The following is a 56,294-nucleotide window of genomic DNA, read 5'->3' as shown; positions in this document are numbered from 1 at the left end:
GAAGCGTGCTGGGGTCGATCGGCTATCGGCGCAACAGCGTGGTACTGCATACCGACACTCGCATGCTGCCGAGAAGACGGCGCGCCTGGGCCAGCTGGAACTATCGTCTCGACGGCCGCGACGCCGACGCCTGCGTACCGGTTACCTACAACATGAACATTCTCCAGCAGCTTGAAAGCGACACCACCTTCTGCGTGACGCTCAACGATGATGACAGCATCGACCCCGGCCGCGTGCTGGGACGATTCGAATACGCGCATCCCCAGTTCACCTTTGCCGCGCAGCAGGCGCAGGCTCGCCACGCCGAAATATCCGACAGCGCCCGGCGCACCCACTTCTGCGGCGCCTACTGGCGCAATGGCTTTCATGAAGACGGCGTGTGGAGCGCGCTGCGCGTGGCCGGCGCCATCGACGGCAGCCAGCCGCAGGCGGCGGCTAACCCATCGGAGACGGCCGAGCTCCAGGACGAAACGGCATGAGCGATTCCTGCCTCCATAGCCGGCTCGCCGTGGGCCACCTGCGTCATCGCCGCTATCTGCCGCGCTGGCACGCCTTCGACTATCGCGTGTGGATGCTGTGGCTGGATCTCGATGAGCTGCCGGCGCTACTGGAGCGGACGCCGGGCTTCGGCACCCGCCGCGGCGCCCTGGCCCGCTACCGCCGCGAGGACTATCTGACGCCCCACGAGCTGCCGCTGGCCGACGCCGTGCGTGCGCGCCTGACGGAGGAGCTGGGCAGCGCGCCGGACGGGCCGGTTCGGATGCTGAGCCAGATCCGGCTGTTCGGGATACTGTTCAACCCGTTGACGCTCTATTACGCCTACGATCGAAAGGACAGGCTGCAGGCCGTACTGGCCGAAGTCACCAACACGCCATGGCGCGAGCGTCAGGTCTATGCCTGCCGGGTCGATCCCGAACGGCACTCCCAACGGGCAGCCTTCGACAAGCGTCTGCATGTGTCGCCGTTCAATCCGATGGAGATGCGCTATCACTGGCGATTCAATACGCCGCGTTTTCACACCCCGGACGGTCAGTTGATGATGCACATGGAGACGTGGCACGAGGACGCCCGTCACTTCGATGCCACGCTGACCCTGACGCTCAAGCCGGCGACTCGCGCCGCGCTGATGGCAGAGCTGATCAAGCATCCCGCCATGACGCTCAAGACCATCGTCACCATTCACTGGCAAGCGCTCAGACTCTGGCTCAAGCGCACCCCGATTCACGACCACCCAGAACGGGAGACGCCCTCATCATGACAGCCGCCCGCTCTTCGGCCACTCGAGGGCCCCTGGAATCGCCACGCCTGTCGCGCTGGCTTCGCCCCCGCCTGATCAAGGCACTCGACGCCCTGGAAGGCGGCCGCCTGACACTGCGCGAGGGAAACCAGGTCCTCGAGCTGGGACAGCCGATGCCCGATGCGCCGCCGATTCATGTCGAACTCACCGTCCATGATACCGACATGTGGCGCCGCCTGGCCTTCGGCGGCACCGTGGGCGTTGCCGAGGCCTACATGGATGGTGCCTGGGAAGTCGACGATCTGGTCGGGCTGATTCGTCTCTTCGCGCGCAACGTCGAACGGGTCAACGACCGCATGGAAAACGGCACCGCCCGGCTCAGCCGCTGGGGGCTGGCCGCCCTCTACACGCTACAGCGCAACACCGCGCAGCGTTCGAAACGCCACATCGCCGCGCACTATGATCTGGGCAACGAGCTGTTCGCCACGTTTCTGGATCGCCGACACTGGATGTATTCGAGCGCGGTGTTTCCCCACGCCGAGGCCACGCTGGAAGAAGCCTCGACGCACAAGCTCGACATCATTCTCGACAAGCTCGCGCTGGAACCGCATCACCATTTGCTGGAGATCGGTACCGGCTGGGGAGGACTGGCGATTCATGCCGCGAGGACTCGAGGTTGCCGCGTGACCACCACGACCATCTCGGAAGAGCAGTACGCCTACACCGCGGCCCGTGTGCGCGAAGCCGGGCTCGAGGATCGCATCACGCTACTCAGGGACGATTACCGCAATCTCGAAGGCCGTTTCGATCGGCTGGTGTCGATCGAGATGGTCGAGGCGGTTGGCCATCAGTATCTGGGCACCTATCTGGGCTGCGTCGATCGATTACTAACGCCCGATGGCCTGGCACTGCTTCAGTGCATCACCATTCGCGATCAGCGCTTCGAAGCGGCCAAACGCGAGATGGATTTCATCAAACGCTACATCTTCCCCGGCGGCTTTCTGCCTTCCCATACCGCGCTGCTCACCGGGCTGAGTCGACATACCCAGCTCAATCTGCTCGATCTCGACGAAATCGGTCTGCACTATGCGCGCACGCTGCGCGAATGGCGTCTGCGTTTCGAAGCCAGTCTCGATCAGGTGCGAGAGCTTGGCTACGATGAACGTTTCATTCGTATGTGGCGCTACTACCTCTGCTACTGCGAGGGCGCCTTTCTGGAACGCGCGATCGGCACCTGCCATCTGTTGCTGGCCAAGCCCGGTGCTCGCCCCGCGCCCCTGATCGGCAGCGTGTGATCGCGGCTCACGCGCGAGATCGCTTCTGGTTGCGATTGCGCGGTCAGGAGTGCGAGTAGACGCTCTCCACCGCCTGTCGCAGCCGTGTCTCCACTTCACCGGCCGGCTCCGGCCGGGCATAAAGGTAGCCCTGTACGTGGCGACACCCTCTCGCCAGCAGGAAGTCGCGTTGCTCGATGGTCTCTACGCCTTCGGCGATGACATCCAGATGCAGACCCTGTGCCATCGCCAGCACCGCGGAAGTGATCGCCGCATCGGCGGGGTCGTGCGGCAGGGCACGAATGAATTCCCGATCGAGCTTGAGCTTGTCGATCGGCAGACGCTTGAGATAGGCCATCGACGAGTAACCGGTACCGAAATCGTCGATCGCTATCTGCATCCCCCTGCTCCGCAGGGATTCCAGTCGCGGAGAGATATCGCCGGCGCGCTCGTCGAGCAGCACCGATTCGGTCAACTCCAGACCCAGCAGCCGCGTCGGCACCCGGTACTGATTCAGTGTCGAGATCAGGTGAGATTCCAGATCGCCCTGAATCAGCTGCAGCGCCGAGAGATTGACCCAGATGGGTAGCACGTCGAGCCCCTGGCCTCGCCAGGCTGCCAACTGCGCCACGGCCTGGTCGATGACCCAGCTCCCCAGCGCCGACATCAATCCATGGCGTTCCGCCAACGGGATGAATTCGCTGGGCGGAATCATGCCATGCTCGGGATGATGCCAGCGCAGCAGGGCTTCCATCCCCACCATGCCGCCGTCGTCGAGACGATGCTGGGTCTGATAATAGACTTCCAACTGCGAGCCCTGAGCCAGAGCCTGGCGTAGATCGTTGAGAATAATCAGTTGGCGGTCGGTGTCGATATCCAGCGAGGGCCGGAAGCGCCGATCGTGATTCCGACCGTGACGTTTGGCGCTGTAGAGCGCCGATTCCAGTCGCTGAAACAGCACGTTGGGATCACTGCCATCCTCGGGTGCCCGGCAGCTGCCGATGGTCAGACCCAGTCGTAGCGAGCTTTCATCGATCTCGAAGGGTTCGCTCAGGTGTTCGCGCAGGCTGGCTACCCACTTTTCATGATCGTCGAATGTGGTGGTGCGAATGACCAGAAATTCATCGCCGCCCAGGCGCCCGACGATGCCACCGGCCACCTGCGCGGCCAGACGCTGGCCGAATCGGGACAGCAGGCGATCTCCGCTGTCGACACCCAAACTGTCATTGATCGACTTGAAAGCATCGATGTCGATCAGCGCCAGATCCAGGCCTTCCCCGGCGCGCAGATGGCGCAGCCGCGAGGCCAGCAGATCGTGCAGCCTTCGCCGGTTGGGCAGGCCGGTCAACGGATCCTCGAAACCGATACGGCGCAGATCCTGCTCGCGCGCCTTGTGCCGGCTGATATCGGTGAATATGCCGACATAATGGGAGACCCGGCCCTTGCCGTCGTGACACGCCTGGATTCGCACCCATTCCGGATACTGGTCGCCGTGCTTGCGCTGGTTCCAGATTTCGCCTTCCCAGTGTCCGGTGGTCTTCAGCGACTGCCAGTAGCGATCATAGAAAGTCTTGTCATGGCGACCGGCGGAGAGCGAGGACGGGTCGAGCCCTCGAATCTCGTCGAGGGTATAGCCGGTGATCTGTGTGAAGGCGGGATTGATGGTGACGATGCGATTGTCGGCGTTGGTAATCATCACGCCGTCCTGAGAGAGCTCGAGAGCCTGCTCGCTCAGGCGACGACGTTGATGTTCGCGTCGGATCTGGCGCCAGCCATCGGCCACGCCAATGGTCACGAGCGCCAGCGCCGCCATTCGAAGAGGCAGCAACGGCAGTACGCTAGCGGCAGCCAGTGCCGCTACTGCCAACCAGATCAGCGGTCGATTCAGCGTAAAGTAAGGCCACATAGCTCGTCGTTTATCGTCGTTATGGTTAGCCCGGCGGCTATCGCGGAGATCCCTGTCCCGTTCGGGCATCATGCCCCGGCGGCATTCGCCAGAGCAAGCGTGATACCGATCATTGCGCCCTGCGCTTCACGCGACTAGGCTGCAGCCGACGTGCAATCAGTGCCCGCAGCCATTAGACTGGCCGCGCCTCGGAATCCTCGAGGTAAACTCTTTTTCGATTCTCGGAATGCGCCAGTGACCAGACAGCACTCTTTCAGCCAAGACGATCTGCTGAAATGCAGCCGGGGGGAACTGTTCGGCCCCGGCAACGCCCAGTTGCCCGCTCCCAACATGCTGATGCTCGATCGCATCACGCGGATCAATGAGGATGGTGGCAAATACCACAAGGGCGAGATCATCGCCGAACTGGATATCCACCCCGACCTGTGGTTCTTCCAGTGCCATTTCCCGGGCGATCCAGTCATGCCCGGATGCCTGGGCCTGGATGCCATGTGGCAGTTGGTGGGCTTCCATCTCGGCTGGCTCGGCAATCCCGGCCGCGGACGCGCGCTGGGCTGCGGCGAGGTCAAGTTTTCCGGGCAGATTCTGCCAACCGCCGGCCAGGTTTCGTATCACATCCAGATCAAGCGCGTGATCACTCGTAGCCTCGTGCTGGGCATCGCCGACGGCACGCTATCGGTCGACGGCCAGGATATCTACCAGGCCAATGATCTGCGTGTGGGTCTGTTCACCAATACTGAGAAATTCTGAGCGGGAGGCTTCCATGAAACGAGTGGTAGTCACCGGCCTGGGTATCGTTTCCTGCCTGGGCAACGACGCCCAACAGGTCCTCGATTCCCTGCGCCAGGGGCGCTCCGGTATCCGTTTCAAACCGGAATATGCCGAACTCGGCTTTCGTAGTCAGGTCGCAGGCGTGGTCGACATCGATATCGAAGCGCTGGTCGATCGCAAGCAGCTGCGCTTCATGGGCGATGCGGCAGCCTACGCCTACATCGCCATGCAGCAGGCTATCGACGACGCCGGGCTGGAGGCCAACGACGTCTCCAATCCGCGCACCGGTCTGATCGCCGGCTCCGGCGGCGCTTCCAGCGCCAATCAGGTCGAAGCCGCGGACGTGATGCGCGAGAAAGGCCTGCGTCGCGTCGGCCCTTACCGGGTCACCCGGACCATGGGCAGCACGGTATCGGCCTGCCTGGCAACGCCGTTCAAGATCAAGGGTATCAACTACTCCATCTCTTCCGCCTGCGCCACTTCGGCCCATTGCATCGGCAGCGCCGTCGAGCAGATCCAGCTCGGCAAGCAGGATGTGGTGTTCGCCGGCGGCGGCGAGGAAGAGCATTGGACGCTGTCGTGCCTGTTCGACGCAATGGGAGCGCTGACCACCCACTACAACGACACCCCGGAAAAGGCCTCGCGGCCCTATGACGTGGATCGCGACGGTTTCATCATCGCCGGCGGTGGCGGGATGCTGGTGGTCGAAGAGCTCGAACACGCCAAGGCCCGCGGCGCCAAGATCTATGCCGAGATCACCGGCTACGGTGCCACGTCCGACGGCCATGACATGGTCGCGCCCTCCGGCGAAGGGGCGGCACGCTGCATGCGTCAGGCGCTGGCCGGACTGGAAGGCAAGGTCGACTACGTCAACACCCACGGCACCTCGACGCCGGTGGGCGATGTCGCCGAGCTCAAGGCGATTCGCGAAGTGTTCGGCGACAGCACGCCGGCGATGAGTTCGACCAAGTCGCTGACCGGTCACTCGCTGGGCGCTACCGGCGTGCAGGAGGCGGTCTACTCGCTGTTGATGATGCAGAACCGGTTCATCTGCGCCTCGGCCAATATCGACACGCTCGACGAGCAGGCCAACGGTTTCGATATCGTTCGCCAACGTCGCGATGATGTCGATGTTCGGCGTGTGCTGTCCAACAGCTTCGGTTTTGGCGGTACCAACGCTTGTCTGGTGCTGGATCGTTTCGAGAGCTGAGCCCGAGCGATCATCGTCACCAACGCAAAGGCGCCCCGCGGGGCGCCTTTTTCATGACTATCTCATACCGATCGCGCCCTTCATCGCTCAGGAGGGAAGCTCTGCCGGCGGGGCTTTTTCCGGCAGCGGCGGACGCGGGACTTCGGAGATCTCGTCCAGCGTACGCTCGATCCAGGCCTCCATCTCGGCCATCACCTCCTCAGGCCGGCGCCCCACGGTAGCGATCGGCTCTCCCACGACCACATTGAGCACGCCGGGCTGCTTGACCCAGTGGCGCCCCCAGCGCTCGCCGGCATTGTGGGCGACAGGCAGCACCGGCACACCCGTCCGACACGCGATCACCGCGCCGCTCTTGTTGAAGCGACGGCGCTCTCCCGGCGGCACGCGCGTACCCTCTGGGAAGATCAGTACCGACAGCCCCTCCTCCAGACGCTGTCTGCCGTGGGAAAGGACCTGACGCATCGCGGCCGAAGGCCTCGAACGGTCCAGCGGAATCGGTTTCAGCAGGCGCACGCCCCAGCCGAACAGCGGGATGCTGAGCAGCTCCTTCTTGAGCACGGTACAGATCGGCGTCTTCAGCAACTGCAGGTAGACGGTCTCCCACTCGCTCTGATGGTTGGCCAGTACCACGCACGGCCCCTCGGGCACTCTTTCGCGGCCCTGCACGTGGTAGCGGACGCCGCAGGTCAGCGACAGCCAGCTGACGATAAACCGGTTATGCCAATTGAACAGCTGGAATCGTGAACGCACCGGCAGCGCGAAACCGATCGGCAGCATCAACAGGCCGGAAACCAGAATCGCCAGAAAATAACCGATGTAAAAGATCAAACTGCGAAAGACTTTCATGCGCGGGCCGTTTCTCCCCTGCTAGTGCCTGGACTGCCATTATCGGCCTCTTCCCGATCGGGATAGTGCTGCTGACACCAGGCATCCAGCATCAGGCCCAGCTCTACCCGCCAGGACTTCTGGTGTATCCCGAAGACATCGAGCAGCCGGCGACAATCGAGCACTCGCCGCAACGGCGTATCGTGGTGCTGATTGAGCGCCTGCAATTCGCCAAGTGTCATGGACACGCCCACCCCCTCGAGGCGCGTCTCGAGCTGGGTCCGGACCACGGAGCAGTAGGTGAAGACGCTGACCGGTTCGGTGCCGCAGAGATGGTAGGTCCCCCAGGCTCCGGCGCCACTGGCGAGCTGCAGCAGCATCCCCGTCAGCGCCCGCGCCACGGCCGTGACCGAGGTCGGGCACAGCACCAGATCCTGAGGCGCGCGCACCGTTTCACCGTGCATCAATGCCGTCACCAGGTCACTCAACCAGGCATCGTCGCCTTCACTGCCGAACAGCGGACCCAGACGCAGTATCAGGTGCTGCGGGTATCGGCGCACGCCCTCACCGACGGCAACGAGACGCCGCATCGCGGTGTCGCGCGGCCGCGGCACGACTGCCTCGTCGATCGGCCCTTCCGCGCCATCCTCGTAGACCGCGTCCGAGACGCACCAGACCAGCGGAATTCGTAACGTCTGACACGCCTCGAGCAGCGCCTCGACCCGATTGGCGTGCGTATACACCACCGCCGGCTCGCAGCGGCCGGGGTCCGCCAGCGGCGGCACGATCACCACCTCCGGCTTGATTGACGCCAGCACCTCGACATCGACCGCCTCGGGCGCCGACACATAGGCGATATCACTGCGCTGCGCCGCGGTGTCGCGCAGCGCCAGATTCAGGCAGTGCTCCGCTTGCAACACCAGACACTTCACGATGGCACCTCGACACGCCTCATCGCTCTTGGATCCTTGCTCGTTTCAACAATCCTGTTTCCTTCATCGACACCGCCACTATGCTAACGAAGGCGGTGACAACGGCCTCAATGAACATCACAGTATCAATCCTGAGAGAGACGGATACCAACACCAACCGACACTTCACTAGTCCCGGGAGAGAACCCTCATGCACAAGGACGAAACGGTGGTCTGGAAGATCGGCGCCGAACTCGGCGAGGGCCCCATCTGGTCCGACAGCCTTCGCGCGCTGCTGTTCGTCGACATCCGCCAGGCCAGACTGCACGCCTACTATCCCGACGGCGACCAACGCCAGAGCTGGGATCTCGACGAGGCCTGCTGCTGGCTGCTACCGCGGGAGGGCGGTGGCTTCGTCGCCGGCCTGCTTTCCGGCGTGGTCGAACTCGAACTCGACGACAACGGCCTGCGTATCGGCAAACGCCTGACGCCGATCGAATGGCTGCCGGCCGGCGACCGCCTCAACGACGCCGGAAGCGATAGTCACGGCCGGCTGTGGTTCGGCTCCATGGACGACGCCGAGGCCGAGGTGCGTGGTCACCTGTTCCGCCTCGATAGCCGCGGCCTGATCGAGATGGACAGCGAATACCATGTCACCAACGGCCCCGCCATCAGTCCCGACGGTGGCACACTTTATCATAACGACAGCGCACGCCAGATCGTGTTCGCTTTCGATCTCGATGACGACGGCGAACTGACGAATCGGCGCGAGCACATTCGACTGGCGCCAGGCGCCGGCTATCCGGACGGCATGACCTGCGATCGCGAAGGGGGACTGTGGATCGCGCTATGGGACGGCGGCCGCATCGCGCGCTATCACGCCGATGGCTCGCTCGACCGGGAGGTCGAGTTGCCCGTGTCCCGCCCCACGTCCTGCACCTTTGGCGGCGGGACACTCGAACGCCTGTTCGTCACTTCGGCCGCCACCGGCTGCTCCGACGAACCGCTGGCGGGCGCGCTGTTCGAGATCGACGTCGAGATCGGCGGCATCGCCACCACGCCGGTGATCCTGCCCAATGATTCGACGCTCTGAGCCCGCGGTATTATCCGGTTCTGGGCGATGCCAGCACGCGTCGATAGAAACCGACGCAGACGGCGATGAACACCACCAGCCCCAACCACTGAGCGGTGCCGGCGAAATCGTCGCCGACCAGCGCCAACGGCGCCGGCGCTCCGCTCAGACCAATGACGCCGGCCAGCATCACGCCGACCAGGCTCTCGCCGACGATCAGCCCCGAGGCGAGCAGGACTCCGCGGCGGCGCGGCAGCTCCGAGGCGCGCTCGACATCGTCGCCTCGCGCCAGCGCGCGGGCTCGCAGGCGGCGGTCGATCAGCCAGCCGAGTACGGCGCCGATCACCAGCGGCATGTTGATGCTCGGCGGCAGATAGATGCCGATCCCCACCGCCAGCACTGGCAACCGGGCGCTACCGCCCCGCTTGCGTAACCACTCGTCGACGCCGATCAATGCGGCACCGATCGCCACACCGATGATGATCATCGTCCATTCGAGATCGTGGGAAAACACGCCGCGCACGATGGCCGTCATCAGCGACGCCTGCGGTGCCGCCAATGCCTGGCCGGGATCCATTCCCTCGCGCGGCATCGCGCCGACGAAGCCGTAAGCGTTGTAGAGCAGCGACAGTACCGGCGGAATCACCATGGCACCGATCAGACAGCCGATGATCAATGCCACCTGCTGACGCCAGGGCGTGGCGCCGACCAGATAACCCGTCTTGAGATCCTGCAGATTGTCATTGGAGATCGCCGCCACGGCGAGAATGACCGAGGTCACGAACAGCGCCAGCGCCGTGGGAAGCATGCGGGCGACTTCGGGATCCAAGGCGTCGAAGGCATCGCTGACAGCGGTGAAGCCGAGCAGCAACAGCGACACCAGGATGACCGCGACGATGCCGATGCCCGAAATCGGGCTGCTCGACGATCCGACCAACCCGGCCATGTAACCGCAGGCCGCGGCGATCAGAAAGCCGAACACGCCGGCGAAGATCACGCTGCCCAGCGTCAATGCCCAGAATGCGCCACCGCCCAGCTGCGGCGCGGCCTGATGCAGAAAGATCGCGAAGACGCCGGTCAATAGCACCAGCAGCACGCCGGTCAATGCCAGAATGATGCCTGCCGGCAGATCGCGGTCGGTACGCGGCTGCTCACGGAAGGCGCCGTGATCTCCACGCATCGCGCCGAGCGAGGTGCGAATGCCGACCAGCATCGGCTTGAACAGCGTCGCCAGGGTCCAGACCGCGGCGATACCGATGGTGCCGGCACCGATGAAACGAACCTTATCCGACCACAGTGCCATGCCGGCGTCGGCCAGTGACTGCCCCGCTTCCAACGGCGTGATGCTGGTCAGCCACGGTACCGCGATGCCCCAGGCGATCAGCGTGCCGATCAACATCGCCATGCCGCCGACGATGCCTACGAGATAGCCGGCGCCGATCAGCGCCAGCGAAAAGCCGGTGGAAAGCTGAAAGGCCGCTCGGCCGGCCGAGAACCATACGCTGACGCTCTCTCCCAGCACGCGCAGGCCACCGCTGGCGATCGAAAACGCCGCCGCGACGACGCCCCCCAATAGAATCTCTCTGGCACCGGGTTCGCCAGCGGTCTGGCTCTCGTCCTGGCGCGTCCGGCTTGGGTCCGCGCTCGCCTGCTGCGGGCTTGTAACGACCGGGCCTGCGACGACAGCGCTTTCGTCATCCGAGCGTTGATCGACGGATTCTTGTTCAGCCGACGCACGGGAACTGCGGCTGCCCACCTCGAGGATTTCCGCGGCTGCGATGCCTTCGGGATAGGGAAGATCGCTCTGCACCACCATCACCCGGCGGAGCGGAATGGTGTAGAGCACCCCGAGAATGCCGCCGATGGCGCAGATCGCTGTCGTCTGCCAGAACGGGAAGCCCTGCCAGTAGCCGATCATCAGCAGTCCCGGCAGCACGAAGATGATCGCCGAGAGCGTCCCCGCCGCCGACGCCTGAGTCTGGACCATGTTGTTCTCGAGCTTGTTGGCCCCTTTCATGCGACGTAGAACGGCCATCGAAATGACTGCGGCCGGAATCGCCGAGGCAAAGGTCAAGCCGACCTTGAGCCCTAGATAGACGTTGGAGGCGGTGAACAACAGCGTGATGACGGCACCGAGAATGACGCCCCGCAGCGTCAGCTCGGGCAGGCGTGCTTCATCGGGAATGCGTTGTGACATGGAAACACTCTGGCGTAAAAGGGCTGATGTAAAAGGGCTGACGTAAAGGGAGTAGACGTAAAGGGAGCTGACATACAGGAACTGACATAAAGGGATTGGCGCATGGGCGGCGAAAAAAGCAGCGCGCCTTCACCGGGGAGAGCGAAGGCGCGAAGCATCGCATTTTCTGCACGCGCAAATCATTAGATGCCTATCGAGAGCGCTATTCTAGAATCCGCGAGCGCTCTCGTCGAGGCACGGCGCAGCGGGCGTGCCTTACGTCATGCCGGGCGAGCGCCTTCGCCCTCGGAAGTCCCGACGATGTTGCCCTGCGCATCGTGCCGGAGCGTCATGTGACGGGAGCGCTGCAGCTCGGCGACCTGGTCCGAGCTCACGCCGAAGGAGAGCGCCAGTCGTTCGGAAGTCACCGGTAAAGCCGGCCGGCGACGATCGGCATGGCGAAATCGACGGTAGTTGTAGAACGCCCAGATCAACAGCGCAGCCCCCGCCAGGGCGATGGTGACCGCGTAGATCGTCAGCGAGGACCAGCTATGACCATGGTTGTTGATAACGTAGGCGTCGAACCGATGCCCGCCGAAGATCCAGCTGGCGATCGTGGCCAGAGGCAGGAACAGATAGAGCCACAGCAGCCAGCCGATAGCCGCCACCAACGCGAATACGCTTCGCTGGCCCCGTGTCTGCAGGTCGGGACGATGAATGATTCGAGGCAGCCTGATGGCGCCCCGCTGCCGATGGATATCGTGATGAGACTCTTGCATGGCGCAAGCTCCTGTCAGGGTTGAATCCCGCGGTCCGGGCTTTTCCAGCGCGCCCGCTGTCGGCGCGAGGCCAGCAGTGTCTTGGGCACGGCGACGACCGCGGTCAACGTCGATAATGTCCAGTAGAGCAACGGATACCAGATCACCCAGAAGTAATGACGCAGGAACCCGGCCCGTTCATAGCGCTGGTCGATGCTGAGGCTGACCAGAAACTGGATCAGACAGGTGGCCCCCAGCAGCAGACCATTCCACTGCGGCAACAGCGTCGCGACATGCCAGCGCGCCGGCAGCGGCACGAACAAGCCGACGCAGAACAGCACGGCGATGGTCAGCATGACGTAGGCCCACACCAGGCTTGTGAGATACTCGAGCGCGACGCCCCAGAAACGCCGCTGGCGCCAGGACAGCAGCCGCCTGCCGTAGCGCAGCATGACTTCGACGCCACCCTGGGCCCAGCGCAGCCGCTGCTGCCACAGCCCTTTCAGGGTTTCCGGCATATAGATGTAGCAGAGCGCTTCAGGCTCGAAACGGATATCCCAGTGGTTGATCTGCAACCGCCACGAGACGTCGATATCCTCGGTCACCATGTCCGAACGCCAGTAACCGATGCTGTCCAGCGCCGCACGATTGAAGCCCGTGATCACGCCGGAGACGGTGAAGATGCGGCCATAGGTGCGCTGAGCCCGTTTGATCAGGCCGATGATCGAGGAGAATTCGCCTACCTGAATCTTGCCCAGCAGCGTCGAGCGGTTGAGAATGCGCGGATTGCCGGTGACCGCGCCGACACGCGGCCCGCCGGTAAGATGCTGCATCATCCAGTAGACCGCGAACGGATGCAGCAGCGCATCGCCGTCGATACACACCAGGTAGTCCGAGGGCGCCGCCAGCGCGCCGGCTCGCAGCGCCACCGCCTTGCCCTGGTTGGTGGCGAAATGAATCACGCGCAGGCGTTCGTACTTGTCCGCCAGACGGTCGAGGATCGGGCCGGTCTCGTCGCTGCTGCCATCGTTGACGGCGATGACATCGAAATCCGGATAGCGTGTGGCCAGCGCATAGCGGATCGTCTGCTCGACCTGCTCCTCTTCGTCGAAGCACGGCACGATGATGCTGACATGAGGCGCCTCCGGCCCCAGCTTCTCGAGCCGCGGGGTCATGTCTCTGCCGCGCTCGCGACGCAGGTAGAACCAGAGCCCGCCGATGATCCACATCCAGGCCATGAATATCGGATAATAGAACGCGAACGCGAACATCGCGTCCCGCCAGTCGATGGACCCGATCCAGGCTTCGATATCGGCAATCATGGCTGGCTCCGGAGGGGGAAGGTCGAGTAGGGAAATTCGTTCAGGCTCATGCCCTCGAACGTCGGCTGAAAGGCCGGTTGGCCGGCGATGAAATCATCCGGATAGTAGGCCAGATTCAGCGCGCCCCGACGTACCAGCTGGTGCATCCACCCCTTGAAGCGCTGTGGCTCGATCCAGCGCTTGCGCGCCCAGTCGTAGGCCTGCAGCTCGAATACCGTCCTCTCGAGCCCGTCAGGGTGGCGCATCACCCGATCGACCAGCGTATCCAGCCAGCGGCTGGCGGTAGCGCCGTCCCGCGCCATGCCCGCCTCATCAAGATAGGGCATCGCCATCAGCGCCACTTCGTCGTAGTTGTCGAGGAACGGCCCCAGCGCCTGGGCGAAACGCGACTCGGCATCGGGGTCGAGCACCACTCGTGGATAGATGTTGCGGGCCACCCGGAAGCGATTGCTGAGATTGACGTATTCCCGTGCGCCGGCGATCGCCTGATGACTGAAATCGATCAGCGCCCGGGTCTTGTCGCGAGCGCTCAGGTCACAGTCAGTGATCGCCCGCTGACTGCCGGGCCAGCGCGCCTCGGGGGCACACGCCTGGGCGTCTTCGTCGGCCGCCAGATAGGCGTCGTCATGGATCAGGATGCCGTTGATACCCGAGGTGTTACGCGCCAGATCGGCATAGATGCCGCGCACGATCGCCAGTGCACCGGGGCGGAACGGGCTCAGCCGTCGATAGTCGCGATCCGCGACCTGACGATCTCCATCGACGCCACGCGTCTGCACGGCCAGCTGCTGCTGGCGCGCGCTGTCCGGCAGGTCGAAGGCGAGCAGCGGCAGCCAGGCGTAGACGTCGACTCCGGCACGGGTCTTGAGCTGCCAGGCGACGCGATTGAACAGATCGGCGCGCATGGGCAGATAATCGTTGGGGAAATAGAGCGCCGACGCGGTGCCGTCGCCATCGGGATCGGCGAAGGCCTGCAGATAGACCGTGCGCACCTGCATCGCCTGGATGCGGTCCAGCAGCGCGCTGAGGTTGGCATTGACCTGCTCGGGGTCGGCATCATAGAGATAGTCGAGATCCACCTGCACGGCGCGCTGAACACGCTTGGGCGGCGCGACGGTCTGGGCGATCTGGGACTCAACGGCAACGGGGTCAGGGTCGTCCATGACCAGGAAGCGACCGAAATCCGGGCCGCTGGAGGGCGTCGACAGGCGCTGATCGCCGAGACTGAACGTGAATCGGTAGCCCGCCTTTCTGGCGATCGTCTCGGTCTTAGCATTGGTCGCGCCGTAAGGCCAGACCAGCGTGCGTGGACGAATACCGGTGTTGTGTTCGATGATGTCGGCGCTACGCACCAGATCGTCATGAACCCGCTGGCGATAGTCGTCGTCACTCTCGTACCCACCGCGGGCATCATCATAGCGCCGCGTCAACGCCGCGGGTTCGACGTTGCCCTGCGGATTGGCCACGATCCCCTTGTGCAGATCGTCGGTGTGCGAGGCGACTTCCACCAGACCCGAGGTCTGCATTTCGCGTACCTGATCCCAGTCGACGAACCCGGCACTGCCGCGCTCGCGGCCGTTGTAGCGCACCTCGTTCGCGGTGTCGCTTTCACCACCAATGACCGCGCCTTCCTGGAGCGGCGAGGCGACCGGATCGGTGTCGTCCGCCGTCACGGTCTCGCCGCGTTCGACGCGTTCGATCCAGCCGGTCTCCACCGCGAACAGGGCCGGGTAGTCGAACGCCTGCAGCAGCGGAAACACTCGGGTGTAGAAGCTTTCCAGGCCGTCGTCGAAGCTCAGCAGCACCGCGTTGTGCGGCAGCGCGCGCTCGCCGTCACGGGCAGCCTTGATGTCGTCCAGCGAGATGGGATGCCAGTCGTTGGCCGTTAGCCAGTCGAATAGCGCCGCCAGCCGTTGGGTATTGATGGCGTAGGGGTCGTGATCCACCGCAGCCTGGGTATCATCGCGTACATCGTGAAAACCCAGCGTCACGAAATGACCGGCAGGGATCTGCAGCGTGGCCGTATTCGGCGCATCCTCACCAGGCTCGTCACGCTGAATACCCGCCGTCCCATCGGACGGGGCTAACTCCGGCGCGCTCGTGGCCGGCGCGCTCGAGGCCGAGTCTTGCGCCATCGCCGCTGGCACCCCGCATCCCGCCAGTGCCGCCGCCAGCAGCGAACGGGCAATGATCGATCGCATCACATGACTCATTACAACACCCCTTCGAAACCGAACTGACCCAACCAACGCTCCTCGCGCTCGCCCTCGTAATCGTGCTGTCCCCAGCCAACGCCGTAGTTGATCGACCAGGTCCGGGTCAGCTGCCAGGTGTGACCGTAGGTGACATCGTAGCCGGGCGCACTGCCGTAACCGGTCTCCCATTCGGACGCTGCTGCCAACGACAGGTTCTGGGTGAGCGAGTGATGGTAGCGCCGCCAGGTGAGCCAATCGTGCTCCAGCGCCAGTCCTACCGCATGCGTGTCCTCGGGGTTGTAGTAGTCGCTGTCGACCTGACTGTTGTGCTCGGCGGAGAGCGAGCCGATCAGCCGTGTCTGGTGGTGCGCGCTGGCCTGAATACGCTGGGTCAGATCGGCGGCGGCATCGCTGCGCAGGTTGCCGTCGCTGATATCGAGCGCCCCTAGCGTAAGCGTGGCTTGGCGGGATTCGTTCTGTCGCCAGGTGACCTGGGCCTGATAAAGACGCCCGTCCAGATCGTCACGCTCGGCGCGCAGCGGCGTTTCAGGAGACTGCGTCTGAGTGCGCAGCTGATACTGCCAGTGATCATCGAGCCACTGCGACCAGCCCAGCTCGAGGCCGAGATCGTCGCTGAAGTGCTCGCCGCTCAGCCCCGCCCACCAGTGTCGACGCAGCCATTGGCGCTCGACGCCGACACCTTCGCGGTCGTGACGCTCGGCGCCCTCTTCGTAATCGCCCCAGCGATAGGAGTGCTCGACATAGGCACGATAACCGCCCTCGCTCCAGGGCGAGTTGAGACGAAGCTGGTACTCGCCATCCTGGCTTCCGTTGACGGCGTTGCCGCCATGAGAGCGGCCCAAACGGCCCTGCCCCTCGACGGAAAAGTGCTGGCGATCCTGCCACTCGAGACGATTGCGCCGGATCGCGCTGTCGGTCGGAAATTGCGCGGCCAGCGGCTCGATGGTGTGTTGCCAGCGTGGGAAGTTCTCGAGGTCCTGGGCGTTTTCGGCAATGTTCAGCCGGGTCGCCTGATCGCTGGGCGCATAGGCAGCCGCCAGCTCGGCGGTCGCCTGGGCCTGTTGGTACCACCCTCTCGATCGCTGGGCGGTGGACAGATCGTTGATCACGTCGGTATTGCGCGGCGCCTGCCGATAGAGACCCCTGGCCTGATTCAAGGCGTCCGCTTCATGATGGCGGTAAGTGGCATCGAGTACCTGCAGACGATCGACCTCGCTACGCTCCCAATTGGGCACCGGCGAGGCTTTCGAATTCGGACGAGAACGCCAGGTCGGCGTGTCGGCATCCATCTGCTGAAGCACGTCGGTTGCGGCGGCGTAGTCTTCACTCTCCACCAGCGCGTAGTAGTACCCGGTGCGCACCGACAGCGGCGCCTGAGGACTGGCGTCGATCACTTCACGATAGAGACGTGCCGCGGTTTCGGGCTGGCGACGCGCCAGGTAGGCATCGGCGACGGGGCTCTTGGCGTAGGTCGGCACGCTGGCCGCGTCACGCTGTAGAGCTTCATAGTCATCGATCACCGCCTCGAAGCGATTCAGCTGGCGCAGCACCACCAGCCGATCGAAGCGCGTCCGCAGGCTGGCCTCGCTAGCCGAAGGAAAACGGACGAGATTGGCATTCAGCGACTCGAGCGATCGCGTCAATTCGACATCGCTCATCGCATAGTAGTGTCGCCGCTCGAGCCGGGTCTGTTCCTGCGTGCCATTGCGGATCGCCACCGTCACCACATCGGCCTCGAAGCGATCCTGCGTGGCCTGCGGCCAATCCGGCTTATACCGCTCGCGCAGTTGCTCGGCGCGGCGATGCGCGCCCAGATTGGCCAGGCTGGAAATCTGGGTCTGGATGGCCTGAGGGTTGTGCGGGGCGTATTCCAAGACACGCTGGGTAAGACGCAGCGCGGTCGCGGGGTGGCCCTGCTGACGCTGGCGCTCGGCGATGCCGGCCAGGTCATCGGCATTGGGCTGCCCGGAAGGCCCGGCACGCACATCATCGCCATAGGCCGACGCTGGCGCGTCAGGCGCCGGCAAACGACCCTCGGGAAACCGTTCGGCCGCCTGAACTGCAGGCGTCAACGACAATAGACAGAGCGCAAGCGGGACATGAAGAAGACAGGCACGAGCTCGACCTGAGCCAGTCCGCGAGTCCATCGAAAAGACACGACCTTCGACAGCCCTCGCGGTCCGACCGCGGAAGCAGGATATTCGCATTACAGGATTGAACCACCGTTATTTCCGTTAACACTCTGTTGCGAGAGCACTCAATTCCTTTGAGTGAGGCTCCGGGAAGCTAGGTCAACTTAGAAGTCAGAACGAGATCTTACAAATTAGTAAACATTGATATATTTACTCGCCAGCATTCATTGAGTGCTCCTGAAAGCGGCTGATCTCTTTGACAGATGACGATCGCTGATCCCGGTTTTCATAGGCCACTATTTTGTATGGCGTTTTTTAATCACCCGCAGAGGAACGAGGGAATCTTCAACCGCGAACGATGCCAGAACGATGCGCAAAATAAAGTGTAGAAACTTTTTGTTACAGAAGCTTGCGCTCCGATGGCCCTCGATCAATTGATCCATTCCCTGCTCTATCGTCAAGCCTTCACGAGGCCAGTGACAAGAACGCCCCGCATTGCGGGGCGCCAAAAGTCGACGGCAAACAGCTCATCGTTCTAAAGACTTCAGAACGGGATCTCGTCATCGAAGTCATCGAAACTGCCCGGATTCGGGGCCCCGTAGTTCGGATTCTGATTGGGCTGCGGTGCAGCTTGGCCTGGCTGCGGCGGACGCTGCTGGGGCTGCCCTGACTGCGGCGGGCGCTGCTGGGGCTGTGGCTGACCGCCCTGGCTGCCCTGCGGCGGCTGATCATAGCCACCCTGCTGGGGCTGCTGGTCGTAGCCGCCCTGGCCGCCGTACTGTCCCTGGGGCTGGGCATAGTCGCCGCCACCCTGGCCGCCGCCGGCGCGGGAATCCAGCATCTGCATGTCGTTGCCGACGATTTCGGTCGAGTAGCGATCCTGGCCGTCCTGCCCCTGCCACTTGCGGGTCTGCAGCCGGCCTTCGATATAGATCCGCGAACCTTTCTTGACGTACTGCTGAGCGATCTCCGCCAGCTTGTTGAACAGCACCACACTGTGCCATTCCGTGCGCTCCTGACGCTGACCGCTCTGACGGTCGGTCCAGCTATCGGTCGTGGCGATGCGCAGGTTGCACACCGGATTTCCCGAGGGCAGGAAGCGGACTTCCGGATCCTGTCCCAGGTTGCCGATCAGGATGACTTTGTTTACACCTCGGGCCATCGTTGTCTCCTCGCATTCCTGCGTTGCGACGCCTTCAGGCGTCGGTTCGTTGCCATTGATTGCCTGCAATACCGGCCAGCGCGTCGACATCCAGGCGCTGGCGGTCGACCTTGAGATAGGCGACACGCTCTTCGCGTACGACCATGACGTCCTCGACACCGGCCACCGAGGCAAAACGCTCGAGTAGTGTATCGAGCCTGTCCATCGATTGCTCGTCGAGTGCGACGATCTCGCTCGAGAGATGACGCGGAGCCGGCATTTTCCACACCACCGCCAGCCAGATCGCGCCGACGATCGCCGCGCCCAGGAACACGCTCTGGACGCCGAACCCCTGGGACAGTGCCCCGCCCAGCGTACCGCCGAGGAAAGCCCCGAAGAACTGGCTGGTCGAATAGACACCCATGGCGGTGCCCTTGGCACCAGCCGGCGCCAATTTGCTGATCATCGACGGCAATGTCGCCTCCAACAGATTGAAGACGACGAAAAAGCCCCAAAGTAGGGTGATCAGAGTGACCCGGTCGTTCGCCAGTTCCCCGAAGCCGAGCAGGATCAGCGTCATCGCCGCGACGGCACCGACGAAGATGGGTTTCATCTTGCGATACTTCTCGGCCACGATGACCAGCGGAATCATGCCGAGAAACGCCAGCGCCATCACCGGCAGATAGACCCAGCCATGATCGGCCGGCGCAAATCCCAGGGCTTCCAGGCGAAACGGCAACGCCGTGAAGCACGCAGTCAGGATCAGGTGCAGGGCGAAGATCGAGAAGTCCAGCCGTAGCAGATCGCTCTGGGCGAGCGTCGCGCGCAGTTGACGCCGATCGATGCCGACATCGCGATGCGGCATCCGCTGTGGCGCTTTCGGCACCAGTTTCCACAGAATCAGCAATCCACAGGCGGCCAGCACAGCGGTAAACCAGAATACGCCGGCGAGCCCGCCGATATTGGCCACCAACGGGCCCACGACCATGGCGATGGCAAAGGCCACGCCGATGGAAAGCCCGATAGTGGCCATCGCCGCGGTACGGATCTCCTCACGGGTCTGGTCGGCCAGCAGCGCCATGATGGCACCAGCGACCGCGCCACTGCCCTGCAGGCAGCGACCGACGATGATACCGGTGATGGATGTGGCGCTGGCGGCAACGATGCTGCCGATGATGAAAAGCACGATGCCGCCGGCGATGACCGCCTTACGGCCAATGCGGTCGGAGAGCAGACCGAAAGGAATTTGCAGGATGGCCTGGGTCAGGCCGTAGCCGCCCAGAGCCATGCCGATGAGCAACGGCGTGGCACCATCGAGATGGTCGGCATAGAGCGCCAGCACCGGCAGGACCATGAACAGGCCCAGCATGCGCGAAGCATAGAGGCTGGCCAGCCCGACGATGGCACGTCGTTCGGTAACGAGAAAGCGAGAAGTCATGGAGGTCACAATATTGGGTGAACTCGGCCAGGCCGAGGGTGGTTCGGAATGAGCGACGCATTTTACCGCTCGCGTTCCGCCAGTGAAAGCAGCCGGCTTTGCCGGGCATTTGATCCGCGACCTATAATGGTCGTTTCCCGCGTCGCAGCACGAGGTAGTCATGGACAGCATTCTGGTCAGGGGCGCACGGACCCATAACCTGAAGAACATTGATGTCGAACTGCCGCGCGACAAGTTGATCGTGGTAACCGGTCTCTCCGGTTCGGGTAAGTCTTCACTCGCATTCGACACGCTTTACGCCGAAGGACAACGACGTTACGTCGAGTCCCTGTCGACCTACGCCCGCCAGTTCCTGTCGATGATGGAAAAGCCCGACGTCGACCATATCGAAGGACTGTCGCCGGCCATCTCCATCGAGCAGAAATCGACTTCGCACAATCCGCGCTCCACCGTGGGCACGATCACCGAGATCTACGACTATCTACGCTTGCTGTTCGCCCGTGCCGGTACGCCGCGGTGTCCCGATCACGACGAGGAGCTCGAGGCCCAGACGGTCTCTCAGATGGTCGATCAGGTGCTGACGCTGCCGGAAGGCAGCCGGCTGATGCTGCTGGCGCCAGTGATCAAGGGCCGCAAGGGCGAGCATCTCCAGCTGCTGAGCGAGCTGCGCGCCCAGGGGTTCGTGCGCGCGGTGATCGACGGCCATACCGTCGAGCTCGACGATGTGCCGGATCTCGACAAGAAGCGCAAGCACGACATCAGCGTGGTGGTCGATCGCATCAAGGTTCGCCCCGATCTGCAGCAGCGTCTGGCGGAATCGTTCGAGACCGCGCTCAATCTGGCCGACGGCACCGCGATCATCCATTTCATGGACGGCGAGCAGGAAAATCTGGCCTTTTCGTCGCGTTTCGCCTGCCCTATCTGCGGCTATTCGCTCTCCGAGCTCGAGCCGCGGCTGTTCTCGTTCAACAACCCCGCCGGCGCCTGCCCGACCTGCGACGGCCTCGGCGTGCGTCAGTTCTTCGATCCCGACAAGCTGATCAGCCATCCGGAGCTATCGCTGGCCGAAGGGGCGATCAAGGGCTGGGACCGTCGCAGCATCTACTATTTCAGCCAGCTGCAGGCGGTCGCCGAACATTATCGCTTCACGCTGGACACGCCGTGGAGCGAACTCGCCCGACACGAGCGCGACCTGGTGCTCAACGGCAGCGGTAAGGACGAAGTCGCGTTCAGCTATGTCAACGACCGGGGCCGCAAGGTCACCCGCGAACACCCCTTCGAAGGCGTGTTGCCCAATCTCGAGCGGCGCTATCGGGAAACCGAGTCGTCGATGGTGCGCGACGACCTCTCCAAATATCTGGCGGTGCGTCCCTGCCCGACCTGCGACGGTACTCGCCTCAAGCGCGAAGCGCGTCACGTCTTCATCGACGGCAACAATCTGCCGACTCTGACCCGTATGCCGGTGGGCGAGGCCTGGGAGTATTTCCGCCAGGTCACGTTGCCGGGCCGCAAGGGCGAAATTGCGGTCAAGATCGTTCACGAAATCCACGCGCGTCTGGAATTCCTGGTCAACGTGGGTCTCGACTATCTGACCCTGGAGCGCAGCGCCGACACGCTTTCCGGCGGCGAGGCGCAGCGCATCCGCCTGGCCAGCCAGATCGGGGCTGGCCTGGTCGGGGTGATGTACATCCTCGATGAGCCGTCGATCGGCCTTCACCAGCGTGACAACGAGCGCCTGCTGCAGACGCTGATTCGATTGCGCGATCTGGGCAACACGGTGATCGTGGTCGAGCACGATGAAGACGCCATTCGCGCCGCTGATCATGTGCTGGATATCGGCCCGGGCGCCGGGGTTCATGGCGGCCAGATCGTCGCTCAGGGCACGCCCGCCGATATTGAGGCCACCCCGGACTCGCTGACCGGGCAGTATCTGTCCGGCAAGCGCCGTATCGAAGTGCCGCCGTATCGAATCCCGGGCAATCCGGAGAAGCAGCTTCATCTGCGCGGCGCCAGCGGCAACAACCTGCAGGACGTCGATCTGGCGCTGCCATTGGGACTGTTCGTGTGCGTGACCGGCGTTTCCGGCTCCGGCAAGTCGACGCTGATCAACTCGACGCTGATGCCGATCGCGGCGCGTGAGCTCAATCGCGCGACCACGCTGACGGCGGCCCCCTACCGCAGCATCGAGGGGCTCGATCAGCTCGACAAGATCATCGATATCGACCAGAGCCCGATCGGCCGGACGCCGCGCTCCAACCCGGCCACCTACACCGGCATCTTTACCCCGATCCGCGAACTATTCTCGGGGACGCAGGAAGCCCGCGCCCGCGGCTACAAGCCGGGGCGGTTCAGTTTCAACGTCAAGGGCGGCCGCTGCGAGGCGTGTCAGGGCGAAGGCATGATCAAGGTGGAGATGCATTTTCTGCCGGACATCTACGTGCCCTGCGACGTCTGCAAGGGCAAACGCTACAACCGCGAGACCCTGGAGATTCACTACAAGGGCAAGAGCATCCACGAAGTGCTCGAGATGACCATCGAGGAAGCGCTGGAGTTCTTCAGCCCGGTGCCGGCGATCGCACGGCGCCTGCAGACGCTGATGGACGTGGGGCTCTCCTACGTCCGCCTGGGCCAGAGCGCCACGACGCTCTCCGGTGGCGAAGCGCAACGCGTCAAGCTGGCTCGCGAGCTGGCCAAGCGCGATACCGGGCAGACGCTGTATATCCTCGATGAGCCGACGACGGGCCTGCACTTCGAGGATATTCGTCAGCTGCTGGGCGTTCTTCACCGGCTGCGCGATCATGGCAACACGGTGGTGGTGATCGAACACAACCTGGACGTGATCAAGACTGCCGACTGGGTGATCGATCTCGGCCCGGAAGGTGGCTCAGGTGGCGGCCGCATCATCGCCGAAGGAACGCCCGAGCAGGTGGCCGCGCTCGAGCAATCCCACACCGGGCGCTTCCTGGCACCACTGCTGCCCGAGCCCAAAGTCCGTAAGGCGAAACGCGCCTGACGGCTCATGGGCGGCGCCGAACGGCGCCGCCGTCGATACTGCACTCTCGACCTGATATCGCCGGGCTGCATTAACGGGCCCGGGGTTCAATCAGCATTCAGGCAATACCCTGCCGACTCCAGCCAGCACCTGGCCAAAAAAAACCGGCTGCCCAATTACTTGGGCAGCCGGTTTGTTGTCGTGCGACAAGCTGAGGGCTTATTCTTCCCCGACAGCTTCTTCCACGACCGGACGATCGACCAGCTCGACGTAGGCCATTGGTGCGTTGTCGCCGGTGCGGAAACCGCACTTCAGCACACGGACGTAGCCGCCCGGGCGATTGACATAACGCGGACCAAGCTCGTTGAAGAGCTTGCCAACGGCTTCCTTGGAGCGGGTGCGGCTGAACGCCAGACGGCGATTCGCCACGCTATCCTGCTTTGACAAGGTAATCAGCGGCTCGATATGACGACGCAGCTCCTTGGCTTTGGGCAGGGTAGTCTTGATCACTTCATGCTCGACCAGCGAGATGCACATGTTCTTGAACATGGCGTGCCGGTGCGAGCTGGTCCGATTCAGATGACGACCACTCTTACGATGACGCATGATTGCTATTCCTTACCAAACTGGTGATTCGAGTCGGCACGCTGGAAGACGGCGCCGGAGCCGGAACTCCGGCGCTATCGCCTCTAGGCTGAAGCCTTGTCGTCTTTCAGACTCGCGGGCGGCCAGCTTTCCAGCCGCATGCCCAGCGAAAGACCGCGCGAAGCCAACACGTCCTTGATCTCGTTCAAGGACTTCTTGCCAAGGTTCGGCGTCTTGAGCAGCTCGACTTCCGTGCGCTGAATCAAATCGCCAATGTAGTAAATATTCTCGGCCTTCAAGCAGTTGGCGCTGCGAACCGTGAGTTCGAGATCATCCACGGGACGCAGAAGAATCGGATCGATCTGATCTTCTTCTTCTTCGATTTCCTGCTCTCTGTCGGCTTCGAGGTCGACGAAGGCGCCCAGCTGCTCCTGAAGAATGGTCGCGCTACGGCGAATCGCTTCTTCAGGGTCCAGGGTGCCATCAGTTTCGAGATCGATGACCAGCTTATCGAGGTCGGTGCGCTGTTCGACACGAGCCGCTTCCACCGAGTAGGACACACGGCGAACGGGGCTGAATGTCGCATCCAGCTGCAGACGACCGATGGCGCGAGATTCGTCCTCGTCGGAGAGCCGCGCATCCGCGGGCTCGTAACCGCGACCCTGAACGATCTTCAGCTGCATTTTCAGCTCGCTGCCATCGTTGAGGTGAGCGATTACATGCTCCGGATTGACGATCTCGACGTCATGACCGACGGCAATGTCACCTGCGGTCATTACACCGGGGCCCTGCTTGTTCAAGGTAAGAACGGCTTCGTCGCGGCCGTGCATCCTGATGGCCACGTCCTTGAGATTCAGCAGAATCTCGATGACGTCTTCCTGAACACCCTCGATGGCGCTGTATTCATGCAACACGCCTTCGATTTCCGCTTCGACCACGGCGCAGCCGGGCATCGAAGAGAGCAGGATGCGACGCAGCGCATTCCCCAGGGTATGGCCGAAACCACGTTCGAAGGGTTCCAGCACGATCTTTGCGTGATGTGCACTGACCTCTTCGACCTTGATGTCGCGGGGACGGAGAAACTCTGTCACTGAACGCTGCATATGAACACCTTCCCAGGCTGCCAAACGAAATTCGGTACTCCAGGCTGGAGTCGGGCCGCGCTAGCGACCCGATCCCAGACTTACTTGGAATACAGCTCGACGATCAGGTTTTCGTTGATGTCGGCAGACAGGTCACCGCGTTCCGGGACAGCCTTGAAAGTGCCTTCCATCTTCTTCGAATCGATGTCGATCCACGTCACGTCGCCACGGTTGGCAGCGATGGACAGGGCCTGCTGGATACGGGCCTGGTTCTTGGCCTTCTCGCGAACAGACACGACGTCGCCGGGACGCACCTGATAGGACGCCACGTTGACGGTACGGCCATTGACCATAATCGCCTTGTGGCTGACCAACTGGCGTGATTCGTTACGCGTGGAGCCGAAGCCCATGCGATAGACCACGTTGTCCAGTCGGCATTCCAGCAGCTGCAGCAAGGATTCACCGGTCGCCCCTTTCAGGCGAGCGGCTTGCTTGTAGTAGTTGCGGAACTGTTTCTCGAGTACGCCATAGATGCGACGTACTTTCTGCTTCTCACGAAGCTGCAAGCCGTAGTCGGAAAGACGCTGACGGCGCTGGCCGTGCACACCCGGGATCTGCTCGGATTTGCACTTCTTCTCGAAGGGAGTGACACCGCTCTTGAGAAAGAGGTCGGTACCTTCACGACGAGACAGTTTACACTTGGGACCTAGATAACGAGCCATGAGTCAGTCTCCTTAGACGCGGCGTTTCTTCGGCGGACGGCAACCGTTGTGCGGGATCGGCGTCGCGTCAGTAATGCTCTGTACACGGAAGCCGGCGGCATTGAGTGCTCGCACGGCAGACTCACGGCCAGGACCTGGGCCCTTGACCAGCACGTCGACGTTTTTCACACCATACTCGGCTGCAGCAGTCGCTGCACGTTCGCTCGCTACTTGAGCTGCGAACGGGGTGCTCTTGCGAGAACCACGAAAACCCGAACCACCGGCTGTTGCCCAAGAAAGCGCATTGCCCTGGCGGTCTGTGATCGTCACGATCGTATTGTTAAAAGAGGCGTGGATGTGCGCGACGGCGTCCACAACCTGCTTTTTAACCTTTTTACGGTTACTACGCGGGTTAGCCATGTTGATGTATCCTGATCTTAAACGCCGGAACGTTAATTACTTACGAATCGGTTTACGCGGTCCCTTACGGGTACGCGCATTGGTCTTGGTACGCTGACCACGCAGCGGTAGACCACGACGATGGCGCAGACCTCGGTAACAACCCAAGTCCATGAGGCGCTTGATATTCAGCGTCACATCACGGCGAAGGTCGCCTTCTACGGTGTACTTACCCACTTCGGTACGCAGCACGTCGAGCTCTTCGCCAGACAGTTCCTGGACCTTAGTGGTCGGTGCGATACCGGCAGCAACGCAAACTGCTTCTGCGCGCGTGCGGCCAATCCCGTAGATGTAGGTCAGCGAGATCGCCGCATGCTTGTTGTCCGGGATATTGACGCCTGCAATACGGGCCATCAGCTTACTCCGAATGTTGAGCGGCTTGCTCGTTAGTCTTCCACGAAGGGCGCAATAGCATACCCCCTGACCTCTCTCAAGGCAAGGGGTATGCCAATGGCCCGCTTTTTACTCACAGCGTAGGGATCGAATTAACCCTGACGCTGCTTGTGACGAGGTTCGGTGCAAATTACACGAACCGCGCCATTGCGCCGAATGATCTTGCAGTTACGGCACATTTTCTTTACAGAAGCTCGAACTTTCATCGTTCTCTCCAAATGCTCTCTGGCGGAGGCTCAGCGCGTCAGGCCGCCGCTACCGTAGCCCTTCAGGTTCGATTTCTTCATCACCGACTCATACTGATGAGACATCAGATGAGACTGAACCTGGGCCATGAAGTCCATGATTACCACCACCACGATCAGCAGCGACGTACCGCCAAAGTAGAACGGCACCTGCCAGGCCACCATCAGGAACTGCGGCATCAACGAGACCAGCGTGATGTAGAGCGCCCCGAACAGGGTCAGGCGCGTCATCACCTTGTCGACGTAGCGTGCGGTCTGCTCTCCCGGACGAATCCCCGGCAGAAAGGCACCGGACTTCTTCAGGTTGTCGGCGACATCCTTCGGATTAAACACCAACGCCGTATAGAAGAAGCAGAAGAACAGCACTGCCGCCGCGAACAGGATGATGTACAGCGGCGCACCCGGGGCGAGCTGTTGAGAAGCAACCTGCAGCCACTCGAAGCCATCGCTCTGGCCCAGCCACTGGCCGATCGAACCGGGAAACAGCAGAATGCTGGACGCGAAGATCGGCGGAATGACACCCGCCATGTTGACCTTCAGCGGCAGATAGCTGCTCTGACCGGCATACATCTTGTTGCCGACCTGACGACGCGGATAGTTCACCGTGATACGGCGTTGTCCACGCTCGATGAACACCACGAAGGCAATCGTCGCGATACCCAGAACCGCCAACGCCAACAGCGGCAGTACGTTCCAGGCGCCGTCGTTCCGCGCCAACTCGAACGACTGACCGATCGCGTTGGGCAGGCCTGCCACGATGCCGGAAAAGATGATCAGCGAAATGCCGTTGCCGATCCCTTTCTCGGTGATCTGCTCGCCCAGCCACATCAGGAATACCGCACCGGCCACGAAGGTCACGACGGCGGTGAAATAGAAACTGATGTCACCAGAGTAAGCAACGCCCTGACTGACCAGACCAACTGACATGCCGGTCGCCTGGATCAGCGCCAGCAACACCGTGCCGTAGCGGGTGTACTGGTTGATCTTGCGACGCCCGGCCTCGCCTTCCTTCTTCAGCGCTTCGAGCTGAGGCGATACCGCGGTCAGAAGCTGCATGATGATCGACGCGGAGATGTACGGCATGATCCCCAGCGCGAAGATACTCATGCGCTGCAGCGCACCCCCCGAGAACATGTTGAACATGCCCAGGATGGTGCCCTGGTTCTCCCGAAACAGGGCAGCCAGCTGGTCAGGATCGATGCCGGGGACGGGGATGTGGGCACCAATGCGGTACACCACGATCGCGATGAAGACGAAACGCAGGCGTGCCCACAGCTCGCTGAGACCACTACCCTTGTTCGCCGGCATGTTTCCTGACTTAGCCATTTAGTCCTCTACTTTGCCACCGGCCGCTTCGATCGCAGCACGCGCACCTTTGGTGACCTTGAGGCCACGCACGGTAACCGCCTTGCTCAACTCGCCGGAAAGAACGACCTTGGCGTACTCGGTAGCATTCTTGAGCACGTTGGCCTTCTTCAGGCTGGCGAGATCAGCGACGTCGCCTTCGACCTTACCCAGTTCGGCAAGGCGGACTTCTTCGGACACCAGCGACTTGCGCGAGGTGAAACCGAATTTCGGCAGACGACGCTGCAAGGGCATTTGACCGCCCTCGAAGCCCGGCTTGACCGAGCCACCAGAGCGAGACTTCAAGCCCTTGTGACCGCGGCCACCAGTCTTGCCCAGGCCAGAACCGATACCGCGACCAAGACGCTTTTCAGCGTGCTTGGAACCCGGAGCCGGGCTTAAGCTATTGAGTTTCATGGATTACTCTCCCTCGATTCGAACAAGGTAGTTGACCTTGTTGATCATGCCGCGAACGGCGGGGGTGTCTTCCAGCTCGACCGAGTGCCCAATTCGACGCAGACCGAGACCGGTCATTGTCGCCCTGTGCTTCTGCAAAACACCGATAGTGCTGCGGGTCTGAGTGATTTTGATCGTCTGTGCCATGGTCCGTTACCCCGCCAGCTCTTCGACAGACAGGCCACGCTTGGCGGCGATGTCATCCCGAGATTGCATGGATTCGAGCCCCTTGATCGTGGCACGAACCACGTTCACCGGGTTGGTGGAACCGTAGCACTTGGCCAGAACGTCATGCACGCCGGCCAGTTCGAGCACGGAGCGCATCGCGCCACCGGCGATGATGCCGGTACCTTCGGAAGCCGGCTGCATGTAGACCTTGGACGCACCGTGACGGGAGCGCACAGGGTACTGCAGCGTGCTGCCGCTGAGGCTGACCTTGACCATGTTGCGGCGAGCCTGGTCCATGGCCTTCTGGATCGCGACCGGCACTTCGCGTGCCTTGCCGCGACCGAAGCCAACCCGGCCATTGCCATCGCCAACGACGGTCAGCGCGGTGAAACCGAAGATACGGCCACCCTTGACCACCTTGGCGACGCGGTTGACCTGCACCAACTTCTCTTGCAGATCTCCGCCCTTCTGTTCGTTATTCGCCATCGTAAAACCCTTTAGAATTGCAGACCGCCTTCGCGTGCGGCATCAGCCAACGCTTTGACACGCCCGTGGTACTGGAACCCGGCGCGGTCAAAAGCAACCTGAGAGATGCCGGCATCCTTGGCGCGCTCGGCAATCAGAGCACCCACCTTGGCAGCCGCGTCAGCGTTGCCCGTGGCACCTTCGCGCAGGCTCTTGTCCAGCGTGGAAGCGCTGGCCAGTACCTGGCCGCCGTCCGGTGAGATGATCTGCGCATACATGTGTCGCGGGGTGCGGTTGACGCACAGGCGAAACACACCCAAGTCGCGGATCTTGGCACGGGCGCGGCGGGCACGACGGAGACGAGATTCTTTCTTCGCGTTCATAACCCTGCCTTACTTCTTCTTGGCTTCTTTGCGGCGGACACGTTCGTCGCTGTACCGCACCCCTTTGCCCTTGTAGGGCTCCGGCGGACGGAACGCACGAATTTCCGCTGCCACCTGACCGAGCTTCTGCTTGTCCGCGCTTTTCAGCACAATCACGGTGTTCTTGGGCGTTTCCGCCGTGACACCTTCGGGAAGCGTGTAGTCGATCGGATGTGAGAAACCGAGTGTTAGGTTCAGCGTCTTGCCACTAGCCTGGGCACGATAGCCGACGCCATTGATTTCCAGCGACCGAGTGAAACCCTCGGAGGCGCCGGTGACCATATTCTGGACCAGGGCACGCGTGGTGCCGACCATGGCCCAAGTTTTCGCCGTTTCGCTCGGGACGAAAACCAGCTGACCGTCTTCCTGAGTGATCTTCACGTCGGGATGCACGGTCAGTTCAAGCGTGCCCTGGCCGCCCTTGACGGACAGCTGGTCGCCGTCGAACTTCGCTTCGACGCCGCTGGGCAGTTTAACCGGATACTTGGCTACGCGAGACATTTCTCACTCCTAGAATACGGTGCAGATGACTTCACCACCGACACCCGCCTGGCGTGCGGCACGATCGGTCATGACACCCTGAGAGGTGGTGACGATCGCCACACCCAGACCGTCCGCGATCTTGGGCAGTTCACTCTTGCCCTTGTAGATCCGCAGTGACGGCTTGGACATACGCTGGAGGTGCTCGATGACCGGCTTGCCCTCGAAGTACTTGAGGGTCACGGTCAATTCGGGCTTGGCGCCTTCAGTGACCGTAGCGTCGGTGATGTAGCCTTCCTGCTTGAGTACGCGGGCCACTTCAACCTTGAGCTTGGAAGACGGCATGGTAACCGTCTCCTTGGTGGCCATCTGCGCATTACGGATACGAGTACACATATCCGCCAGAGTATCTTGCATGCTCATTACATTGCGCTCCTGAATTCCTCGACGTGGCTTACCAGCTGGACTTCTTCAGTCCAGGGACGTCGCCACGCATCGCAGCTTCGCGCAGCTTGTTACGGGCCAGTCCGAACTTGTTGTAGTAACCGTGCGGACGACCAGTAATGCGGCAGCGGTTGCGCTGACGGACCTGACTGGAGTCCCGCGGCAACTGTTGCAGCTTCAGCTGAGCGTCGAAGCGCTCTTCGTCAGAAGCGTTGACGTCATAAATGACGGTTTTCAGCGCGGTACGCTTGGCGGCGTATTTGTCGACCAGCTTCGCGCGCTTGAGCTCACGCTCAATCATGCTTTTCTTTGCCATGAATCCACCCTTATTGCTTGAACGGGAAGTTCAGCGCGCTGAGCAGCGCACGACCTTCTTCGTCGGTGATGGCGCTGGTCGTAATGGTGACATCCAGACCACGAATCCGGTCGATCTTATCATATTCGATCTCCGGAAAGATGATCTGCTCCCGTACGCCCATGGAGTAGTTGCCACGTCCGTCGAAGGATTTCGGGTTCAGACCGCGGAAGTCACGTACGCGAGGAATCGCGATGTTGACCAGCCGGTCCAGAAATTCCCACATCCGTTCGCGGCGCAGCGTCACCTTGACGCCAATCGGCCAGCCTTCGCGGACTTTGAAGCCTGCGATGGACTTGCGCGCCTTGGTCACTACCGGCTTCTGACCGGAGAGCTTCTCCAGGTCGCCGACAGCATTGTCGATCAGCTTTTTGTCGCTGGTCGCTTCGCCGATGCCCATGTTCAGGGTCACTTTGGTGATCCGGGGCACCTGCATAACGTTGGCATAGCTGAACTGCTCTTTGAGCTGAGCCATGACTTCGTTTTGATAACGTTCTTTCAAGTTCGCCATTTTGCTACCCGACTCGCGTTAGGCGTCGATCTGCTTCTGCGTCGACTTGTAGATACGTACCTTGGTACCGTCTTCCTGCAGCTGGAAGCCGACGCGATCCGCTTTGCCGGTCTCCGCATTGAAGATCGCCACGTTAGACGCATGGATCGGAGCCTCACGCTCGACGATACCCCCCGGGTTGCCAACCATAGGATTGGGCTTGGTGTGGCGCTTGATCATGTTCACGCCCGAAACGACATAACGATCGTTTTCGAGGACGCGCTTGATCGTGCCACGCTTGCCCTTGTCCTTGCCGGCGATGACGATAACTTCGTCGTCACGTTTGATCTTGTGCATATCCGCCTCGCTCCTTACAGCACTTCGGGCGCCAAGGAAATGATCTTCATGAACTTTTCGTTACGCAGTTCACGAGTTACCGGTCCGAAGATACGGGTGCCGATCGGCTGTTCGTTGGTGTTGTTCAACAGAACCGCCGCATTTCCGTCGAAGCGGATCAGCGAACCGTCGTTACGACGGACACCGCTGCGCGTACGCACCACCACCGCCTTGAGGACCTGGCCTTTCTTGACCTTGCCCCGCGGGATGGCTTCTTTGACCGTCACTTTAATGACGTCGCCAACGCGAGCGTAACGGCGGTGTGAACCGCCCAGCACCTTGATGCACTGCACCCGGCGCGCGCCGCTGTTGTCCGCGACATCCAGCATTGTCTGCGTCTGAATCATTGGTTTTCTCCAAACCTAATCTGACTGCACTGGTTCAGAAGGCGCCTGTCGGGCTCAGCCCTTGGCCTGCTCGACCACCTCGACCAACGCCCAGGCCTTCTTCTTGGACAGCGGACGGCATTCCTGAATGGATACCAGATCGCCGGCCTTGGCCTGATTCGTCTCGTCGTGGGCGTGCAGCTTGGTGGAGCGCTTCATGTACTTGCCGTAGATCGGATGGCGCTCACGGCGCTCGATCAATACGACAATCGATTTTTCCATCTTGTCGCTCACCACCCTGCCGGTGAGCGTACGTGCTTTGCTTGCTTCAGCCATCATTGGTCACCTGACTTCTGGTTGAGCACAGTCTTGACGCGAGCGATGTCGCGACGAACCTGCTTCAGCAGATGCGTCTGGCTCAGCTGGCCGGTGGCCTTCTGCATGCGCAGGTTGAACTGCTCGCGGAGCAGTTCGAAAAGCTGCTCCTGCAGCGCATCGACTGACTTTTCACGCATTTCGTTGGCTTTCATCACATCACCGTCCGTTTCACAAAGGTGGTGGAGATGGGCATTTTCTGGGCCGCCAGAGAGAAGGCTTCACGCGCCAGCTCTTCGGAAACACCTTCAATTTCGTAAAGCACTCTGCCCGGCTGAATCTGGGCGACCCAGTACTCGACGGAACCCTTACCTTTACCCATACGAACCTCGAGAGGCTTGTTGGTAATCGGCTTGTCCGGGAATACACGGATCCAGATCTTGCCACCACGTTTGACGTGACGGGTAATGGCACGACGACCCGCCTCGATCTGACGTGCGGTGATGCGGCCGCGATCGGTGGCCTTGAGACCGAAGTCCCCGAAACTCACCTTGCTGCCGCGATGCGCCAGGCCGCGGTTACGACCTTTCTGCACCTTGCGAAACTTTGTACGCTTGGGTTGCAACATCGATCAGTCTCCCCTTACCTGGAACCTTTCTTCTTCGATGCGGGTGCCTGAGCCTGTTGCTTCTGCTTGGCACGCACCTCTTCGATGCCCCCGAGGATTTCGCCCTTGAAGACCCAGACCTTGACGCCGATGACGCCGTAGGTTGTGTGGGCTTCGTAAGTGGCGTAATCGATATCGGCACGCAGCGTATGAAGCGGTACGCGACCTTCGCGATACCATTCGGTACGTGCGATTTCGGCACCACCCAGACGACCGGAGAGCTGCACCTTGAAACCGCCGGCGCCCAGACGCATGGCGTTCTGAACGGCACGTTTCATGGCGCGACGGAACATCACGCGACGTTCGAGCTGACCGGCGATGTTCTGCGCGACCAGAGCGGCGTCGAGTTCCGGCTTGCGGACTTCTTCGATGTTGACGTGTACCGGCACACCCATCATGCGGGTGACTTCCTGACGCAGACGATCGACGTCCTCACCCTTCTTGCCAATCACGATGCCCGGACGGGCGGTGTGAATGGTAATACGGGCGTTGTTGGCCGGACGCTCGATGGTGATGCGGCTCACGGAAGCGTTCTTCAAACGCTCCTCGAGGTAGCGACGCACTTCCAGATCGCTGTTCAGCTTGTCGGCATAGGCACCACGCTCGGCATACCATACCGAGGTGTGATCCTTGACGATGCCCAGTCGGATTCCGACTGGATTGACTTTCTGACCCATCTGGTCGACTCCTACTTCTCGGCTACCTTGACGGTGATGTGGCAGGTGCGCTTCAGAATGCGATCCGCACGGCCTTTGGCGCGCGGTTGAATGCGCTTGAGCGTCATGCCCTCATCGACACAGATGGTCGAGACACGCAGCTCGTCGATGTCCATGCCGTTGTTTTCTTCCGCATTGGCGATCGCGGACTGCAACACCTTCTTGACCAACTTGGCGGCCTTCTTCGGTGAGAAGGTCAGCACGTCGAGCGCTTCGGCGACCGGCTTACCGCGCACCTGGTCAGCCACCAAACGGGCCTTCTGGGCGGATAAGCTCGCGCCACGCAACTTAGCAGCGACTTCCATCTCTTATTCCTCTTGGCTTACCGTTTGGCTTTCTTGTCCGCCGCATGACCGCGATAAGTGCGGGTAGCAGCGAACTCGCCCAACTTGTGGCCGACCATTTCCTCGGAGACATGCACCGGGACATGCTGGCGACCGTTATGTACCGCAATGGTGAGCCCGACCATATTCGGCAGGATCATCGAACGACGCGACCAGGTCTTGATCGGTTTGCGATCGTTCTTTTCCGTTGCGACGTCGACCTTCTTCAACAGATGAAGGTCAATGAAAGGACCTTTCTTCAGTGAACGTGGCACAGCCGTTACCTCTTAATGTCTGTTACTTGGACTTGCGGCGACGAACGATGAGCTTGTCGGTACGCTTGTTCTTGCGGGTCTTGTGGCCCTTGGTGGGGATACCCCACGGGCTGACCGGATGACGACCACCGCTGGTGCGGCCTTCACCGCCGCCGTGCGGGTGATCCACCGGGTTCATTGCGACACCGCGAACAGTCGGGCGCACCCCTCTCCAACGTTTCGCACCGGCCTTGCCCAATTGACGCAGGCTGTGCTCAGAGTTACCGACTTCGCCCAATGTCGCACGGCACTCGGACAGTACGCGACGCATCTCGCCGGAGCGAAGACGCAGCGTGGCGTAGTTGCCTTCACGGGCGACCAGCTGAGCGCTGGCACCGGCGCTACGAGCAATCTGCGCACCCTTGCCCGGCTTCAATTCGATGCAGTGCACCGTCGAGCCGACCGGGATGTTACGCAGCGGCAGCGCGTTGCCGCGCTTGATGGCGGCGTTGACACCGGACTCCACCACGTCGCCGACCTTGACGGTCTTGGGCGCGATGATGTAACGACGCTCGCCGTCCATGTACTTCAGCAGCGCGATGTTGGCGCTACGGTTCGGATCGTATTCGATGCGCTCGACGGTGGCCTTGATGCCATCCTTGATGCGCTTGAAATCGATCAAACGATAATGCTGACGATGACCACCGCCCACGTGACGCGTGGTGATGCGGCCATTGTTGTTACGCCCACCCGACTTCGACTGCTTCTCGACCAGCGCACCGTAGGCGCGGCCCTTGAAGAGCTCGTCGTTGACGACTTTGACGACGTGACGACGACCGGCGGAGGTGGGTTTTGTCTTGACTACTGCCATGATCCGTACTCCTGCCTTACTCGGCGCCAGAGAAGTCTTCGAGCGTTTCGCCCGCAGCCAAGGTTACGTACGCCTTGCGGTAACCCTTGCGCAGACCAGTGCCGAAGCGAGTGCGTTTGGTCTTGCCCTTGACGTTGAGCACCTGGACGCCGGCAACTTTCTTGCCGAACAGCGCCTCGACGGCTTTCTTGATCTCAGGCTTGGTCGCGTCCTGGGCCACCCGGAACACGTACTGATTGTTCTCGGCGGCAAGCGCGGCCTTCTCGGTCATGTGAGGTCCGAGCAGAACCTTGTATACGCGTTCCTGGTTCATCCCAGCTTCTCCTCGAATTTACGCAGAGCGGAGACGGTCATCAGCACCTTGTCGAAGGCAATCAGACTGACCGGATCGGCGGCCGCAGCATCGACCACATCGACGTTGGGGATGTTGCGGGCGGCCAGGTAGAGCTTCTCGTCGATATCTTCGGTGACGATCAGCACTTTCTCGAGCTCAAGATCCTTGAGCTTACCGACCAGCTCTTTGGTTCTGGGTGCTTCGACGGCGAACTCTTCGACCAGCACCAGACGGTCCTGACGGATCAGTTCGGACAGGATCGAACGCATGGCCGCACGATACATCTTGCGGTTGACCTTCTGCGTGTAATCCTGCGGACGAGCGGCGAACGTCACACCACCGCTGCGCCAGATCGGCGAACGGATGGTGCCGGCACGCGCGCGGCCGGTGCCTTTTTGGCGCCACGGCTTCTTGCCGCCGCCACGTACGTCGGAGCGGTTCTTCTGAGCACGGGTGCCCTGGCGGCCAGCCGCCAGATAGGCGGTAACGACCTGGTGCACCAACGCTTCGTTGAAGTCTTTGCCGAAGGTCGCTTCGGACACTTCGACGGTGCCAGCGGCACCTACGAGATTCAGATTCATCGGTCTCAGTCCCCTCAGCGAGCTTTCACGGCACTGCGCACAACGACATCACTGCCGGGTGCACCTGGCACGGCGCCCTTGATCAAAAGCAGATTGCGCTCGGTATCGATGCGCACCACTTCCAGCGTCTGGACGGTGACACGCTCGTTACCCATCTGACCGGCCATCTTCTTGCCTTTGAAAACACGACCTGGGGTCTGGCACTGACCGATGGAACCTGGCGCACGGTGAGAAAGCGAGTTGCCGTGGGTATTGTCCTGGGTACGGAAATTCCAGCGCTTGACGGCGCCCTGGAAGCCCTTGCCCTTGGACGTACCGGTCACATCGACTTTCTGACCAGCTTCAAAGAGGGATACGGTGAAGGAACCACCCACTTCCGGAGTCTCATCGTCTTCTGTCAGACGGAACTCCATCAGCGAACGGCCGGCCTCGATACCTGCCTTGGCGTATTGACCAGCAATCGCCTTGGTGAGGTGTTTGGCCTTGCGGGAGCCGGTCGTGACCTGCACCGCACGATAGCCGTCAGACTCGACGGTCTTGACGCTGGCGATGCGGTTGGGCTCAACCTCGATAACGGTTACGGGCACGGAAGCACCGTCTTCGGTGAAAACACGGGTCATGCCCGCCTTTTTACCGACTAAACCGATAGTCATGTTCAGTCTCCTATAGTGTACGGGGCTGTCACCCGCTATGGCTGCCCTTTCCAGAACATTCCACTAGCACATTGTATGGCGTCTCACGACGCGGCGGTGCTGTTGAACTCAGCGCCCGCTAGTGACTAGTGTTGGTTTCAGTCGAGTTTAATCTGCACGTCTACACCAGCGGCGAGATCGAGCTTCATCAGCGCATCGACGGTCTTTTCCGTCGGCTCGACGATGTCGAGAACGCGCTTGTGCGTGCGAATCTCATACTGATCGCGCGCGTCCTTGTTGACGTGCGGAGAGATCAGGATGGTGTAACGCTCGCGATTCGTCGGCAACGGAATCGGGCCACGCACCTGAGCGCCAGTGCGCTTGGCCGTATCCACGATTTCCTGAGCCGACTGATCGATCAGCCGATGGTCAAACGCTTTCAGCCGAATGCGAATCTTCTGGTTCTGCATTTACCTTATGCTCCACTGGATGCTGACGGCGCGAGCCGTCGACCCACGCGTTCAAAGGACGCGCATTATAGGAGAGCCCCGATCGAGAGTCAAACACCCTCTCTATCGAAGACCGTCAAACCCATACAGAAAAAGGGGCGCGTGAGCGCCCCTTCTTTAACCATCATCGAAACGCTTACTCGATGATCTTGGCTACCACGCCGGCGCCGACGGTACGACCGCCTTCGCGAATCGCGAAGCGCAGGCCGTCTTCCATGGCGATCGGAGCGATCAGCGTCACGACCATCTGGACGTTGTCGCCCGGCATGACCATCTCGACGCCTTCCGGCAGTTCACAGGTACCGGTAACGTCGGTGGTACGGAAGTAGAACTGCGGACGATAGCCCTTGAAGAACGGCGTGTGACGACCGCCTTCTTCCTTGGACAGGACGTAGACTTCGGCTTCGAACTTGGTATGCGGCTTGATGGTGCCCGGCTTGGCCAGAACCTGACCACGCTCGACGTCATCACGCTTGGTACCACGCAGCAGCGCACCCACGTTCTCGCCAGCACGACCTTCGTCGAGAAGCTTACGGAACATTTCGACGCCGGTGACGATCGTCTTGGTGGTGTCATGGATACCGACGATTTCGACTTCGTCGCCAGTCTTGACGATGCCGCGCTCGACACGACCGGTCACAACGGTACCGCGACCCGAGATGGAGAACACGTCTTCGATCGGCATCAGGAACGGCTGATCGATGGCACGCTCCGGCTCCGGAATGTACTCGTCCAGAGACTTGATCAGGTTGGCAACGGCGGTGGTACCCATGCCGTTATCATCCTTGCCTTCCAGCGCCATCAGTGCAGAACCGATGATGATCGGCGTGTCGTCGCCCGGGAAGTCGTACTCGGCCAGCAGCTCACGAACTTCCATCTCGACCAGCTCGAGCAGCTCTTCGTCATCGACCATGTCGGCCTTGTTCAGGAACACGACGATGTACGGAACACCAACCTGACGCGAAAGCAGGATGTGCTCGCGAGTCTGCGGCATCGGGCCGTCGGCAGCGGAACAGACCAGGATCGCGCCGTCCATCTGGGCAGCACCGGTGATCATGTTCTTGACGTAGTCAGCGTGTCCCGGGCAGTCGACGTGCGCGTAATGGCGAACTTCGGACTGATATTCGACGTGAGCGGTGGCGATGGTGATACCACGCTCGCGCTCTTCCGGAGCGTTGTCGATAGAGTCGAACTGACGCCACTCGCCACCGAAGACTTCGGCGGAAACACGAGTCAGTGCCGCTGTCAGGGTCGTCTTACCATGGTCGACGTGACCGATGGTGCCGACGTTGACGTGCGGTTTGGAGCGTTCAAATTTTTCCTTAGCCACTGCTATAACCTCTTTACGTTAGCTAACGGTTAACCGTTCTGATTGATGACGGCATCAACTACGCTGGATGGCGCCTCTTCGTAATTCGCAAACTCCATGGTGTAGCTTGCGCGTCCCTGGGTCTGAGAACGCAGATCGGTCGCGTAACCGAACATCTCAGCCAACGGAACCGTGGCGCGAATGACCTTGCCAGAAGAGGAGTCATCCATGCCCTGCACAAGGCCACGACGGCGGTTGAGGTCACCCATCACATCACCCATGAAATCCTCAGGGGTAACGACTTCGACCTTCATCACCGGCTCGAGCAACACGGCCTTAGCCTTACGAGCACCTTCTTTGATCGCCATGGAAGAGGCGACCTTGAACGCAGTCTCGTTGGAGTCCACGTCATGATAGGAACCGTCGAACAGCGTCACTTTGACGTCGATCATCGGGTAGCCCGCGATCACGCCGTTCTTGAGCTGTTCGTAAGCCCCTTTTTCGACGGCCGGCACGTACTCTTTCGGTACCGCACCACCGACAATGGCGGACGCGAACTTGAAGGTCATCTCCTCGTCCTCGCCCTTGTCTTCGGCCGTCAGCGGCTCGATGCGCAACCAGACGTGACCGTACTGGCCGCGACCACCTGACTGACGAACGAACTTGCCTTCCTGCTCCACCGACTGGCGGATGGTTTCACGGTAGGCAACCTGCGGCTTGCCGATGTTGGCCTCGACCTTGAACTCGCGACGCATACGGTCGACGAGGATATCGAGGTGCAACTCGCCCATGCCCGAGATGATGGTCTGACCGGTCTCTTCGTCGGTCTGGACACGGAAAGACGGATCTTCCTGTGCCAGCTTACCCAGAGCCACGCCCATCTTCTCCTGGTCCGGCTTGGACTTCGGCTCGACGGCGACGGAGATAACCGGCTCCGGAAACTCCATGCGCTCGAGAACGATCTTGTCGTTCAGGTCGCACAGCGTGTCGCCAGTCGTGACGTCTTTCAGGCCGATACACGCGGCGATGTCGCCGGCGTAGACTTCCTTGATCTCTTCACGCGAGTTGGCGTGCATCTGAACGATACGGCCGACACGCTCTTTCTTCGACTTCACGGAGTTGAAGATGCTGTCGCCGGACTTCAGGACGCCCGAGTAGACGCGCATGAAGGTCAGGGTACCCACGAACGGGTCGGTCGCGATCTTGAACGCCAGCGCCGAGAACGGTGCACTGTCATCGGCTTCACGCGTCGCGACGGTACCGTCCTTGTCATCCAGCTCACCTTCGATCGCCTTGACCTCGGTCGGCGACGGCAGGTACTCGATGACGCAGTCCAGAACGGCCTGAACGCCCTTGTTCTTGAACGCCGAACCACAGGTCACGAGAACGATCTCGTTGGCCAGGGTACGCGCCCGCAGACCCGCCTTGATTTCCGCTTCGGAGAGCTCGACCCCTTCGAGGTACTTGTCCATCAGCTCTTCGTTGGCTTCAGCCGCGGCTTCGACCATCTGCTCGCGATACTTCTCGGCGGTTTCCTGCAGGTCGGCCGGAATGTCGACCAACTCGTAGTTCATGCCGAAGTTGTCTTCGTCCCAGAGGATGGCCTTCATCTTGATGAGGTCGACCACGCCCTTGAACTCGTCTTCCGCGCCCCAGTTGATCTGGATCGGAACGACGTTGGCACCCAGACGGTCCTTGAGCTGGTCGATGACCATGAAGTAGTCGGCGCCGGCACGGTCCATCTTGTTGACGAACACCATGCGCGGAACTTCGTACTTGTTGGCCTGACGCCAGACGGTTTCCGTCTGCGGCTGCACACCGGAAGAGCCGCACAGCACGACGACCGCACCATCCAGTACGCGCAGCGAACGCTCGACTTCGATGGTGAAGTCGACGTGTCCCGGCGTATCAATGATGTTGATTCGATGCTCGTCGAACTGCTTGCTCATGCCCTGCCAGAAACAGGTCGTCGCCGCGGAGGTGATCGTGATGCCACGCTCCTGCTCCTGCTCCATCCAGTCCATGACGGCAGCGCCCTCATGAACCTCACCCACCTTGTGGGACAGGCCGGTATAGAACAGAACACGCTCGGTGGTCGTAGTCTTGCCGGCGTCGACGTGGGCAACGATACCGATATTGCGATAACGCTTGAGTGGTGTCTTTCGTGCCACGATGGAAGTCCCCGTTGTTTAGAAGCGGTAGTGGGAGAAGGCCTTGTTGGCATCTGCCATGCGGTGCACGTCTTCACGCTTCTTCACAGCAGCACCCTTGCCTTCTGCGGCGTCCAGCATTTCGCCAGCAAGACGTTGGGCCATGGTCTTTTCGCCGCGGCTACGGGCCGCATCGGCCAGCCAGCGCATGGCCAGCGCGTGACGGCGTGACGGGCGAACTTCCACAGGCACCTGGTAGGTCGCGCCGCCAACGCGGCGAGATTTGACCTCGACCATCGGCTGGATGGCTTCCAGCGCCTTTTCAAAGATGTCCAGCGGCGCCTCGCTACTACGCTCGGCAACCCTGTCCAGCGCACCATAGACGATGCGCTCAGCTACGGACTTCTTGCCGCTGATCATCAGATGGTTCATGAACTTGGCCAGGCGCTCACTTCCGAACTTGGGATCCGGAAGGATCTCGCGCTTAGCGACAACTCTTCTTCTTGGCATGATAAGCCCTCTCGTTAAGGGTCGTTCAGGTAAACCCGGCATGCGCAACGCTGGTTAGCGAAAGCGGCCGACCTTACTCTTATCTGACCGATGATGGATGGTGGTAGCGTCCGAAATCAGGACTTGGGACGCTTGGTGCCGTATTTGGAACGGCCCTGCCGACGATTCTGCACACCGGAGGTGTCGAGGGCGCCGCGGACGGTGTGATAACGCACACCCGGCAAATCCTTGACGCGGCCGCCACGAATCAGGACCACGGAGTGTTCCTGCAGGTTGTGGCCTTCACCGCCGATATAAGAACTGACTTCAAAACCGTTGGTCAGACGCACACGACACACCTTACGCAGGGCCGAGTTCGGCTTCTTGGGCGTAGTGGTGTAGACGCGGGTACAGACCCCACGGCGTTGCGGGCAGGCCTGCAGCGCCGGCACGTCGCTGGTGGCGACGGGGCGCTTGCGCGGCTTGCGCACGAGCTGGTTGATCGTTGCCATAGTGTTTAGCTGACTCCAATGGGTTGCCTTGCCTTATGCCCGGGTCTTGGCGCACGGCCTTCGCATCGGCCGGTTGCACTACCCCTGCATAAAGGCTGCGCATTCTAATCAGTTGTCATGAGACCCGTCAAGACCGCTCGCCCCGTGGGACGAGCGGTCCGAGGTCATGACCTAGAGATCGTCGTCATCGGCATCGAGCGCGGTGAGCTGTGCACCCAGCTCCTGCTCGACATCGAATGCCGACGGCTGCAGCGTGCGCCCGGACTCTTCGCGCTTGCGACGCCGCTCGTCGTGATGAGCCAGACCCGTACCCGCCGGAATCAGACGTCCCACCACCACGTTTTCCTTCAGGCCGCGCAGATAATCGCGCTTGCCGGTCACCGCCGCCTCGGTCAGCACCCGCGTCGTCTCCTGGAACGATGCCGCGGAGATGAACGACTCGGTCGCCAACGACGCCTTGGTGATACCCAGCAGCAGACGCTCGTACTTGGCCGGGAATTTCTCGGTCGTCTCGAGACGCGCGTTCTCTTCGAGGACGCGTACCAGTTCGACCTGATCGCCGGGGATAAAGGTGGAATCGCCGGAATCGGTGATCTCGACCTTGCGCAGCATCTGACGCACGATGACTTCGATGTGCTTGTCGTTGATGCTCACGCCCTGCAGACGATAGACATCCTGGATCTCGACGGTGATGTACTTGGCCAGCTCCGCCACACCCAGCAGCCGCAGAATATCGTGCGGATTGCTCGGACCATCGGAGATGACCTCGCCCTTCTCGACCGTTTCGCCTTCGAACACCCCGATCTGACGCCATTTCGGGATCAGCATCTCCAGCGGATCACCTTCCTTCGGCGTGATCGTCAGACGACGCTTGCCCTTGGTTTCCTTGCCGAAGCTGATCGTACCGTTGATCTCGGCGAGGATGGACGGCTCCTTCGGCTTGCGCGCCTCGAACAGGTCGGCGACACGCGGCAGACCACCGGTGATGTCCTTGTTACCGGACGCTTCCAGCGGAATACGCGCGATGACCTCGCCCACACCGATCTCGGTACCGTTCTCCGCCGCGACGATGGCACGGCCCGGCAGCAGATACTGCACCGGCGTGTTGGAACCCGGCAGCGTCACGTGTTCGCCGTCTTCCCCGACCAGCATGATCATCGGACGCTTGTCGCGGCCGGAAGCCGGACGGGCAGCCGCCTCGATCACTTCGATGTTCGACAGGCCGGTCATCTCGTCGACCGTGCGCGTCATGGTCAGACCTTCGGTCATGTCCGTGAACTGCGCCTTGCCCTGTACTTCGGCAACGACCGGGTGGGTGTGAGGATCCCACTTCGCAACCACCTGACCGCCTTCGACGTGATCGCCGTCCTTGACCGACAGCTCGGCACCGTAGGGCAGCTTATAGTACTCGCGCTCGCGGCCGTGGTCGTCGGCGACGGCCAGGGCGCTCGAGCGAGACACCACGATCAGCTTGCCATCGGCACGTTCAACCGACTTGATGTTGTGCAGTCGGACACTGCCGCCATGCTTGACCTGGACGCTGTCGACCGCCGAAGCACGCGAGGCCGCACCACCGATGTGGAACGTACGCATGGTCAGCTGGGTACCCGGCTCACCGATGGACTGGGCCGCAATGACGCCGACCGCTTCCCCGATGTTGACCTGATGCCCGCGGGCCAGATCGCGGCCGTAGCAGGACGAGCAGACGCCGTGAGAGGTTTCACAGCTGATCGGGCTACGCACGATGATCTCGTCGACACCCATGGTGTCGAGTTCCTGACACCAGGCTTCGTCGAGCAGCGTCCCTTTGGCGATCAGCACTTCGTCGGTCTGCGGGTCGATGACGTCCTGTGCCACGACTCGGCCCAGTACACGCTGTGCCAGTGACACGATGACGTCGCCGCCTTCGATCACCGGGTGCAGTGTCAGCCCCTTCTCGGTGCCGCAATCTTCTTCGGTGATCACCAGATCCTGGGCCACGTCGACCAGACGACGCGTCAGGTAACCGGAGTTGGCGGTCTTGAGTGCCGTGTCCGCCAGACCCTTACGCGCGCCGTGCGTGGAGATGAAGTACTGGAGTACGTTCAGGCCTTCACGGAAGTTGGCGGTGATCGGCGTCTCGATGATCGAGCCGTCCGGCTTCGCCATCAGGCCTCGCATACCGGCCAGCTGACGAATCTGGGCCGCACTACCACGGGCACCGGAGTCGGCCATGATGAAGACGCTGTTGAACGAGTCCTGTTCGACTTCGTTGCCGTCGCGATCGGTCACGGTCTCTTTCGAGATCACGGCCATCATCGCCTTGGCGACCTTGTCGTTGGCCTTGGACCAGATATCGATGACCTTGTTGTACTTCTCGCCCGCGGTCACCAGACCGGAGGAGAACTGGTCTTCGATCTCCTTGACCTCGTCCTCGGCCGCATCGACGATCTCGGCCTTGGCATCCGGAATGACGAAGTCATTGACGCCGATGGAGGCGCCGGACCACGTCGCCAGACGGAAACCGGTGTACATCAGCTGGTCGGCAAAGATGACCGCGTCTTTCAACCCGGTACGCCGGTAGACCTCGTTGATCAGCCCGGAGATTGCCTTCTTCTTCATCGGACGGTCGACAAGCTCGAACGGCATCCCCTTCGGCAGAATGCGGAACAGCAGCGCACGGCCGACGGTGGTGTCCTTGATCGAGGTGGTTTCGGTCAGTTCGGTGACCTCGCCATCCTTCTCGTCGGACAGCCACTCGGTCAGACGCACCCTGACCCGAGCGTGCATCGAGACGTTGTGGGTCGCGAAAGCACGATCCAGCTCGTTGAGATTGGCAAATACCTTGCCTTCGCCCTTGGCGTTGATGCGCTCGCGAGTCATGTAATAGAGGCCGAGCACGACGTCCTGGGACGGCACGATAATCGGCTCACCGTTGGCCGGCGACAGCACGTTGTTGGTCGACATCATCAGCGCACGCGCTTCGAGCTGGGATTCCAGCGTCAGCGGCACGTGAACGGCCATCTGGTCACCGTCGAAGTCGGCGTTGTAGGCCGCACAGACCAGCGGGTGCAGCTGAATCGCCTTGCCTTCGATCAGCAGCGGCTCGAACGCCTGGATGCCGAGACGGTGCAGCGTCGGCGCACGGTTGAGCAGGACCGGGTGCTCGCGGATGACGTCGGCGAGGATGTCCCACACTTCCGGCAGCTCACGCTCGACCATCTTCTTGGCGGCCTTGATAGTGGACGCCTGCCCGCTGCCCTGCAGCTTGGAATAGATGAACGGCTTGAACAGCTCGAGTGCCATCTTCTTAGGCAGACCGCACTGATGCAGACGCAGGGTCGGACCAACGGTGATGACGGAACGGCCTGAGTAGTCGACACGCTTGCCCAGCAGGTTCTGGCGGAAACGCCCCTGCTTGCCCTTGATCATGTCGGCCAGCGACTTCAGCGGACGCTTGTTGGAGCCGGTGATGGCACGACCGCGACGGCCGTTGTCGAGCAGCGCATCGACCGATTCCTGCAGCATGCGCTTCTCGTTACGCACGATGATATCCGGCGCATTGAGATCGAGCAGGCGCTTGAGGCGGTTGTTGCGGTTGATCACGCGACGATACAGATCGTTGAGATCCGAGGTCGCGAAACGGCCGCCGTCCAGCGGGACCAGCGGACGCAGATCCGGCGGCAGCACCGGCAGCACTTCCATGACCATCCACGCCGGCGCGTTGCCGGACTTGTAGAAGGCTTCCAGCAGCTTGAGGCGCTTGGAAAGCTTCTTGATCTTGGTCTCGGAGTTGGTCTGCGGAATCTCCTCGCGCAGACGATCGATCTCTTCTTCCAGATCGATGTCCTTGAGCAGTGCCTGAACGGCTTCGGCGCCCATGCGGGCATCGAAATCGTCGCCGAACTCTTCGAGCGCCTCGAAATACTGCTCGTCGTTGAGCAGCTGACCGCGCTCGAGCGTGGTCATGCCCGGATCGATCACGACGAACGATTCGAAATAGAGCACACGCTCGATGTCACGCAGGGTCATGTCCAGGAACATGCCGATGCGTGACGGCAGCGACTTCAGAAACCAGATGTGGGCGACCGGCGAGGCCAGCTCGATATGACCCATGCGCTCGCGGCGAACCGCGGCCTTGGTCACTTCGACGCCGCACTTCTCGCAGATGATGCCGCGATGCTTCATGCGCTTGTACTTGCCGCACAAGCACTCGTAATCCTTGACCGGCCCGAAGATCTTGGCGCAGAAAAGCCCGTCGCGTTCAGGCTTGAACGTACGGTAGTTGATGGTCTCCGGCTTCTTGACTTCGCCGTATGACCAGGAGCGAATCATTTCCGGCGAGGCAAGCGTGATCTTGATCGCCTCGAACTCGTCAGATTGCGCCTGTGACTTGAGGACTTTCACCAAATCTTTCATGGGATCGCTCCGTTGCGGAGTTGTCATGAGCGGGGCCGCGAATCACTCGCTCGCCCCGCAAACCGTCGCTATCGATCGACTGTGCCGGTCTTAGCTTTCCAATTCGATATCGATACCCAGCGAGCGGATTTCCTTCACCAGCACATTGAAGGATTCCGGCATACCGGCCTGCATGGTGTGGTCGCCATCCACGATGCTCTTGTACATCTTGGTACGACCTTCGACGTCATCCGATTTCACGGTGAGCATCTCCTGCAGGGTGTAGGCGGCGCCATACGCCTCGAGTGCCCACACTTCCATCTCACCGAAGCGCTGACCGCCGAACTGCGCCTTGCCACCCAGCGGCTGCTGCGTGACCAGCGAGTAGGAACCGGTGGAGCGCGCGTGCATCTTGTCGTCGACCAGGTGGTTGAGCTTCAGCATGTACATGTAGCCCACGGTCACCGGACGATCGAACGACTCACCGGTACGCCCGTCGTAGAGCGTCATCTGGCCGGATTCCGGCAGATCGGCAAGCTTCAGCAGATGCTTGATCTCGTGCTCCTTGGCACCGTCGAACACCGGCGTCGCGATCGGCACGCCACCGCGCAGGTTTTTGGCCAGGGTGATGATCTCGTCGTCGGTCAGAGAGTCGATATCTTCCTGACGCGCACCCTCAGTGTTGTAGACCTGCTTGAGGAACTCGCGGATCTCGCCGACCTGCTGCTCGCGGGCATCACGCAACATCCGGTCGATCTTGACGCCGAGACCGTGAGCCGCCATGCCCAGGTGAGTCTCGAGAATCTGACCGACGTTCATGCGTGAAGGCACGCCCAACGGGTTGAGCACCACGTCGACCGGCTGACCATTGTCGTCGAACGGCATGTCCTCGATCGGCATGATCGCGGAGATGACACCCTTGTTACCGTGACGACCGGCCATCTTGTCGCCCGGCTGGATGCGACGCTTGACCGCCAGGTAGACCTTGACGATCTTGAGCACGCCCGGCGCCAGGTCGTCGCCCTGGGTCAGCTTGCGTTTCTTGTCTTCGAAACGCTCGTCCATCTCCTTGCGACGATTTTCCAGCTGTTCGTCGGCCTGGGCCAGCAGCTCGTTGAGGGTCTCGTTCTGCATGCGCAGCTTGAACCACTGCTGACGCGGCAGCTCATCGAGATAGTCCTTGCTCAGCACGTCGCCTTTCTTCAGCGTCGGGCCGCCGTTGACAGCTTCGCCTTCCAGCGTGCGCTGGAGACGCTCGAACGTGGCGTCTTCGGCGATACGGTAGGTCTCCTGGAGATCCTTGCGCACTTCGTCGAGCTGCTGCTGCTCGATGGACAGTGCACGGGAATCCTTCTCGACGCCGTCGCGGGTGAACACCTGGACGTCGATGACGGTACCGCGCATGCCGGTCGGCGCACGCAGCGAGGTGTCCTTAACGTCGGACGCCTTCTCACCGAAGATCGCACGCAGGAGCTTTTCCTCCGGCGTCAGTTGGGTCTCGCCCTTGGGCGTGACCTTGCCGACCAGAATGTCGCCGGCGCCGACTTCGGCACCGATATAGACAACCCCGGCTTCATCCAGCTTGCCCAGCGCCGACTCGCCCACGTTGGGAATGTCGGAGGTGATTTCCTCCGCGCCCAGCTTGGTGTCACGAGAGACACAGGTCAGTTCCTGGATGTGGATCGTGGTAAAACGATCGTCCTCGACCACGCGCTCAGAGACGAGGATGGAATCCTCGAAGTTGTAGCCGTTCCACGGCATGAACGCGAGACGCATGTTCTGACCCAGCGCCAGGTCACCCATGTCGACGGACGGGCCATCGGCGAGGATATCGCCACGCGCGACCTCGTCGCCCGGGCGCACGATCGGACGCTGGTTCTGACAGGTGTTCTGGTTCGAGCGCACGTACTTGGTCAGGTTGTAGATGTCGACCCCGGCTTCACCGCCGATGATCTCATCTTCGCTGACACGCACAACGACACGCTTGGCATCGACCGAGTCGATCACGCCACCACGACGGGCCACGGCGCAGACACCGGAATCACGAGCGACGAAACGCTCCATGCCGGTACCCACCAGCGGCTTGTCGGCGCGCAGGGTCGGCACCGCCTGACGCTGCATGTTCGAGCCCATCAGGGCGCGGTTGGCGTCATCGTGCTCGAGGAACGGAATCAGCGCGGCGGCCACGGAAACGACCTGACGCGGCGACACGTCCATCAACGTGACCTTGTCCGGCGCCATGAAGGTGGTTTCACCCTTGTGACGCACCTGGACCAGATCGTCGATCAGCTTGTTGCCTTCGTCGACCGTGGCCGAAGCCTGGGCGATGATGAAGTCGCCCTCTTCGATCGCCGACAGATGCACGATCTCGTCGGTCAACTGACGATCCACGACCTTACGGTACGGCGTCTCGAGGAAACCGTAGCTGTTGGTCTTGGAATAGGTCGCCAACGAGTTGATCAGACCGATGTTCGGACCTTCCGGCGTCTCGATCGGGCACAGGCGACCGTAGTGCGTGGCGTGAACGTCGCGCACTTCGAAGCCGGCACGCTCGCGGGTCAGACCACCCGGCCCAAGCGCGGAAACACGACGCTTGTGCGTGACCTCGGAGAGCGGGTTGTTCTGATCCATGAACTGGGACAGCTGCGAAGAACCGAAGAACTCCTTCACCGCCGCCGCCACCGGCTTGGCGTTGATCAGATCCTGCGGCATCAGGCCCTCGCTCTCCGCCATGGAGAGACGCTCCTTGACCGCACGCTCGACGCGCACCAGGCCGACGCGGAACTGGTTCTCGGCCATTTCGCCGACACAACGGATGCGGCGGTTGCCCAGGTGATCGATATCGTCGACTTCACCGAAGCCGTTACGGATACTGATCAGCTCTTTCAGGACATCGAGAATGTCCTGGTTGGCAAGTACGCCGGATCCGGTATCGCCTTCACGACGCAGACGACGGTTGAACTTCATTCGACCGACGCCCGAGAGATCGTAGCGGTCTTCAGAGAAGAACAGGTTGTGGAACAGCGTCTCGGCCGCCTCCTTGGTCGGCGGCTCGCCGGGACGCATCATGCGATAGATCTCGACCAGCGCTTCCAGTGCGGAGCGCGTGGTGTCCACCTTCAGCGTATCGGAGATGAACGAGCCGGCGTCGAGATCGTTGGTGTAGAGCGTTTCCAACTGGGTAACACCGCCCTGTCCCAGCTTCTCGAGCAGTTCCGGCGTCAGTTCGGTGTTGCATTCGCAGATCAGTTCGCCGGTCTTGGTGTCGACCTGATCCTTGGCCAGCGTCTTGCCGAACAGATAGTCCATCGGCACCTGAAGACGCTCGAGCCCGGCTTTTTCCAGCTGGCGAATATGCTTCTGGGTAACACGACGACCTTCTTCGACGATGACGTTACCGTCGCCGTCCTTGATCTCGAACGTCGCGGTTTCACCACGCAGGCGCGACGGCACCAGTTCCACGTAGACGCCATCCGTCTCGATGTGGAACGTGCTGGTTTCGAAGAAGGTCTCGAGGATCTGCTCGGCATTCATGCCCAGCGCGCGCATCAGGACGGTGGCCGGCAACTTGCGGCGACGGTCGATACGCACGAAGACGTTGTCTTTCGGATCGAACTCGAAATCCAGCCAGGAGCCGCGGTAAGGAATGATCCGCGCGGAATAAAGCAGCTTCCCGGAGGAGTGGCTCTTGCCCTTGTCGTGATCGAAGAACACGCCCGGCGAGCGGTGAAGCTGGGAGACGATGACGCGCTCGGTACCGTTGACGACGAAGGTACCGTTCTCGGTCATCAGGGGGATTTCCCCCATGTAGACTTCCTGCTCCTTAATGTCCTTGATGGCCTTGTTCGACGACTCTTTGTCGTAGATGATCAGGCGCACCTTGACGCGCAGCGGTGCCGAATAGGTCACCCCGCGAAGCTGGCACTCCTTGACGTCGAAGCCCGGTGTGCCAAAGCGATAACTGACATACTCGAGCGCCGCGTTGCCTGAAAAACTCTCGATCGGGAATACGGACTTGAAGGCCGCATTGAGACCGGTCTCGAGACGCTCTTCCGGCGCCCGGTCCTGCTGGAGAAAGTCGTAATAGGAATCAAGCTGGATGGCCAGCAGGTAGGGCACATCCATTACTTGAGGCAGTTTGCCGAAATCCTTGCGGATGCGTTTTTTCTCAGTGTATGAGTAAGCCATCTGTATTCCCCAGCTTGTTCACCATGGGTGACCGGTGCGTGTTCGGCGCTCCCTAGCGGGGCTGACCCCGTTAGGCGCTGACGGCAAGCCTCCCGAATGAGGGAGCTCGCCGTCGGAATTCGTCTAGTGGCTACAATCCTGATCTTGGGGAAGCCCCTCGATCAGGCGTACTAACGCCAGGCTAGCAAAAACAGAAAAAGGCCGGCAGCGGGCATGCCCGCCACCAGCCGTGGCGCTTACACAGCGCGTGAAGCCTTGAGCACGGAGTTACTTGAGCTCCACAGAGGCGCCGGCTTCTTCCAGTTTCTTCTTGGCTTCTTCAGCGTCGTCCTTGGACAGACCTTCCTTGATAGTCGCCGGTGCGCCGTCGACGGCACCCTTGGCTTCTTTCAGGCCCAGACCGGTGATTTCGCGGACGACCTTGATGACGTTGACTTTCTTGTCACCGGCAGCGGTCAGAACCACGGAGAACTCGGTCTGCTCTTCTTCAGCAGCCGCATCACCGCCACCCGGGCCAGCGACAACGGCAGCAGCGGCAGAAACGCCGAACTTTTCTTCCATTGCAGAAACCAGTTCCGCAACTTCCATCACGGACATTTCGGCAACAGCGTTGATGATGTCTTCTTGAGAAAGTGCCATGTTTCAGATTCCTAAACTTTGCGGAGCCCCAGCCGGCGTCGGCCAAGTGCTCGTTGATTCAATAGTCGACTCAGTCTGCGCGAGCAGGCCACCTATCAGGCGGCTTCTTCCTGCTTTTGATCGCGAACAGCTGCAAGAGTACGAACCAGCTTGCCGGCAGAAGCTTCCTTCATGACGGACATCAGCTTGGCAATCGCTTCATCGTAAGTCGGCAACGTCGCCAGACGGTCGATATCAGCAGCCGGGATCATCTCCCCTTCGTAAGCCAGCGCCTTGACTTCAAATTCCTTCTGCGACTTACCGAACTCCTTGAACAGCCGCGCCGCAGCGCCGGGATGTTCGTAGGAGAAGGCCAGCAGCGTGGGGCCTGAGAAAGTCTCGTTCAGGCACTCCCATGAAGTCCCTGACAGCGCGCGACGTGCCAGCGTGTTGCGGACAACACGAATCTGGACGCCATTCTCGCGAGCCTGTTTGCGCAAGTTGGTCATTGCGCTAACGGTCACACCGCGAGAGTCGGCAACTACGACGGAAAGAGCGTCCTTAGCGGCTTCACTGACCTCGGCAACAATTGCTTTCTTGCCTTCGAGTGCTAGTGGCACAGTGGTTACTCCTTCATGCCGGGGGCGACAATGTCGCGACCCGGTGGTTACCATCTCTTCCGCCTTGCTTCGGCGAAAGTCTTGGACGATGGCTGCACACCTGAATCGGCGAGCAACACCATCTGCGCAGGCATCCCTTGAGGACGAACCCCAGGAAGATTAAGCCGGCTCGACTGCCGACACCTGCGGTCTTTGACGGTGCCCCGCCCCACCCCGCCGAAACAGCCCTGGAGCTGTGACAACGGTGCACGGGGACCGCAAAGTTACTGCCTGGTGATCACCGATCACGCGTAAGCGCTGTGATCGACGGTCAGACCCGGCCCCATGGTGCTGGACAGGGTCACTTTCTTGAGATAGATGCCCTTGGAAGTACTCGGCTTGAGGCGCTTGAGGTCGTTGACCAGCGCTTCGAGATTGCCCTTGAGTGCTTCGGCCGGAAAATCCACCTTACCGATAGAGGCATGAATGATGCCGTTCTTGTCGGTACGGAAACGGACCTGGCCCGCCTTGGCGTTCTTGACCGCAGTCGCCACGTCGGGCGTCACGGTGCCGACTTTCGGGTTCGGCATCAGGCCACGCGGGCCGAGAATCTGACCCAGCTGACCAACGACGCGCATGGCGTCCGGCGCTGCAACGACAACGTCAAAGTTCATGTTGCCTTTCTTGACGTCGTCGGCGAGGTCTTCCATACCCACGATATCGGCGCCAGCTTCTTTGGCCGCTTCCGCTGCGGCGCCCTGGGCAAATACGGCGACGCGGACGTCACGACCGGTACCATTCGGCAGCACGGTAGCGCCACGTACGACCTGGTCGGATTTACGCGGATCGACACCCAAGTTGATGGAAACTTCGACAGCTTCCTTGAACTTGACGGTCGACACTTCAGACAGCAGCGCGACGGCTTCTTCCAGCGAGTAGACCTTACCCAGCTCGACCTTCTCGCGAATCATCTGAGCGCGTTTTGTCAGTTTTGCCATGATCAGAGGCCCTCCACGTTGAGGCCCATGCTGCGGGCGCTGCCAGCAATGGTGCGAACGGCGGCGTCGAGATCGGCAGCCGTCAGATCCGGCTCTTTGGCCTTGGCGATATCTTCGAGCTGCTCACGAGTCACGGTGCCGACCTTGGTCTTGTTCGGCACGCCGGAACCGGATTTGATACCCGCGGCTTTCTTCAGCAGCACGGCGGCCGGCGGCGTCTTGGTGACAAAGGTAAAGCTGCGGTCGCTATAAACCGTGATCACGACCGGCGTCGGCAAGCCCGGCTCGATCTCTTGGGTCGCGGCATTGAACGACTTGCAGAATTCCATGATATTGACGCCATGCTGACCCAGCGCAGGGCCCACGGGCGGACTCGGATTGGCCTTACCAGCTGCGACCTGCAGCTTGATGTAGGCCTGAACTTTCTTAGCCATGATTTACTCCCTTCGGGTACGAACGCCTTGCGGCTCCCCGGTTGATTGGCAAATTGCCAACGTTAACATCGCGACACCCTCGGGCGTCGCGGTGACTCGATTCTGGACGACGCTCAGTCCTTGACCACCTGGGCAAATTCGAGCTCGACCGGCGTCGAGCGCCCGAAGATCAGCACACTGACCTGCAAGCGGCTCTTCTCGTAATTGACTTCTTCCACGACGCCGTTGAAATCGGCGAACGGACCATCGACGACGCGAACGGCTTCGCCCGGCTCGAAGAGAGTCTTGGGACGCGGCTTGTCGGTACCATCCTGCACACGGCGCAGGATCGCATCGGCTTCTTTCTGGGTGATCGCAGCTGGCTTCTCCGGCGTTCCACCGATGAAACCCATCACGCGCGGGGTCTCTTTGACCAAGTGCCAGGTCTGTTCGTTCATTTCCATCTCGACCAGCACGTAGCCGGGATAGAACTTGCGCTCGCTCTTGCGACGCTTGCCGTCACGCATTTCGACGACTTCCTCGGTCGGAACCAGGATGTCACCGAACTGATCTTCGACACCGTATAGCTTGACGCGCTCGAGCAGCGAACGCATCACCTGCTTTTCAAAGCCGGAATAAGCGTGAACGACATACCAACGCTTGGACATGAAAACTCCTAGCCAATGATTCCGGACATCGCCCAACCAAGGACGGTATCGATAAGCCACAGCAACAGACCCACAACCAGAACGGCCGCCAACACGATCAGCGTCGTTTGAATGGTTTCCTGTCGAGTCGGCCAGACGACGCGCTGAATTTCGCGCTTGGATCCGCGCGCGAGCTCCATCAACGCCTGCCCTTTTGCCGTGGTCAACGCGATGGCGGCGGCGATACCACAGAGGACGACGACGCCCAGCACGCGATACAGCAGAGCCTGATCCGCGAACCAAGCGTTACCGCCGATCGCGACTGCCAGCAGCAACACCACGACGATCCACTTGGGGGTATCGTAGCGTGACTCCTGCACCTCGGCGTTGTGCTTCATGAAAACTCCTCAACTCAAGGCGCGGTAACCAAACAAGACAAGATAGCAATACAAGCCAGCCTGGGGAAGACTGGCAGGCCAGGAGGGAATCGAACCCCCAACCTGCGGTTTTGGAGACCGCTGCTCTGCCAATTGAGCTACTGGCCTGCAACTACACATCCGAGAAGCACCCGGAAATTAGGAGGGCGCTATGATAGCGAAGAGATACCGGAAAAAGCAATCCCATCCGGCATTTTTCTTTTACCACCAAAAAAGCGAGCCAACGCTCGCTTTCCACGCATCAAGTTCGATGACTGAAAATGGAGCTCATGGACGGAATTGAACCGTCGACCTCACCCTTACCAAGGGTGTGCTCTACCCCTGAGCTACATGAGCCTGCACATCACCAACATCGATGGAGCGGGTAGTGGGAATCGAACCCACACCATCAGCTTGGAAGGCTGAGGTTCTACCATTGAACTATACCCGCCTACCCGCTCTGACTCCGGCTTGCCGAAGCAGACCGTTACAACTTTTCTTCACGAAAACCGGGGTTTTCATCAAAATCTGGTGGAGAGGGAAGGATTCGAACCTTCGAAGCTTTCGCGGCAGATTTACAGTCTGCTCCCTTTGGCCACTCGGGAACCTCTCCATACCGGCGGCAGATTTTACACTGCCAAACATTGATGTCAAGCCTCTGTTTTTACTCAACTTACAGAACTATCGACCAATGGCCTTGCGCTCAAAGCGGGGCGCATTGTTTCAAAGCAGGCCGGCAAATGCAAGCCAAAAAACAGATTTCCTCCATCGCCTGACCATGTGCACTCCTCGTCAGGCTGGCCATTACACCGGGCGGACACTGATCTCACCGCCCGTCAACGCATGCTCACCGCTTGCAGTCTCCACTCTCAAATTACCATTCTCGTCGACGTCGTTCGCCCTGGCCGCATAGGAGGTGTTGCCCTGATGGATTCGAATCGATCGCCCGGCATAGGCATGTCGGGCGTTCCATCGATCCCGCCAGGCGCTGAAGCCATGCTGTTCAAACAACGGCAGCATCGTCAGTAACGATTCGATCAACGAGGCTGCCAGCGCGTTTCGGGAGACACCTTCGACAACTTCCGAGAGCGCGGCGATAGGTTGCCCAGCCGCCTGGCGAACGGCTTCATCGAGAAAGACATTCACGCCAATGCCAATGACCACCTCGCAGGGCCCTTCGACATCCCCCGTCACCTCGAGCAGAATGCCTGCGAGCTTACGCCAGTCGCCGTCAACGAGCAGCAGCACGTCATTAGGCCATTTCAGGGCGACTTCACCCCCCATGGCCTCGATGACCTCGGCCAACACCACGCCGACCGCGAGGCTCAGCCCCTCGAGCGCAGCCACGCCCGCCTCGAACCGCCAACCCAGAGAAAGAATCAGGCTTCCGCCCCAGCTGGTGCTCCAGACCTTTCCTCGTCGTCCTCGTCCTGCCGTCTGGCTTTCGGCCAGACAGACTTCCCCGTGCCCCGCACCGTGCCGAAAGCGATCGCGCAGGAAAGTATTGGTGGAATCCAGCACGTCCTCTACGTAAAGGCGCTTGAGGTGGTGGCGGGGTCCGGCAGAGAGCTGTGAGACGATACCTGCCCCATCCAGAGATTCCAACGCGTTGACCAGCCGATAGCCGCGCCCTTTGACCGCCTCGAGCGGTAGCCCCATCGCTTCCAGCTTCTTGAGCTGCTTCCAGACTGCGGTACGTGTCACGCCCAGGTGCTGGCCCAGCTGCTGACCGGAGTGGTAATTGCCGTCGCCGAGCAAACGAATCAGGTCACCGATACTCATCTAGGAACGCCTGCCAATAAAAGCCACATTCTAGCGAAATCCCGCCTGCCTCGTAACTTCGCAAGCTACCGCCACGATCGGCGCCATGAACGCCATACTCTGTTCTACATTACTCCCCGCGCATGGCGTAAGGGAGGCCCAGCCGGCGCAATCGAGCGCTCTCTTCAGCCATAAAAAAACCCCAGCCTGTTGGCTGGGGGTTGGGATAGATGCCTGACGATACCCGGCCGGCGCTCCGGGACTCTTCATGGGGAGCCCCCCTAAACTCATGGAGAGACCCCCAAACGAATGAACCCCGACCAGCGGCCGGGGTTCGAAATCCATGCGCTATCGGTCCTGATTTTCTTCAGGCATAAAAAAACCCCAGCCTATTGGCTGGGGTTTCGGATAGATGCCTGACGA

58 protein-coding genes and 4 tRNA genes (1 of these 62 running past the window's edge) are annotated in these 56,294 nt (G+C 61.1%); 7 read left to right on the top strand and 55 right to left on the bottom strand.

What is annotated here, in order from left to right:
* The 3 genes in view from DOM58_RS07655 to DOM58_RS07645 are tightly spaced (each overlapping or abutting the next) and all read left to right on the top strand, a layout consistent with a single transcriptional unit that may run on beyond the window.
* Positions 1-479 carry the final stretch of an NAD(P)/FAD-dependent oxidoreductase gene (locus DOM58_RS07655; protein ID WP_110692381.1) on the top strand. Its footprint begins 847 nt before the window's first position, so 479 of the gene's 1,326 nt are visible here — the last part of the coding sequence; its start codon lies off the left edge, out of view; its stop codon occupies positions 477-479.
* Positions 476-1,258 (top strand): DUF1365 domain-containing protein, encoded by a 783-nt coding sequence (locus DOM58_RS07650; RefSeq protein WP_110692380.1) that lies wholly within the window; start codon positions 476-478, stop codon positions 1,256-1,258. The genes DOM58_RS07655 and DOM58_RS07650 overlap by 4 nt, the downstream gene beginning before the upstream one ends.
* Positions 1,255-2,532, top strand: coding sequence for an SAM-dependent methyltransferase (locus DOM58_RS07645; protein WP_110692379.1), 1,278 nt, complete (start codon positions 1,255-1,257; stop codon positions 2,530-2,532). Before DOM58_RS07650 ends, DOM58_RS07645 begins: the two co-directional genes overlap by 4 nt.
* A 43-nt stretch (positions 2,533-2,575) precedes the next feature.
* Here the strand turns inward: DOM58_RS07645 and DOM58_RS07640 are convergent, their stop codons facing one another.
* Positions 2,576-4,417, bottom strand: a complete 1,842-nt coding sequence (locus tag DOM58_RS07640) for a putative bifunctional diguanylate cyclase/phosphodiesterase (protein WP_110692378.1) — start codon at positions 4,415-4,417, stop codon at positions 2,576-2,578.
* Between the two features lie 234 nt (positions 4,418-4,651).
* Here DOM58_RS07640 and fabA point away from each other — a divergent pair, with 234 nt between their 5' ends.
* Entirely contained in the window at positions 4,652-5,167 is a 516-nt protein-coding gene (gene fabA / locus DOM58_RS07635; protein WP_075563650.1) for a 3-hydroxyacyl-[acyl-carrier-protein] dehydratase FabA, read from the top strand.
* Between the two features lie 13 nt (positions 5,168-5,180).
* The gene (gene fabB / locus DOM58_RS07630) at positions 5,181-6,398 is read left to right on the top strand and encodes a beta-ketoacyl-ACP synthase I (RefSeq protein WP_110692377.1); all 1,218 of its coding nucleotides are present in this window, start codon (positions 5,181-5,183) and stop codon (positions 6,396-6,398) included.
* A gap of 87 nt (positions 6,399-6,485) precedes the next feature.
* Here the strand turns inward: fabB and DOM58_RS07625 are convergent, their stop codons facing one another.
* Together DOM58_RS07625 and DOM58_RS07620 are read right to left on the bottom strand one after the other, a co-directional pair.
* Complete coding sequence (locus tag DOM58_RS07625) at positions 6,486-7,244, bottom strand: lysophospholipid acyltransferase family protein (protein WP_075563652.1); 759 nt, start codon at positions 7,242-7,244, stop codon at positions 6,486-6,488.
* Entirely contained in the window at positions 7,241-8,143 is a 903-nt protein-coding gene (locus DOM58_RS07620; protein ID WP_245392193.1) for a sugar nucleotide-binding protein, read from the bottom strand. Before DOM58_RS07620 ends, DOM58_RS07625 begins: the two co-directional genes overlap by 4 nt.
* Positions 8,144-8,345: 202 nt before the next feature.
* Between DOM58_RS07620 and DOM58_RS07615 the strand changes: the two genes are divergently transcribed.
* Entirely contained in the window at positions 8,346-9,227 is an 882-nt protein-coding gene (locus tag DOM58_RS07615; protein WP_110692375.1) for an SMP-30/gluconolactonase/LRE family protein, read from the top strand.
* Between the two features lie 10 nt (positions 9,228-9,237).
* On the opposite strand, the gene DOM58_RS07610 is transcribed toward DOM58_RS07615, so the two are convergent.
* From DOM58_RS07610 to DOM58_RS07580, 7 genes are all read right to left on the bottom strand, one after another.
* Positions 9,238-11,403, bottom strand: a complete 2,166-nt coding sequence (locus DOM58_RS07610) for an OPT family oligopeptide transporter (RefSeq protein WP_110692374.1) — start codon at positions 11,401-11,403, stop codon at positions 9,238-9,240.
* Between the two features lie 260 nt (positions 11,404-11,663).
* Entirely contained in the window at positions 11,664-12,161 is a 498-nt protein-coding gene (pgaD, locus tag DOM58_RS07605; protein ID WP_110692373.1) for a poly-beta-1,6-N-acetyl-D-glucosamine biosynthesis protein PgaD, read from the bottom strand.
* Between the two features lie 14 nt (positions 12,162-12,175).
* Positions 12,176-13,462: a poly-beta-1,6-N-acetyl-D-glucosamine synthase gene (pgaC, locus tag DOM58_RS07600; RefSeq protein WP_075563657.1), complete on the bottom strand. Its 1,287-nt coding sequence runs from the start codon at positions 13,460-13,462 to the stop codon at positions 12,176-12,178.
* Positions 13,459-15,675 (bottom strand): poly-beta-1,6-N-acetyl-D-glucosamine N-deacetylase PgaB, encoded by a 2,217-nt coding sequence (gene pgaB, locus DOM58_RS07595; RefSeq protein WP_110692372.1) that lies wholly within the window; start codon positions 15,673-15,675, stop codon positions 13,459-13,461. The genes pgaC and pgaB overlap by 4 nt, the downstream gene beginning before the upstream one ends.
* Complete coding sequence (gene pgaA, locus DOM58_RS07590) at positions 15,675-17,705, bottom strand: poly-beta-1,6 N-acetyl-D-glucosamine export porin PgaA (protein WP_157957511.1); 2,031 nt, start codon at positions 17,703-17,705, stop codon at positions 15,675-15,677. The genes pgaB and pgaA overlap by 1 nt, the downstream gene beginning before the upstream one ends.
* 649 nt (positions 17,706-18,354) lie before the next feature.
* Complete coding sequence (ssb, locus tag DOM58_RS07585; protein WP_110692370.1) at positions 18,355-18,972, bottom strand: single-stranded DNA-binding protein; 618 nt, start codon at positions 18,970-18,972, stop codon at positions 18,355-18,357.
* A gap of 34 nt (positions 18,973-19,006) precedes the next feature.
* A complete protein-coding gene (locus tag DOM58_RS07580; RefSeq protein WP_075563661.1) occupies positions 19,007-20,389 on the bottom strand; it encodes an MFS transporter in 1,383 nt (460 codons plus the stop codon).
* Between the two features lie 160 nt (positions 20,390-20,549).
* Between DOM58_RS07580 and uvrA the strand changes: the two genes are divergently transcribed.
* Positions 20,550-23,402, top strand: coding sequence for an excinuclease ABC subunit UvrA (uvrA, locus tag DOM58_RS07575; RefSeq protein WP_110692368.1), 2,853 nt, complete (start codon positions 20,550-20,552; stop codon positions 23,400-23,402).
* Positions 23,403-23,600: 198 nt separating this feature from the next.
* Here the strand turns inward: uvrA and rplQ are convergent, their stop codons facing one another.
* The 45 genes from rplQ to DOM58_RS07350 form a co-directional block, all read right to left on the bottom strand.
* Complete coding sequence (gene rplQ / locus DOM58_RS07570) at positions 23,601-23,987, bottom strand: 50S ribosomal protein L17 (protein ID WP_075563663.1); 387 nt, start codon at positions 23,985-23,987, stop codon at positions 23,601-23,603.
* An 83-nt stretch (positions 23,988-24,070) separates the two neighbouring features.
* Positions 24,071-25,069, bottom strand: a complete 999-nt coding sequence (locus tag DOM58_RS07565) for a DNA-directed RNA polymerase subunit alpha (RefSeq protein WP_075563664.1) — start codon at positions 25,067-25,069, stop codon at positions 24,071-24,073.
* A gap of 80 nt (positions 25,070-25,149) precedes the next feature.
* On the bottom strand, positions 25,150-25,770 hold the full coding sequence (rpsD, locus tag DOM58_RS07560) for a 30S ribosomal protein S4 (RefSeq protein ID WP_110692367.1): 621 nt from the start codon (positions 25,768-25,770) through the stop codon (positions 25,150-25,152).
* A gap of 12 nt (positions 25,771-25,782) precedes the next feature.
* A complete protein-coding gene (gene rpsK, locus DOM58_RS07555) occupies positions 25,783-26,169 on the bottom strand; it encodes a 30S ribosomal protein S11 (protein ID WP_009723883.1) in 387 nt (128 codons plus the stop codon).
* Between the two features lie 36 nt (positions 26,170-26,205).
* Positions 26,206-26,562 (bottom strand): 30S ribosomal protein S13, encoded by a 357-nt coding sequence (gene rpsM, locus DOM58_RS07550; protein WP_075563666.1) that lies wholly within the window; start codon positions 26,560-26,562, stop codon positions 26,206-26,208.
* A gap of 131 nt (positions 26,563-26,693) precedes the next feature.
* Positions 26,694-26,807: a 50S ribosomal protein L36 gene (gene rpmJ / locus DOM58_RS07545; RefSeq protein ID WP_031384759.1), complete on the bottom strand. Its 114-nt coding sequence runs from the start codon at positions 26,805-26,807 to the stop codon at positions 26,694-26,696.
* A gap of 30 nt (positions 26,808-26,837) precedes the next feature.
* The gene (gene secY, locus DOM58_RS07540; protein WP_110692366.1) at positions 26,838-28,172 is read right to left on the bottom strand and encodes a preprotein translocase subunit SecY; all 1,335 of its coding nucleotides are present in this window, start codon (positions 28,170-28,172) and stop codon (positions 26,838-26,840) included.
* The gene (gene rplO / locus DOM58_RS07535) at positions 28,173-28,607 is read right to left on the bottom strand and encodes a 50S ribosomal protein L15 (protein WP_075563668.1); all 435 of its coding nucleotides are present in this window, start codon (positions 28,605-28,607) and stop codon (positions 28,173-28,175) included. It lies immediately after the preceding gene.
* Positions 28,608-28,610: 3 nt separating this feature from the next.
* Positions 28,611-28,793, bottom strand: coding sequence for a 50S ribosomal protein L30 (gene rpmD / locus DOM58_RS07530; protein ID WP_075563669.1), 183 nt, complete (start codon positions 28,791-28,793; stop codon positions 28,611-28,613).
* A 6-nt stretch (positions 28,794-28,799) separates the two neighbouring features.
* A complete protein-coding gene (gene rpsE / locus DOM58_RS07525) occupies positions 28,800-29,300 on the bottom strand; it encodes a 30S ribosomal protein S5 (protein ID WP_075563670.1) in 501 nt (166 codons plus the stop codon).
* 11 nt (positions 29,301-29,311) lie between these two features.
* Positions 29,312-29,662 carry a 50S ribosomal protein L18 gene (rplR, locus tag DOM58_RS07520; protein ID WP_075563671.1) on the bottom strand — a complete coding sequence of 117 codons (351 nt, stop codon included), beginning with the start codon at positions 29,660-29,662 and terminating at the stop codon, positions 29,312-29,314.
* A 9-nt stretch (positions 29,663-29,671) separates the two neighbouring features.
* Complete coding sequence (rplF, locus tag DOM58_RS07515) at positions 29,672-30,202, bottom strand: 50S ribosomal protein L6 (RefSeq protein WP_110692365.1); 531 nt, start codon at positions 30,200-30,202, stop codon at positions 29,672-29,674.
* Between the two features lie 9 nt (positions 30,203-30,211).
* A complete protein-coding gene (gene rpsH / locus DOM58_RS07510; protein WP_075563673.1) occupies positions 30,212-30,604 on the bottom strand; it encodes a 30S ribosomal protein S8 in 393 nt (130 codons plus the stop codon).
* A gap of 31 nt (positions 30,605-30,635) precedes the next feature.
* On the bottom strand, positions 30,636-30,941 hold the full coding sequence (rpsN, locus tag DOM58_RS07505; protein ID WP_075563674.1) for a 30S ribosomal protein S14: 306 nt from the start codon (positions 30,939-30,941) through the stop codon (positions 30,636-30,638).
* Between the two features lie 10 nt (positions 30,942-30,951).
* A complete protein-coding gene (rplE, locus tag DOM58_RS07500) occupies positions 30,952-31,491 on the bottom strand; it encodes a 50S ribosomal protein L5 (protein ID WP_075563675.1) in 540 nt (179 codons plus the stop codon).
* Between the two features lie 18 nt (positions 31,492-31,509).
* Positions 31,510-31,827 carry a 50S ribosomal protein L24 gene (gene rplX, locus DOM58_RS07495; RefSeq protein ID WP_075563676.1) on the bottom strand — a complete coding sequence of 106 codons (318 nt, stop codon included), beginning with the start codon at positions 31,825-31,827 and terminating at the stop codon, positions 31,510-31,512.
* A gap of 14 nt (positions 31,828-31,841) precedes the next feature.
* Positions 31,842-32,213 (bottom strand): 50S ribosomal protein L14, encoded by a 372-nt coding sequence (rplN, locus tag DOM58_RS07490; RefSeq protein WP_035470387.1) that lies wholly within the window; start codon positions 32,211-32,213, stop codon positions 31,842-31,844.
* A gap of 54 nt (positions 32,214-32,267) precedes the next feature.
* Positions 32,268-32,528, bottom strand: coding sequence for a 30S ribosomal protein S17 (gene rpsQ, locus DOM58_RS07485; RefSeq protein WP_075563677.1), 261 nt, complete (start codon positions 32,526-32,528; stop codon positions 32,268-32,270).
* Positions 32,528-32,722 (bottom strand): 50S ribosomal protein L29, encoded by a 195-nt coding sequence (gene rpmC / locus DOM58_RS07480; RefSeq protein ID WP_075563678.1) that lies wholly within the window; start codon positions 32,720-32,722, stop codon positions 32,528-32,530. The genes rpsQ and rpmC overlap by 1 nt, the downstream gene beginning before the upstream one ends.
* Positions 32,722-33,135, bottom strand: a complete 414-nt coding sequence (gene rplP / locus DOM58_RS07475) for a 50S ribosomal protein L16 (protein WP_071230712.1) — start codon at positions 33,133-33,135, stop codon at positions 32,722-32,724. Before rplP ends, rpmC begins: the two co-directional genes overlap by 1 nt.
* Before the next feature lie 14 nt (positions 33,136-33,149).
* The gene (gene rpsC, locus DOM58_RS07470) at positions 33,150-33,851 is read right to left on the bottom strand and encodes a 30S ribosomal protein S3 (RefSeq protein ID WP_075563679.1); all 702 of its coding nucleotides are present in this window, start codon (positions 33,849-33,851) and stop codon (positions 33,150-33,152) included.
* An 11-nt stretch (positions 33,852-33,862) separates the two neighbouring features.
* Complete coding sequence (gene rplV, locus DOM58_RS07465; RefSeq protein ID WP_035470378.1) at positions 33,863-34,195, bottom strand: 50S ribosomal protein L22; 333 nt, start codon at positions 34,193-34,195, stop codon at positions 33,863-33,865.
* 17 nt (positions 34,196-34,212) lie between these two features.
* On the bottom strand, positions 34,213-34,488 hold the full coding sequence (rpsS, locus tag DOM58_RS07460; protein WP_075563680.1) for a 30S ribosomal protein S19: 276 nt from the start codon (positions 34,486-34,488) through the stop codon (positions 34,213-34,215).
* A 22-nt stretch (positions 34,489-34,510) separates the two neighbouring features.
* Complete coding sequence (gene rplB / locus DOM58_RS07455; RefSeq protein WP_110692364.1) at positions 34,511-35,338, bottom strand: 50S ribosomal protein L2; 828 nt, start codon at positions 35,336-35,338, stop codon at positions 34,511-34,513.
* Positions 35,339-35,354: 16 nt separating this feature from the next.
* Entirely contained in the window at positions 35,355-35,651 is a 297-nt protein-coding gene (gene rplW, locus DOM58_RS07450) for a 50S ribosomal protein L23 (RefSeq protein WP_075563682.1), read from the bottom strand.
* On the bottom strand, positions 35,648-36,253 hold the full coding sequence (gene rplD / locus DOM58_RS07445; RefSeq protein WP_075563683.1) for a 50S ribosomal protein L4: 606 nt from the start codon (positions 36,251-36,253) through the stop codon (positions 35,648-35,650). Before rplD ends, rplW begins: the two co-directional genes overlap by 4 nt.
* A 14-nt stretch (positions 36,254-36,267) precedes the next feature.
* On the bottom strand, positions 36,268-36,906 hold the full coding sequence (gene rplC, locus DOM58_RS07440; protein ID WP_075563684.1) for a 50S ribosomal protein L3: 639 nt from the start codon (positions 36,904-36,906) through the stop codon (positions 36,268-36,270).
* A 137-nt stretch (positions 36,907-37,043) separates the two neighbouring features.
* Positions 37,044-37,355: a 30S ribosomal protein S10 gene (gene rpsJ, locus DOM58_RS07435; protein WP_035470365.1), complete on the bottom strand. Its 312-nt coding sequence runs from the start codon at positions 37,353-37,355 to the stop codon at positions 37,044-37,046.
* A 175-nt stretch (positions 37,356-37,530) separates the two neighbouring features.
* Positions 37,531-38,724 (bottom strand): elongation factor Tu, encoded by a 1,194-nt coding sequence (gene tuf / locus DOM58_RS07430; RefSeq protein WP_075563685.1) that lies wholly within the window; start codon positions 38,722-38,724, stop codon positions 37,531-37,533.
* A gap of 29 nt (positions 38,725-38,753) precedes the next feature.
* On the bottom strand, positions 38,754-40,874 hold the full coding sequence (gene fusA, locus DOM58_RS07425) for an elongation factor G (RefSeq protein WP_075563686.1): 2,121 nt from the start codon (positions 40,872-40,874) through the stop codon (positions 38,754-38,756).
* 18 nt (positions 40,875-40,892) lie between these two features.
* Positions 40,893-41,363, bottom strand: coding sequence for a 30S ribosomal protein S7 (rpsG, locus tag DOM58_RS07420; protein WP_075563687.1), 471 nt, complete (start codon positions 41,361-41,363; stop codon positions 40,893-40,895).
* A 116-nt stretch (positions 41,364-41,479) separates the two neighbouring features.
* Entirely contained in the window at positions 41,480-41,854 is a 375-nt protein-coding gene (rpsL, locus tag DOM58_RS07415) for a 30S ribosomal protein S12 (protein WP_075563688.1), read from the bottom strand.
* Positions 41,855-42,025: 171 nt separating this feature from the next.
* A complete protein-coding gene (gene rpoC, locus DOM58_RS07410; protein WP_075563689.1) occupies positions 42,026-46,252 on the bottom strand; it encodes a DNA-directed RNA polymerase subunit beta' in 4,227 nt (1,408 codons plus the stop codon).
* Between the two features lie 90 nt (positions 46,253-46,342).
* Complete coding sequence (rpoB, locus tag DOM58_RS07405; protein WP_110692363.1) at positions 46,343-50,419, bottom strand: DNA-directed RNA polymerase subunit beta; 4,077 nt, start codon at positions 50,417-50,419, stop codon at positions 46,343-46,345.
* Positions 50,420-50,686: 267 nt separating this feature from the next.
* Positions 50,687-51,058: a 50S ribosomal protein L7/L12 gene (gene rplL / locus DOM58_RS07400; protein ID WP_075563691.1), complete on the bottom strand. Its 372-nt coding sequence runs from the start codon at positions 51,056-51,058 to the stop codon at positions 50,687-50,689.
* 95 nt (positions 51,059-51,153) lie between these two features.
* Positions 51,154-51,657, bottom strand: a complete 504-nt coding sequence (rplJ, locus tag DOM58_RS07395) for a 50S ribosomal protein L10 (RefSeq protein WP_075563692.1) — start codon at positions 51,655-51,657, stop codon at positions 51,154-51,156.
* 284 nt (positions 51,658-51,941) lie between these two features.
* The gene (gene rplA / locus DOM58_RS07390) at positions 51,942-52,634 is read right to left on the bottom strand and encodes a 50S ribosomal protein L1 (protein WP_075563693.1); all 693 of its coding nucleotides are present in this window, start codon (positions 52,632-52,634) and stop codon (positions 51,942-51,944) included.
* Positions 52,635-52,636: 2 nt separating this feature from the next.
* Positions 52,637-53,068, bottom strand: a complete 432-nt coding sequence (rplK, locus tag DOM58_RS07385) for a 50S ribosomal protein L11 (RefSeq protein ID WP_075563694.1) — start codon at positions 53,066-53,068, stop codon at positions 52,637-52,639.
* A 113-nt stretch (positions 53,069-53,181) separates the two neighbouring features.
* Positions 53,182-53,715, bottom strand: coding sequence for a transcription termination/antitermination protein NusG (nusG, locus tag DOM58_RS07380; protein WP_075563695.1), 534 nt, complete (start codon positions 53,713-53,715; stop codon positions 53,182-53,184).
* A gap of 8 nt (positions 53,716-53,723) precedes the next feature.
* The gene (secE, locus tag DOM58_RS07375) at positions 53,724-54,092 is read right to left on the bottom strand and encodes a preprotein translocase subunit SecE (RefSeq protein WP_075563696.1); all 369 of its coding nucleotides are present in this window, start codon (positions 54,090-54,092) and stop codon (positions 53,724-53,726) included.
* Positions 54,093-54,163: 71 nt separating this feature from the next.
* Positions 54,164-54,239 (bottom strand) — tRNA-Trp (locus DOM58_RS07370).
* Between the two features lie 153 nt (positions 54,240-54,392).
* Positions 54,393-54,467: transfer RNA gene (locus DOM58_RS07365), tRNA-Thr, on the bottom strand.
* A 20-nt stretch (positions 54,468-54,487) separates the two neighbouring features.
* Positions 54,488-54,561: transfer RNA gene (locus DOM58_RS07360), tRNA-Gly, on the bottom strand.
* A gap of 78 nt (positions 54,562-54,639) precedes the next feature.
* Positions 54,640-54,723: transfer RNA gene (locus DOM58_RS07355), tRNA-Tyr, on the bottom strand.
* A gap of 191 nt (positions 54,724-54,914) precedes the next feature.
* Positions 54,915-55,892, bottom strand: a complete 978-nt coding sequence (locus DOM58_RS07350; protein WP_110692362.1) for a biotin--[acetyl-CoA-carboxylase] ligase — start codon at positions 55,890-55,892, stop codon at positions 54,915-54,917.
* Positions 55,893-56,294: the final 402 nt, after the last annotated feature.

Source organism: Salinicola halophyticus, from assembly GCF_003206695.1.
In the GTDB taxonomy this organism is placed as follows: Bacteria; Pseudomonadota; Gammaproteobacteria; order Pseudomonadales; family Halomonadaceae; genus Salinicola; species Salinicola halophyticus.
Note: the sequence above shows the minus strand (reverse complement) of the source record. Positions and strands in the feature narration are given on the sequence as shown.

Excerpts from the sequence above, each read along its gene's own strand:
- DOM58_RS07650 (WP_110692380.1), top strand. The coding sequence starts at position 476 with ATGAGCGATTCCTGCCTCCATAGCCGGCTCGCCGTGGGCCACCTGCGT.
- DOM58_RS07645 (WP_110692379.1), top strand. The coding sequence starts at position 1,255 with ATGACAGCCGCCCGCTCTTCGGCCACTCGAGGGCCCCTGGAATCGCCA.
- DOM58_RS07640 (WP_110692378.1), bottom strand. The coding sequence starts at position 4,417 with ATGTGGCCTTACTTTACGCTGAATCGACCGCTGATCTGGTTGGCAGTA.
- fabB (WP_110692377.1), top strand. The coding sequence starts at position 5,181 with ATGAAACGAGTGGTAGTCACCGGCCTGGGTATCGTTTCCTGCCTGGGC.
- DOM58_RS07625 (WP_075563652.1), bottom strand. The coding sequence starts at position 7,244 with ATGAAAGTCTTTCGCAGTTTGATCTTTTACATCGGTTATTTTCTGGCG.
- DOM58_RS07615 (WP_110692375.1), top strand. The coding sequence starts at position 8,346 with ATGCACAAGGACGAAACGGTGGTCTGGAAGATCGGCGCCGAACTCGGC.
- DOM58_RS07610 (WP_110692374.1), bottom strand. The coding sequence starts at position 11,403 with ATGTCACAACGCATTCCCGATGAAGCACGCCTGCCCGAGCTGACGCTG.
- pgaD (WP_110692373.1), bottom strand. The coding sequence starts at position 12,161 with ATGCAAGAGTCTCATCACGATATCCATCGGCAGCGGGGCGCCATCAGG.
- pgaC (WP_075563657.1), bottom strand. The coding sequence starts at position 13,462 with ATGATTGCCGATATCGAAGCCTGGATCGGGTCCATCGACTGGCGGGAC.
- pgaB (WP_110692372.1), bottom strand. The coding sequence starts at position 15,675 with ATGAGTCATGTGATGCGATCGATCATTGCCCGTTCGCTGCTGGCGGCG.
- ssb (WP_110692370.1), bottom strand. The coding sequence starts at position 18,972 with ATGGCCCGAGGTGTAAACAAAGTCATCCTGATCGGCAACCTGGGACAG.
- DOM58_RS07580 (WP_075563661.1), bottom strand. The coding sequence starts at position 20,389 with ATGACTTCTCGCTTTCTCGTTACCGAACGACGTGCCATCGTCGGGCTG.
- uvrA (WP_110692368.1), top strand. The coding sequence starts at position 20,550 with ATGGACAGCATTCTGGTCAGGGGCGCACGGACCCATAACCTGAAGAAC.
- rplQ (WP_075563663.1), bottom strand. The coding sequence starts at position 23,987 with ATGCGTCATCGTAAGAGTGGTCGTCATCTGAATCGGACCAGCTCGCAC.
- DOM58_RS07565 (WP_075563664.1), bottom strand. The coding sequence starts at position 25,069 with ATGCAGCGTTCAGTGACAGAGTTTCTCCGTCCCCGCGACATCAAGGTC.
- rpsD (WP_110692367.1), bottom strand. The coding sequence starts at position 25,770 with ATGGCTCGTTATCTAGGTCCCAAGTGTAAACTGTCTCGTCGTGAAGGT.
- rpsK (WP_009723883.1), bottom strand. The coding sequence starts at position 26,169 with ATGGCTAACCCGCGTAGTAACCGTAAAAAGGTTAAAAAGCAGGTTGTG.
- rpsM (WP_075563666.1), bottom strand. The coding sequence starts at position 26,562 with ATGGCCCGTATTGCAGGCGTCAATATCCCGGACAACAAGCATGCGGCG.
- rpmJ (WP_031384759.1), bottom strand. The coding sequence starts at position 26,807 with ATGAAAGTTCGAGCTTCTGTAAAGAAAATGTGCCGTAACTGCAAGATC.
- secY (WP_110692366.1), bottom strand. The coding sequence starts at position 28,172 with ATGGCTAAGTCAGGAAACATGCCGGCGAACAAGGGTAGTGGTCTCAGC.
- rplO (WP_075563668.1), bottom strand. The coding sequence starts at position 28,607 with ATGAAACTCAATAGCTTAAGCCCGGCTCCGGGTTCCAAGCACGCTGAA.
- rpmD (WP_075563669.1), bottom strand. The coding sequence starts at position 28,793 with ATGGCACAGACGATCAAAATCACTCAGACCCGCAGCACTATCGGTGTT.
- rpsE (WP_075563670.1), bottom strand. The coding sequence starts at position 29,300 with ATGGCGAATAACGAACAGAAGGGCGGAGATCTGCAAGAGAAGTTGGTG.
- rplR (WP_075563671.1), bottom strand. The coding sequence starts at position 29,662 with ATGAACGCGAAGAAAGAATCTCGTCTCCGTCGTGCCCGCCGCGCCCGT.
- rplF (WP_110692365.1), bottom strand. The coding sequence starts at position 30,202 with ATGTCTCGCGTAGCCAAGTATCCGGTTAAACTGCCCAGCGGCGTCGAA.
- rpsH (WP_075563673.1), bottom strand. The coding sequence starts at position 30,604 with ATGAGCATGCAAGATACTCTGGCGGATATGTGTACTCGTATCCGTAAT.
- rpsN (WP_075563674.1), bottom strand. The coding sequence starts at position 30,941 with ATGGCAAAGAAAAGCATGATTGAGCGTGAGCTCAAGCGCGCGAAGCTG.
- rplE (WP_075563675.1), bottom strand. The coding sequence starts at position 31,491 with ATGGCGAACTTGAAAGAACGTTATCAAAACGAAGTCATGGCTCAGCTC.
- rplX (WP_075563676.1), bottom strand. The coding sequence starts at position 31,827 with ATGCACAAGATCAAACGTGACGACGAAGTTATCGTCATCGCCGGCAAG.
- rplN (WP_035470387.1), bottom strand. The coding sequence starts at position 32,213 with ATGATTCAGACGCAGACAATGCTGGATGTCGCGGACAACAGCGGCGCG.
- rpsQ (WP_075563677.1), bottom strand. The coding sequence starts at position 32,528 with ATGGCTGAAGCAAGCAAAGCACGTACGCTCACCGGCAGGGTGGTGAGC.
- rpmC (WP_075563678.1), bottom strand. The coding sequence starts at position 32,722 with ATGAAAGCCAACGAAATGCGTGAAAAGTCAGTCGATGCGCTGCAGGAG.
- rplP (WP_071230712.1), bottom strand. The coding sequence starts at position 33,135 with ATGTTGCAACCCAAGCGTACAAAGTTTCGCAAGGTGCAGAAAGGTCGT.
- rpsC (WP_075563679.1), bottom strand. The coding sequence starts at position 33,851 with ATGGGTCAGAAAGTCAATCCAGTCGGAATCCGACTGGGCATCGTCAAG.
- rplV (WP_035470378.1), bottom strand. The coding sequence starts at position 34,195 with ATGGAAGTCGCTGCTAAGTTGCGTGGCGCGAGCTTATCCGCCCAGAAG.
- rplB (WP_110692364.1), bottom strand. The coding sequence starts at position 35,338 with ATGGCAGTAGTCAAGACAAAACCCACCTCCGCCGGTCGTCGTCACGTC.
- rplW (WP_075563682.1), bottom strand. The coding sequence starts at position 35,651 with ATGAACCAGGAACGCGTATACAAGGTTCTGCTCGGACCTCACATGACC.
- rplD (WP_075563683.1), bottom strand. The coding sequence starts at position 36,253 with ATGAATCTGAATCTCGTAGGTGCCGCTGGCACCGTCGAAGTGTCCGAA.
- rplC (WP_075563684.1), bottom strand. The coding sequence starts at position 36,906 with ATGACTATCGGTTTAGTCGGTAAAAAGGCGGGCATGACCCGTGTTTTC.
- rpsJ (WP_035470365.1), bottom strand. The coding sequence starts at position 37,355 with ATGCAGAACCAGAAGATTCGCATTCGGCTGAAAGCGTTTGACCATCGG.
- rpsG (WP_075563687.1), bottom strand. The coding sequence starts at position 41,363 with ATGCCAAGAAGAAGAGTTGTCGCTAAGCGCGAGATCCTTCCGGATCCC.
- rpsL (WP_075563688.1), bottom strand. The coding sequence starts at position 41,854 with ATGGCAACGATCAACCAGCTCGTGCGCAAGCCGCGCAAGCGCCCCGTC.
- rpoC (WP_075563689.1), bottom strand. The coding sequence starts at position 46,252 with ATGAAAGATTTGGTGAAAGTCCTCAAGTCACAGGCGCAATCTGACGAG.
- rpoB (WP_110692363.1), bottom strand. The coding sequence starts at position 50,419 with ATGGCTTACTCATACACTGAGAAAAAACGCATCCGCAAGGATTTCGGC.
- rplL (WP_075563691.1), bottom strand. The coding sequence starts at position 51,058 with ATGGCACTTTCTCAAGAAGACATCATCAACGCTGTTGCCGAAATGTCC.
- rplA (WP_075563693.1), bottom strand. The coding sequence starts at position 52,634 with ATGGCAAAACTGACAAAACGCGCTCAGATGATTCGCGAGAAGGTCGAG.
- rplK (WP_075563694.1), bottom strand. The coding sequence starts at position 53,068 with ATGGCTAAGAAAGTTCAGGCCTACATCAAGCTGCAGGTCGCAGCTGGT.
- nusG (WP_075563695.1), bottom strand. The coding sequence starts at position 53,715 with ATGTCCAAGCGTTGGTATGTCGTTCACGCTTATTCCGGCTTTGAAAAG.
- secE (WP_075563696.1), bottom strand. The coding sequence starts at position 54,092 with ATGAAGCACAACGCCGAGGTGCAGGAGTCACGCTACGATACCCCCAAG.
- DOM58_RS07350 (WP_110692362.1), bottom strand. The coding sequence starts at position 55,892 with ATGAGTATCGGTGACCTGATTCGTTTGCTCGGCGACGGCAATTACCAC.